The sequence below is a fragment of the Neobacillus piezotolerans genome (assembly GCF_003362805.1).
GTDB classification, from domain to species: Bacteria; Bacillota; Bacilli; order Bacillales; family Cytobacillaceae; genus Bacillus_D; species Bacillus_D piezotolerans.
Genome location: NZ_QNQT01000005.1, coordinates 227,156 through 269,700 on the forward strand (window position 1 = coordinate 227,156; position 42,545 = coordinate 269,700).

41 protein-coding genes and 1 tRNA gene (1 of these 42 cut by a window edge) are annotated in these 42,545 nt (G+C 47.4%); 30 read left to right on the forward strand and 12 right to left on the reverse strand.

Annotated features, from left to right (window positions below; translation table 11 throughout):
* The 19 genes from glgB to DRW41_RS13630 all read left to right on the forward strand — a co-directional run.
* Nucleotides 1-679 carry the final stretch of a 1,4-alpha-glucan branching protein GlgB gene (gene glgB / locus DRW41_RS13540; protein WP_115452538.1) on the forward strand. Its footprint begins 1,280 nt before the window's first position, so 679 of the gene's 1,959 nt are visible here — the last part of the coding sequence; the start codon falls outside the window, past its left edge; it ends in the stop codon at nucleotides 677-679.
* Nucleotides 597-1,739, forward strand: a complete 1,143-nt coding sequence (locus DRW41_RS13545) for a glucose-1-phosphate adenylyltransferase (protein WP_115452539.1) — start codon at nucleotides 597-599, stop codon at nucleotides 1,737-1,739. Before glgB ends, DRW41_RS13545 begins: the two co-directional genes overlap by 83 nt.
* Nucleotides 1,740-1,760: 21 nt before the next feature.
* Nucleotides 1,761-2,786, forward strand: coding sequence for a GlgC family sugar phosphate nucleotidyltransferase (locus DRW41_RS13550; RefSeq protein WP_115452540.1), 1,026 nt, complete (start codon nucleotides 1,761-1,763; stop codon nucleotides 2,784-2,786).
* Nucleotides 2,786-4,222, forward strand: a complete 1,437-nt coding sequence (gene glgA / locus DRW41_RS13555; protein WP_115452541.1) for a glycogen synthase GlgA — start codon at nucleotides 2,786-2,788, stop codon at nucleotides 4,220-4,222. The genes DRW41_RS13550 and glgA overlap by 1 nt, the downstream gene beginning before the upstream one ends.
* 5 nt (nucleotides 4,223-4,227) lie before the next feature.
* On the forward strand, nucleotides 4,228-6,630 hold the full coding sequence (locus DRW41_RS13560; protein ID WP_115452542.1) for a glycogen/starch/alpha-glucan phosphorylase: 2,403 nt from the start codon (nucleotides 4,228-4,230) through the stop codon (nucleotides 6,628-6,630).
* 19 nt (nucleotides 6,631-6,649) lie between these two features.
* The gene (locus DRW41_RS13565) at nucleotides 6,650-7,285 is read left to right on the forward strand and encodes a YdcF family protein (protein WP_115452543.1); all 636 of its coding nucleotides are present in this window, start codon (nucleotides 6,650-6,652) and stop codon (nucleotides 7,283-7,285) included.
* A gap of 70 nt (nucleotides 7,286-7,355) precedes the next feature.
* The gene (locus tag DRW41_RS13570; protein ID WP_115452544.1) at nucleotides 7,356-7,817 is read left to right on the forward strand and encodes a DUF6376 family protein; all 462 of its coding nucleotides are present in this window, start codon (nucleotides 7,356-7,358) and stop codon (nucleotides 7,815-7,817) included.
* 158 nt (nucleotides 7,818-7,975) lie between these two features.
* A complete protein-coding gene (locus DRW41_RS13575) occupies nucleotides 7,976-8,968 on the forward strand; it encodes a zinc-binding dehydrogenase (RefSeq protein WP_115452545.1) in 993 nt (330 codons plus the stop codon).
* 157 nt (nucleotides 8,969-9,125) lie between these two features.
* Complete coding sequence (gene dsdA, locus DRW41_RS13580; RefSeq protein WP_281272310.1) at nucleotides 9,126-10,487, forward strand: D-serine ammonia-lyase; 1,362 nt, start codon at nucleotides 9,126-9,128, stop codon at nucleotides 10,485-10,487.
* Between the two features lie 87 nt (nucleotides 10,488-10,574).
* Entirely contained in the window at nucleotides 10,575-11,720 is a 1,146-nt protein-coding gene (locus DRW41_RS13585; protein ID WP_222928851.1) for an LL-diaminopimelate aminotransferase, read from the forward strand.
* Between the two features lie 20 nt (nucleotides 11,721-11,740).
* Nucleotides 11,741-13,222 (forward strand): aldehyde dehydrogenase family protein, encoded by a 1,482-nt coding sequence (locus tag DRW41_RS13590; protein ID WP_115452548.1) that lies wholly within the window; start codon nucleotides 11,741-11,743, stop codon nucleotides 13,220-13,222.
* Between the two features lie 313 nt (nucleotides 13,223-13,535).
* Nucleotides 13,536-14,858 carry a flavin monoamine oxidase family protein gene (locus DRW41_RS13595; RefSeq protein ID WP_115452549.1) on the forward strand — a complete coding sequence of 441 codons (1,323 nt, stop codon included), beginning with the start codon at nucleotides 13,536-13,538 and terminating at the stop codon, nucleotides 14,856-14,858.
* 59 nt (nucleotides 14,859-14,917) lie between these two features.
* Entirely contained in the window at nucleotides 14,918-15,625 is a 708-nt protein-coding gene (locus DRW41_RS13600; RefSeq protein WP_281272311.1) for a CoA transferase subunit A, read from the forward strand.
* Entirely contained in the window at nucleotides 15,609-16,280 is a 672-nt protein-coding gene (locus tag DRW41_RS13605; protein WP_115452550.1) for a 3-oxoacid CoA-transferase subunit B, read from the forward strand. The genes DRW41_RS13600 and DRW41_RS13605 overlap by 17 nt, the downstream gene beginning before the upstream one ends.
* Before the next feature lie 16 nt (nucleotides 16,281-16,296).
* On the forward strand, nucleotides 16,297-17,445 hold the full coding sequence (locus DRW41_RS13610; RefSeq protein WP_115452551.1) for an acyl-CoA dehydrogenase family protein: 1,149 nt from the start codon (nucleotides 16,297-16,299) through the stop codon (nucleotides 17,443-17,445).
* Nucleotides 17,445-18,647 (forward strand): thiolase family protein, encoded by a 1,203-nt coding sequence (locus DRW41_RS13615; RefSeq protein WP_181884546.1) that lies wholly within the window; start codon nucleotides 17,445-17,447, stop codon nucleotides 18,645-18,647. Before DRW41_RS13610 ends, DRW41_RS13615 begins: the two co-directional genes overlap by 1 nt.
* Nucleotides 18,648-18,665: 18 nt before the next feature.
* Nucleotides 18,666-19,664: a hydroxyacid dehydrogenase gene (locus DRW41_RS13620; RefSeq protein WP_115452553.1), complete on the forward strand. Its 999-nt coding sequence runs from the start codon at nucleotides 18,666-18,668 to the stop codon at nucleotides 19,662-19,664.
* The gene (locus DRW41_RS13625; protein ID WP_115452554.1) at nucleotides 19,661-20,740 is read left to right on the forward strand and encodes a tartrate dehydrogenase; all 1,080 of its coding nucleotides are present in this window, start codon (nucleotides 19,661-19,663) and stop codon (nucleotides 20,738-20,740) included. Before DRW41_RS13620 ends, DRW41_RS13625 begins: the two co-directional genes overlap by 4 nt.
* Nucleotides 20,741-21,190: 450 nt before the next feature.
* Entirely contained in the window at nucleotides 21,191-23,122 is a 1,932-nt protein-coding gene (locus DRW41_RS13630; RefSeq protein ID WP_115452555.1) for an endonuclease MutS2, read from the forward strand.
* 64 nt (nucleotides 23,123-23,186) lie between these two features.
* Here the strand turns inward: DRW41_RS13630 and DRW41_RS23015 are convergent.
* Together DRW41_RS23015 and yxiS are read right to left on the reverse strand one after the other, a co-directional pair.
* Nucleotides 23,187-23,271 (reverse strand) — tRNA-Ser (locus tag DRW41_RS23015).
* A 30-nt stretch (nucleotides 23,272-23,301) separates the two neighbouring features.
* The gene (yxiS, locus tag DRW41_RS13635; protein ID WP_115452556.1) at nucleotides 23,302-23,616 is read right to left on the reverse strand and encodes a protein YxiS; all 315 of its coding nucleotides are present in this window, start codon (nucleotides 23,614-23,616) and stop codon (nucleotides 23,302-23,304) included.
* Between the two features lie 123 nt (nucleotides 23,617-23,739).
* Between yxiS and DRW41_RS13640 the strand changes: the two genes are divergently transcribed.
* Together DRW41_RS13640 and DRW41_RS13645 are read left to right on the forward strand one after the other, a co-directional pair.
* Nucleotides 23,740-24,000, forward strand: coding sequence for a hypothetical protein (locus DRW41_RS13640; RefSeq protein ID WP_115452557.1), 261 nt, complete (start codon nucleotides 23,740-23,742; stop codon nucleotides 23,998-24,000).
* An 84-nt stretch (nucleotides 24,001-24,084) separates the two neighbouring features.
* Nucleotides 24,085-24,363: a DUF1292 domain-containing protein gene (locus DRW41_RS13645; protein WP_115452558.1), complete on the forward strand. Its 279-nt coding sequence runs from the start codon at nucleotides 24,085-24,087 to the stop codon at nucleotides 24,361-24,363.
* 36 nt (nucleotides 24,364-24,399) lie between these two features.
* Here DRW41_RS13645 and DRW41_RS13650 read toward each other — a convergent pair whose 3' ends face one another.
* Nucleotides 24,400-25,539 carry a glycoside hydrolase family 18 protein gene (locus DRW41_RS13650; RefSeq protein ID WP_115452559.1) on the reverse strand — a complete coding sequence of 380 codons (1,140 nt, stop codon included), beginning with the start codon at nucleotides 25,537-25,539 and terminating at the stop codon, nucleotides 24,400-24,402.
* A gap of 121 nt (nucleotides 25,540-25,660) precedes the next feature.
* Nucleotides 25,661-27,079 carry a LysM peptidoglycan-binding domain-containing protein gene (locus DRW41_RS13655; RefSeq protein ID WP_115452560.1) on the reverse strand — a complete coding sequence of 473 codons (1,419 nt, stop codon included), beginning with the start codon at nucleotides 27,077-27,079 and terminating at the stop codon, nucleotides 25,661-25,663.
* A 166-nt stretch (nucleotides 27,080-27,245) separates the two neighbouring features.
* On the opposite strand from DRW41_RS13655, the gene DRW41_RS23645 reads away from it, so the two are divergent.
* On the forward strand, nucleotides 27,246-27,380 hold the full coding sequence (locus DRW41_RS23645) for a hypothetical protein (RefSeq protein WP_281272312.1): 135 nt from the start codon (nucleotides 27,246-27,248) through the stop codon (nucleotides 27,378-27,380).
* 101 nt (nucleotides 27,381-27,481) lie between these two features.
* On the opposite strand, the gene DRW41_RS23020 is transcribed toward DRW41_RS23645, so the two are convergent.
* Complete coding sequence (locus DRW41_RS23020; RefSeq protein ID WP_181884547.1) at nucleotides 27,482-27,637, reverse strand: hypothetical protein; 156 nt, start codon at nucleotides 27,635-27,637, stop codon at nucleotides 27,482-27,484.
* 145 nt (nucleotides 27,638-27,782) lie between these two features.
* Between DRW41_RS23020 and DRW41_RS23025 the strand changes: the two genes are divergently transcribed.
* The 6 genes from DRW41_RS23025 (at nucleotide 27,783) to DRW41_RS13675 (ending at nucleotide 31,005) form a co-directional block, all read left to right on the forward strand.
* The gene (locus DRW41_RS23025; protein WP_181884548.1) at nucleotides 27,783-27,932 is read left to right on the forward strand and encodes a hypothetical protein; all 150 of its coding nucleotides are present in this window, start codon (nucleotides 27,783-27,785) and stop codon (nucleotides 27,930-27,932) included.
* Nucleotides 27,933-27,952: 20 nt separating this feature from the next.
* Nucleotides 27,953-28,084: a hypothetical protein gene (locus tag DRW41_RS23650; RefSeq protein ID WP_281272313.1), complete on the forward strand. Its 132-nt coding sequence runs from the start codon at nucleotides 27,953-27,955 to the stop codon at nucleotides 28,082-28,084.
* 31 nt (nucleotides 28,085-28,115) lie between these two features.
* Complete coding sequence (locus DRW41_RS13660; protein WP_115452591.1) at nucleotides 28,116-28,307, forward strand: YbxH family protein; 192 nt, start codon at nucleotides 28,116-28,118, stop codon at nucleotides 28,305-28,307.
* A gap of 104 nt (nucleotides 28,308-28,411) precedes the next feature.
* Nucleotides 28,412-28,795 (forward strand): hypothetical protein, encoded by a 384-nt coding sequence (locus tag DRW41_RS13665; RefSeq protein WP_245959433.1) that lies wholly within the window; start codon nucleotides 28,412-28,414, stop codon nucleotides 28,793-28,795.
* 69 nt (nucleotides 28,796-28,864) lie between these two features.
* Entirely contained in the window at nucleotides 28,865-30,229 is a 1,365-nt protein-coding gene (locus tag DRW41_RS13670; RefSeq protein WP_115452561.1) for an amino acid permease, read from the forward strand.
* Nucleotides 30,230-30,360: 131 nt separating this feature from the next.
* Nucleotides 30,361-31,005 carry a hypothetical protein gene (locus tag DRW41_RS13675; RefSeq protein ID WP_115452562.1) on the forward strand — a complete coding sequence of 215 codons (645 nt, stop codon included), beginning with the start codon at nucleotides 30,361-30,363 and terminating at the stop codon, nucleotides 31,003-31,005.
* Between the two features lie 34 nt (nucleotides 31,006-31,039).
* Here the strand turns inward: DRW41_RS13675 and gnd are convergent, their stop codons facing one another.
* Nucleotides 31,040-32,449, reverse strand: a complete 1,410-nt coding sequence (gnd, locus tag DRW41_RS13680) for an NADP-dependent phosphogluconate dehydrogenase (protein ID WP_115452563.1) — start codon at nucleotides 32,447-32,449, stop codon at nucleotides 31,040-31,042.
* 225 nt (nucleotides 32,450-32,674) lie between these two features.
* On the opposite strand from gnd, the gene DRW41_RS13685 reads away from it, so the two are divergent.
* Together DRW41_RS13685 and DRW41_RS13690 are read left to right on the forward strand one after the other, a co-directional pair.
* Entirely contained in the window at nucleotides 32,675-33,784 is a 1,110-nt protein-coding gene (locus DRW41_RS13685) for an LAGLIDADG family homing endonuclease (protein ID WP_181884549.1), read from the forward strand.
* A 471-nt stretch (nucleotides 33,785-34,255) separates the two neighbouring features.
* On the forward strand, nucleotides 34,256-34,906 hold the full coding sequence (locus DRW41_RS13690) for a hypothetical protein (RefSeq protein WP_115452565.1): 651 nt from the start codon (nucleotides 34,256-34,258) through the stop codon (nucleotides 34,904-34,906).
* Between the two features lie 138 nt (nucleotides 34,907-35,044).
* On the opposite strand, the gene DRW41_RS13695 is transcribed toward DRW41_RS13690, so the two are convergent.
* The 6 genes from DRW41_RS13695 to DRW41_RS13720 form a co-directional block, all read right to left on the reverse strand.
* On the reverse strand, nucleotides 35,045-36,997 hold the full coding sequence (locus DRW41_RS13695) for a glycoside hydrolase family 15 protein (protein WP_115452566.1): 1,953 nt from the start codon (nucleotides 36,995-36,997) through the stop codon (nucleotides 35,045-35,047).
* A gap of 170 nt (nucleotides 36,998-37,167) precedes the next feature.
* The gene (locus tag DRW41_RS13700; protein ID WP_115452567.1) at nucleotides 37,168-37,989 is read right to left on the reverse strand and encodes a carbohydrate ABC transporter permease; all 822 of its coding nucleotides are present in this window, start codon (nucleotides 37,987-37,989) and stop codon (nucleotides 37,168-37,170) included.
* Between the two features lie 11 nt (nucleotides 37,990-38,000).
* Nucleotides 38,001-39,326, reverse strand: a complete 1,326-nt coding sequence (locus DRW41_RS13705) for a carbohydrate ABC transporter permease (RefSeq protein WP_115452568.1) — start codon at nucleotides 39,324-39,326, stop codon at nucleotides 38,001-38,003.
* A 138-nt stretch (nucleotides 39,327-39,464) separates the two neighbouring features.
* Entirely contained in the window at nucleotides 39,465-40,772 is a 1,308-nt protein-coding gene (locus DRW41_RS13710; protein WP_115452569.1) for an ABC transporter substrate-binding protein, read from the reverse strand.
* 200 nt (nucleotides 40,773-40,972) lie between these two features.
* Nucleotides 40,973-41,449, reverse strand: a complete 477-nt coding sequence (locus DRW41_RS13715) for a staygreen family protein (RefSeq protein WP_115452570.1) — start codon at nucleotides 41,447-41,449, stop codon at nucleotides 40,973-40,975.
* A 141-nt stretch (nucleotides 41,450-41,590) separates the two neighbouring features.
* Nucleotides 41,591-42,295, reverse strand: a complete 705-nt coding sequence (locus DRW41_RS13720; protein WP_115452571.1) for an RDD family protein — start codon at nucleotides 42,293-42,295, stop codon at nucleotides 41,591-41,593.
* Nucleotides 42,296-42,545 lie beyond the last annotated feature (250 nt).

The following is a 42,545-nucleotide window of genomic DNA, read 5'->3' on the forward strand; positions in this document are numbered from 1 at the left end:
TCTGGATAAGATGCCAGGTGATTATTGGCAGAAATTTGCCCAGCTAAGGCTTCTCCTTGGCTACCAGATTGGGCATCCCGGAAAAAAGCTGACATTTATGGGTACTGAACTTGGCCAGTTTTCCGAGTGGAAGGATAAGGAACAAGTCGACTGGCATCTTGGTGAGTATGATATGCATGCGAAGCTGAATCTTTTCGTTAAGGAACTGAACAAGCTTTATAAAAAATCGAAGCCGCTTTTTCAGCTGGATTCGTCCCCGGAGGGCTTTGAGTGGATTGATCCAAACAACCATCACCAGTCCGTTTTTTCTTTTATCCGGAGAGGGTTCAATGAGGAGGAGCTCCTTGTCATTGTATGCAATTTCACATGGCAGGCGTACAGCGGTTACCGTATTGGCGTCCCGGCGCCAGAAAGGTACAGGGAGATCCTCAACAGCGATGCGAGGGAATTTGGCGGTTCGGGTGTAATCAACAAAAAGACGATCACCGCTGAAAAAGAGCCGTTCCATGGCAAACCATTTTCCATTCAGATGAACATTCCGCCGTACGGCATATCTATTTTAAGGCCAGTGAAAAAAAGAAAGGGGATTAACGCCAATGCAAAAGAAGAAAATGGTAGCGATGCTTCTCGCGGGAGGCCAGGGGAGCAGGCTAAATTCATTGACAAAAGAACTGGCTAAGCCGGGAGTGCCTTTTGGCGGCAAATACAGGATTATCGATTTCCCCTTGAGCAACTGCACGAATTCGGGAGTGTATACGGTCGGTGTGCTGACACAGTACCAGCCGCTTGTCCTGAACAGCTATATAGGGATCGGAAGCGCTTGGGACCTTGACAGGATGGAAGGCGGCGTAACTGTGCTGCCCCCTTACAGCGTTTCTTCCGAGGTGAAGTGGTATGACGGGACGGCAAGCGCGATTTTTCAAAATCTAACTTATTTGCGGCAATATGATCCTGAATATGTACTTATTTTATCAGGCGACCATATTTATAAAATGAATTATGAAAAGATGCTCGACCACCACATTGAAAACGGGGCGGATGTAACCATTTCCGTCATTGAAGTCCCTTGGGATGAAGCGGGCCGGTTCGGTATCATGAATACGGATGAGGAACTGAGAATCATAGAGTTCGACGAAAAGCCGAAAAACCCGAAAAGCAATCTAGCATCGATGGGAATTTATATTTTTAATTGGAAGCTGCTTGAGGACTGCCTGATAAGGGACGATATGAATCCCGAATCCACCCATGATTTCGGGAAGGACATCATCCCGCTTCTGCTGGAAGAAAACAGGAAACTGGTTGCTTACCCGTTCAAAGGCTATTGGAAGGATGTCGGAACGGTCCAAAGCTTGTGGGAAGCGAACATGGATTTGCTGGATGAGAGCTCGGAACTTGACCTGTTTGACCAGTCGTGGAGGATTTATTCGGTTAACCCGAACCAGCCTCCGCAGTATATTTGCCCCGATGCGACACTGACGGAGTCACTTGTGAACGAGGGCTGTGTCATTGAAGGCAATGTGGAAAGGACCGTCGTCTTCCAGGGGGTGTCAATCAAAAAAGGTGCTGCCATCAGGGAATCAGTCATAATGCCGGATGCCGTTATCGGCCAAAATTGCATTATTGAGCGGGCCATTGTATCGCCTGGTATCACCGTTCCTGACGGCGGCGTCATAAAAGGGAGCGACGGAGAGGTCTTACTGGTCTCCGAAGATACAATTGATCAGCTTTTGTCCAAATAATCCTGTTGGGAGGGGCAACAATTGAAAAAAGATATGCTGGGTATCATTGATGCTACAACATTCCATAAAGACCTCGATGAACTGACCATACATCGCTCGGTTGCGGCGATTCCTTTTGGGGGAAGGTACCGCCTGATTGATTTCATCCTCTCGAATATGGTGAATTCCGGAATCCAGAGCGTGGGGATCTTTTCAAAGTACCAATACCGCTCGCTAATGGACCACCTTGGGTCGGGAAGGAATTGGGATTTAAACAGGAAGAGGGACGGACTGTTCTTTTTTCCATCCACAAGCTTTGACAAGCCGGTTACAGGCATCGGCCCGCTTGAGGACTTTGCCGGGAACATCGATTTCTTTACACGGAGTAGGCAGCCGTTCGCTCTCATCGCGAATGCCTACACAGTATTCAATATTGATTTTTGCCCCATCCTTGATGAACATATTTACTCTGGCAGGGATATTACCGAAGTCATGAAAGACGGGGCTTCACTCGGAATCTATTTGATGAGAAAAGAGCTTCTCCTTGAGATTATTGAAGGGCGTGAACAGACCGGCTATTTGACTATCAGGGACGCGGCAACAGATCTGAACAGCCCTTATACGGTCCATTACCACCATTATGAAGGATTTGCCATCCAGGTCAATTCGATAGGGAATTATTTTGAAGCCAGCAGGAATCTCCTTAATCCAGATATTTGGAACAAGCTGTTCACTAAGGAAAGGCCCATCCTTACCAAAGTCAAGGATGAACCTCCAGCGCGCTATTCCTCATCCTCAACAGTCAGGAACTCGATGATTGCGAATGGCTGCAATATTCAGGGCGCAGTCGAAAACAGTATTATTGCCCGCGGCGTGACGATCGGCAAAGGGGCCGTGGTCAAAAACTGCATTATTATGCAGAAGTCCAGGATTGGTGAAAACAGCGTTCTGGAACACATTATTTTGGACAAGGACGTAACGATTGAAAACGGCACAGAGTTAATAGCATCACGAAAGGACCCTGCAGTGATACGGAAGGGCAGGACCCAGGGAGCGTGGAAAAACTAGTGAGAATTCTTTTTGCAGTATCGGAATGTGTTCCATTCATAAAGTCTGGTGGCCTTGCGGATGTTGCGGGAGCACTCCCAAAGGAATTAAAGAAACTTGGCTTCGATGTCAGAGTCATTCTCCCGAAATATGCCTTGATCAGGGAAGAATACAAAAGGAAGATGGAGAGAAAAGCCGAATTCACCGTCCAGCTTGGGTGGAGGAACCAATATTGCGGCATCGAAGAACTGGAGCTTGACGGAATTACCCATTATTTTATCGATAACCAATACTATTTTTTCAGAAGCCAAATGTATGGGGATTACGATGACGGTGAGAAATTTTCCTTCTTTAACAGGGCCGTGCTTGAAAGTATCGGCCATATCGGTTTTTTCCCCGATATAATCCATTGCCATGACTGGCACTCCGGCATGGTTCCATTCCTATTACGGGAGCAGTACCGGCACCGGGAAGGATATGAAGATATCAGGACCGTGTTTACCATCCATAATCTCCAGTTCCAGGGGGTTTTTCCAAAAGAGGTTATGAATGACTTGCTTGGCCTCGATGACAGGTATTTCAATCCGGGTCAGCTTGAATACTACGGAAATATTAATTTTATGAAAGCTGGCCTTGTCGCTTCGGATAAAATTACAACTGTGAGCCCTACATACCGGGAGGAGATTAAAACCGCGTATTTCGGAGAGGGGTTAGATGGCGTTTTACGAATGAGAAGTACTGACCTTGAAGGTATCGTCAACGGGATTGACTACGAGTTGTACAATCCGGAAAATGACCAGTGCCTTGCATCTCCGTTTTCCGTAGAGAATCGGGGCGCGAGGCCTGAAAATAAGAGTGCGCTCCAGGCCCAATTCGGTCTTCCTGAGGAAAGTGGAACTCCCCTTATCGCAATGGTAACACGGCTGACGAAGCAAAAAGGTCTTGAACTTGTTAGAGGGGTATTCCATGAAATTATGGCTACAGGAGCCCAGTTGATTGTACTTGGGACAGGTGACCGTGAATTCGAATACTTTTTCAGCCAGATGAGCAGCCAGTATCCAAGCCAGTGCAAGGCTTTCATCGGCTTTGATGAGACAAGCGCCCATAGGATATATGCTGGCGCGGACCTGTTCCTCATGCCGTCGAAATTCGAACCGTGCGGCCTTAGCCAGCTTATTGCAATGCGCTATGGCGCTGTTCCGATTGTCAGGGAAACCGGGGGATTAAACGATACGGTCAAGTCTTACAATGACGGGACAGGTGAAGGCAACGGGTTTACTTTCACAAATTTCAATGCGCATGACATGCTTTATACGATTGAGAGGGCTTTGTCCTTTTACAGGCGGAAGGAAGTGTGGAACAGCCTCACCCGCAAAGTAATGGAACTGGATTTCAGCTGGACCCAGTCGGCCCTGAGGTATGAGCAGCTTTATGAAGAGCTTAAAAACAAGGGGTGATCTACTTGTTTTCCAGTGTACCGGAATTCAAGGCCGCGTTTGTCAGTAAACTTGAAATGGCGTATGGCACGACCTTTGAGGAAAGCACAAGGCGGGAGCAGTTCCAAACGCTAGGCACGATGATCAGGGAACAAGTGAGCACGAACTGGATCAAGACGAATGAAATGTACCGCATATCGGGAAAAAAACAAGTTTATTACCTTTCGATTGAATTCCTGCTCGGAAGGCTGCTCCGCCACAACCTGATAAATTTGGGGATAGAGCAAATTGTCAGCAAGGGTCTTGGGGAACTTGGAATTGAACTGGACAAACTTGAAGAATTCGAAGCGGATGCCGGGCTGGGCAATGGGGGTCTCGGCAGGCTTGCCGCCTGTTTCCTGGATTCGCTGGCATCTCTAAACCTCCCGGGCCATGGGTGCGGAATCCGCTATAAGCATGGGCTCTTCGAACAGGCGATTGTGGACGGCTATCAGGTTGAGCTTCCCGAGCAATGGCTGAAACACGGCCATGTCTGGGAGGTGCGCAAAGGAGATGAAGCGGAGGAAATCCTTTTTTGGGGCCATGTCGAAAGTTCAATTGAAAACGGCCGCCTTGTTTTTCGCCACGTCAATCCGGAAATTGTCACCGCCGTCCCTTACGATATGCCAGTCGTCGGCTACCATACGAAAACAGTGAATACGCTCAGGCTCTGGAACGCGGAACCCTCCAAATTCACCGCCCATTCGGATATCCTGAAATACAAAAAGGACACGGAAGCAATCTGCGAGTTCCTTTATCCTGACGACACACATGATGAGGGGAAAATCCTTAGGCTTAAACAGCAATACTTGCTTGTCTCGGCGAGCCTTAGGGCGATCATCAAGTCGTTCAAAAAGAAAAAACGGAGCATTTTTGAGCTTCACGAGCATACAAGCATTCACATCAACGACACCCATCCGGCTCTCGCGGTACCGGAGCTGATGCGTATTTTGATGGATGACGAAGGGCTTGGCTGGGATGAAGCATGGCATCTGACTGTCAACACGCTTTCCTATACGAATCATACAACGCTTTCCGAAGCGCTCGAAAGATGGCCGGAAAGGATTTTCAGGCCGCTTCTTCCCCGTATTTACATGATTGTGGAGGAAATTAATGAACGGTTCTGCCGGCAACTCTGGGACCGGCATCCCGGCAGCTGGGAACTGATTGAAAGCATGGCGATTCTCGCGCATGGCGAGGTTAGGATGGCTCCGCTCGCGATTATCGGTTCACATAGCATAAACGGAGTGGCAAGGCTCCATACCGAAATTTTGAAGGAACGGGAAATGAACAATTTTTACAGGGTTTTCCCTGACAGATTCAATAATAAAACAAACGGGATCACCCATCGCCGCTGGCTGATGAAGGCGAACCCCAAGCTCGCCGGTCTGATCACCGATTCCATTGGCCCTGGCTGGATAAAGGATACACTTCAGCTTGAGGAATTGCTCCAATTCAAGGAAAGCGGCGCCTTCCTCGAAGAGATTGGATCCATTAAACAGGCCAACAAGGAACGGCTCGCATCGCGCATCCTTGAAAAAACGGGCATCGCTGTCGATCCGGCTTCGATATTCGATATCCAGGTTAAAAGGCTGCATGCCTACAAGAGGCAGCTGCTGAATGTGCTGCACATTATGTATTTGTACAATCGGATCAAAGAGTATCCGAATTATGACATGCATCCAAGGACATTCATTTTCGGGGCGAAGGCTTCGCCGGGCTATTATTTCGCGAAAAAAGTCATAAAGCTGATCAATTCGGTCGCGCTTAAAGTAAACAACGACCCAGTTGTGAACGGCAGAATAAAGGTTGTCTTCCTTGAAAACTATCGTGTGTCACTCGGGGAGGAAATATTCCCCGCAGCCGACGTGAGTGAGCAAATTTCAACGGCAAGCAAGGAAGCTTCCGGAACCGGTAATATGAAGTTCATGATGAACGGGGCACTGACCGTTGGGACGCTTGATGGCGCGAATGTCGAGATTACCGAGCTTGTCGGCCGGGAAAATATATTCCTTTTTGGGCTGAGCGCAGAGGAGGTCCTCGAATTCCAGCGGAACGGGGGCTACCATGCGCAGGAATATTACCATTATGACAGGCGTATCCGGACGGTTGTCGACCAGCTTATCAATGGCTTTTTCCCGGATACGGGAAACGAATTTTCCGAAATTTACGATTCGCTTCTTTCCTATAACGACCAATATTTTGTCTTTAGGGATTTCTCTTCCTATGCAGAAATTCAGGAACAGGTTGGCAAGAGCTATCTCGATAGGGCCGGCTGGCTGAAAAAAAGCCTTGTCAACATTGCGAAGTCGGGCTATTTTTCAAGCGACCGGACGATTGAGGAATATGCAAAAGATATTTGGCATACAGAACCGGTCATTATCAAGTAAGCTCGGGGGAGCCTACAAAATGGGCTTCCCCTGCCGATTTTTCGGAAAGTTATCTAATTCGGGGGAAGTGGTTATCGTTAAACGTCCGATAGTTAAAAAAGGGCTCGTTTTTCTTCTGATAGCGTGCCTCCTCTATGTGGGATTCCTGCATGCGCAAATTTACCGGCATGTAAAGGAAAACCCTGCCCAGGGCGCGGAGTACTTGATCATCCTGGGGGCAAGGGTTAAAGGGGAAACCCCATCGCTCGCGCTGCAGGCGAGAATAGACGCCGCGGCAGACTATTTGCGCAATAATCCATCTACGATCGCGCTCGCTTCCGGCGGGAAGGGGCCTGGTGAGGACATTTCGGAAGCGGAGGCAATCAAAAGGGAACTAATGCTGCAAGGGATCGCTGAAAATAGGATTATCCTTGAAAACAAATCAACATCTACATATGAGAATATTGCTTTTTCAAAAAAGCTTTTGCCTGAAGGCCTGCAAAGAGGGCTTATCGTTACGAATACATTCCATCAGTACAGGGCAAAAATGATTGCCCGGGACAATGGCCTTGAACTTGGAGGGCTTCCTGCGAAAACGCCCGCCCAGGCAGTTGTGAAATCGTATGCAAGGGAATACCTCGCGCTCACAAAATACTTTCTAACTTCCGCTTTATAGCCGGGAAAAACGGGTAAAAAGAAATGGGACAAGTTCCCATTCCAATTTTCCGGCCGGGGAGGTGGCTGAAATGAATTTGAAATTGAAGGTTTTTTCGTTCCTTTGCTTACTTGCATTTATCCTCGCGGGCTGTTCATCGGGAGGAGATGAACAAGGCGTCGGCGAGTATGCAGGTGAAGCTTCCGAGTACATGGAGAAGGTTGCGGATTTTGCCCGTGACATTCCGGAAAAAGCCGAGAAAGCCGCAAATGATGAACAGGCAAAGCAGGAATTGAAGGACAGCCTAAAAGAGATGAAGCAGGAAATTAATGAATTCGGGAAGGTCCAGGCGCCTGAAATCGCCGGCGATTTTCATAAAGAAATAGTCGATAACAGCAAAATTTTGAAAGAAAAAATAGATGACTACCTAGAACGTATCGACAAAGGCGATATTAACGAGGACTTTGTGGAAAAAGAGGACTTTTCCAAAGCCTCGGATAAAATCAAGGAGTCCTTCAATAAGCTGAAGGAACTAGGGGAAACAGAAAAATAAGAATATGGGCAGCCGGTATTGTTCCGGCTGCTTTTTACTCGGACAAGCGATATTGTGGAATTTTCGGAAAATTGCTTGCTGCCGAGAGTAAAAACATGCAATTTTCATGCTATTGTCCCAAAATAGAAGATGAGAAATTAAAGAGTGGGGTGGAGAAAATGAAAGCATTAGTACATGCCGGAAAAACTGGAATGGAAGGTTTGGCGTACCGGGATTTTGAGAAGCCCGAGCCGGGAGCGGGAGAGGTCAGGGTCAAACTAAAAATAGCCGGGCTCAACCATAGGGAACTGATTATCCTAGAGCGCCATAAGGAAACGGAGCCGCCGCTTGTCATGGGATCGGATGGAGCCGGGGTAATTGATGCAATCGGGGAAGGCGTGGCTGGAGTTAAGGCTGGGGATGAAGTCATCATCAATCCGGGTGTCGGCTGGAAAGAAAAAAGCGACGCACCGCCACCAGGGTTTGATATCATTGGTCATCCTTTCCAAGGGACATTCGGTGAATACATAGTCATTCCCGCGGAAAACGCATTGCCGAAACCTTCATTTTTAACTTGGGAGGAAGCTGGCGTTGTTGCTGTTGCGGGCCTTACCGCTTACCGCGTCCTGTTTACGAGGGCGAAGATCGGTGAAGGGATGAAGATTCTTATCCCGGGAATCGGCGGCGGTGTGGCAACGCTGATGCTCCAAATGGCAAAAGCGGCCGGCGCAACTGTTTATGTCACGTCACGTTCAGAGGAGAAGTGCAAAAGTGCCCTCGATTTAGGCGCGGACAAAGCTTTCAACAGTGATAATGATTGGGCTGAAGAGCTTGGTGGTGAAAAAATGGATGTCGTCATAGAATCGGTTGGGGCTGCTACCTTTAACAAATCGCTAAGCCAGTTAAGGCCGGGGGGGACAATCGTAACGTTCGGCGCTTCCGCAGGTGATGTGGTCGATTTTAATTTGCGGTCATTCTTTTATGGCCAGTACAATTTGCTTGGCTCGACCCTTGGAAGCGGCGAAGAGCTTGGGGAAATGCTCAAGTTTATTGAAAGGCATGGCGTCAGGCCAGTCATTGACCGGATGTTCGCGCTGGAAGAGTACAAGGAAGCGTTTGACAGGATTGAAAAAGCAGAACAGCTTGGCAAAATCGGGTTTATTATCGAATGATTATACAGTATTGGAAGTCCTTTTCTGGAAGGGCTTCTTTTTTACGATTTGTTTTGGTAAACATCAAATTTTTTATAGTCTCTGAGAAAACTGCTACTATTGAAATAACCTTGAAGGCGGGAGGAAATTGAAGCGACTTTAAGGCATTTGGAACTAAATGAATGACAAGGAGAGCCGGGGGATGATGGATAGAATGGTTCGCGGAAAATCAATCGCTGAGTGGATAAGGAAAATTCCTGTTTTAGGCGGGATAATTAAAGAGGAAGAGGTTTTCTGGACAAATCCGGGTTATGCGCGGCTGCAAAGCGAACCGCTTGGGATGGGAGATCAAATTAAAGAGGCATCGGACCGGTTAGGCCGTTTCGCATCTTTTCTCCAGGAAGCTTACCCTGAAACTAGGGAAGCTGGCGGAATGATAGAATCACCACTTGTAGAAATAAAATATTTCAAGGAGAAGCTTGGTGAATGGCACGGCGGGGAAATCGGTGGCTCGCTGTTTTTGAAATGCGATAACGATTTGCCGATTTCGGGTTCGATAAAAGCCCGGGGCGGGATTTACGAAGTGCTGAAACATGCGGAGGATTTGGCATTTGAACACCGTTTGATTAATCCAGGGGATGATTATTCTGTATTACGGGACCAGGCATTCCGGAACTTTTTTTCCAATTATTCTATCGCCGTCGGGTCAACCGGAAATCTCGGCTTAAGCATTGGCCTGATTGGATCCAAGCTTGGCTTCAAGGTAACGGTGCATAGGTCGGCGGATGCAAAAGAGTGGAAAAAAACCAAGCTGCGCTCCTTAGGGGTCGAGGTCGTTGAATATGAGTCGGATTATTCCGCCGCCGTTGAACAGGGAAGGAAGCAGGCCGAAAGCGATCCATCATGCTATTTCATAGATGATGAGAATTCAAGGAACCTTTTTTTCGGGTACGCAGTCGCCGCCGAAAGGTTGAAAAGGCAGTTCAAGGAAAAGGGAATAAAGGTGGACAGCGATCATCCATTGTTCGTTTACTTGCCTTGCGGAGTCGGCGGCGGGCCAGGGGGAATCGCTTATGGACTGAAGGAGATTTTCAAAAATGATGTCCATTGCTTTTTTGCGGAACCAATCCAATCCCCTTGCATGCTCGTAAGCCTTGCTACTGGCCTTCACGATGAGGTGAGCGTGAATGATTTCGGCCTCGAAAACCGGACCGCCGCGGATGGCCTGGCTGTCGGAAGGGCATCCGGGTTTGTAAGCAGGACAATAGAGCCCCTTTTGGCCGGAATTTTTACAGTCAAGGATAGGGAGCTATTCAGGATGCTTAGCGGCATGTGGGAAACGGAAGGGATATTTGTCGAGCCTTCAGCCGCCGCGGGCGCGGTTGGGCCAGTGAAGCTGATGCAGACGGAGGAAGGCCGTGCATTTTTACAAAACAATGGGCTAATGGGAAAAATGGACAACGCTATCCATATCGTCTGGGCGACGGGCGGCAGCATGGTGCCTGAAAACGAAAGAAAAGGCTATTTGCTCAAAAATTAAAGCATACTCGACTGTTTTTCCCATACTTTTTCTTTAGGGACACCTATTGAAAAGGGGGAAACGCTTTTGCGCTACCAATCTGCCAGGATGGACCGGATTCCGCCTTATATGTTCGCGGAACTTGGGAAGAAGAAGGCTGCGATGATCAAGTCGGGAATCGATGTGATAGACCTCGGAATCGGCGACCCTGATTTGCCGACTCCGGAGCATATTGTTGAAAAGCTCGTTGAAGAAGCTAGGAAGCCAGAGAACCTTAGGTATCCCAATTTTTCGGGCCACCCTGAGTTCAGGAGGGCTGTTGCCGAATTTTACAGGCGGGAATATGCCATCGATTTGGATCCGGAAACCGAGGTACTCGCGCTAATCGGCTCAAAGGAAGGACTTGCCCACCTTGCCCCGGCGATGATCGACCCCGGCGAGTACGTGCTCGTCCCGGACCCGTGCTACCCTCCGTACAGGATGGCTGCCCTTTTGGCAGGCGGGATGTACCACGACATGCCGATGGTGAAAGAAAATGGTTTTTTGCCGGACTTTAAAGAAATTCCCGAGGAGGTCCTTGAAAAAGCGCGCCTCATGTTCCTGAATTATCCCGGCAATCCGACGGCGGCGGTCGCGGATGGGGATTTTTTTCAAAAGGCGGTCGATTTTGCTAAAGATAAGGGCATCCTTATCGCCCATGATTCGGCATACAATAAGGTGGCATTCCGCGGCTTCAAACCCCCAAGCATTCTTGAAGCAAACGGGGCGAAGGAAGTAGCGGTCGAATTTGGGACGCTTTCGAAAACGTACTGCATGACCGGGTGGCGTATTGGCTACGTTGTCGGGAACAGGGAAGCCATCAGGGCGTTGTCCGTTTTTAAAAGCAATACGGACACTGGGGTATTTACCCCTATCCAATTGGCGGGAGCACATGCGCTTCTGTCAGACCAGGCATGTGTTGATAAGTATAATGATATTTATTTTGCGAGAATGAAAGGTATGGTTGGCGCGCTCAGGGAAATCGGGATAGAGGTTGATCAGCCGAAAGCAACATTTTTTATTTGGGCGCCTGTGCCGGCCGGGTTTACGTCGGCGGGATTCGTGGAAGCGGTCCTCGAGCAGGCTGGGGTCATCGTTACACCCGGAAGCGCGTTCGGGCCATCGGGGGAAGGTTATTTCCGTATCTCCCTTTCGGTGCCGAATGAGAGGCTGGATGAAGCGATTGGCCGGATTAAAAAGAAAATCAAGATTTGAAAATGACGGAGGTTCGGAGAATGCTACGTTATGATAATTATATAAACGGTGAATGGGTGCCGCCATTGACATGTTGTTATACACAAAATATCAATCCGGCTACCGGGGAGGTCTTTGGGGAGGCCGCCCAGTCCGGAAGGGAAGATGTTGACCGCGCGGTTGCTGCGGCAAAACGAGCGCAGAAGGAATGGCGGCTCGTCCCCGCGCCGGAAAGGGCTGAAATATTATATGAGGTTGCCCGGATTTTAAAAGAAAAAAAGGAGCATCTGGCTCAAATTTTAACAAGCGAAATGGGAAAGGTGATTGCAGAAGCAAGGGGCGAGGTCCAGGAAGCAATCGATATGGCATATTATATGGCGGGCGAGGGGCGGCGCCTGTTCGGCGACACAGTCCCGTCAGAGCTTAGGAATAAATTCGCGATGAGTGTCCGCGTGCCGGTCGGGATTGCCGGGTTGATTACCCCTTGGAATTTCCCGATTGCGATTGCGTCATGGAAATCGCTGCCGGCGCTTGTGGCCGGTAACGCGGTAGTCTGGAAACCGGCGACGGAAACGCCGTTCATGGCCGCGGAGTTTGCAAAGGTATATGAAGAAGCGGGCTTGCCGAAGGGACTGTTGAATGTTGTTTTCGGAAGCGGCGCGGCTGTTGGGAACGCGCTGGTCGAGCATCCGGAAGTGGATATCATTTCATTTACAGGCTCGAATGAAGTCGGCAAGGCGATCAACGGCCTTGCAGGGAGCCTTTTGAAGCGGACGTCGCTTGAAATGGGCGGGAAAAACGCGGTGACTGTGCTTGAGGACGCCGACATTGATCTCGCAGTTGACGGGATTGTATGGAGCGCGTTCGGGACTGCCGGGCAAAGATGCACCGCCTGCAGCCGCATCATCGTCCACAAGGCGGTTAAGGAAGAACTTGAGGAGAAGCTGCTCGCAAGGGTGAAGGCACTCAAAATGGGTAATGGACTTGATGAAACGGTCGATGTCGGGCCAGTCATTAACAAAGGTTCGCTTGAACGCATCCACGGCTATGTGCAAAAAGGGATTGATGAGGGTGCGAAACTTTTGTGCGGCGGTGAGATTCTTTCTGAAGGCAATCTTTCAGGAGGGCACTACTACGCTCCGACATTGTTTACGGATGTTTCCCCTGAAATGGCGATTGCGCGGGAGGAGATCTTCGGTCCAGTCACCTCGATCATTCCGGTCGGGAGCTTTGAAGAAGCTGTAGAAGTGAACAACAGTGTTGAATTTGGGTTGTCCAGCTCCATTTTTACAAAGGACGTAAATAAGGTATTTACGGCGATGCGTGATTTTGATACGGGAATCGTCTATGTGAATGCCGGGACGACCGGCGCGGAAATCCATCTACCGTTCGGCGGCACGAAGGGGACCGGTAATGGCCATCGGGATTCGGGGGTGGCCGCGCTCGATGTGTATACAGAGTGGAAGTCTGTGTACGTTGACTTCAGCGGGACGCTGCAGCGCGCCCAAATTGATAATAAATGATGGTTGGTTGGAAGCCCACTGTGATGTGGGCTTTTTTGCATCCAAAAAGAGGATGTATTTGTGGCGGAAATTTGACAGTTTTCGATAACCGGTCAAAAGTGGGGGATAAATCGCAATAAGTTGGCGATAAATCGGAAAAATTTTCGATAATGCCCCAAAATTTTTCGATATCCTTTCGCTCGGTTAATAGACTGGAAAAATTTCCGGTGGACAATCACCAATGCGAAGAATTTTCCGCTGTTTGCTACTTAAGCCCTCCCATTAATCATACATTGAAGTAGGCAGGAAGTTTGAATGGGCAAGGGGGAGTCGCATGCAAGAAGTGAAACAGGACTACGACACGGTTATTATCGGTGGAGGATTTTCCGGATTGACTGCGGCCAGGGAATTGCGACTGCTGGGGTATAAAGTGCTCGTCCTGGAGGCGCGCGACAGGCTTGGCGGCAGGACATGGGTCGACAGGCGCCTTGAATCCGACCTGGAAATGGGCGGTACGTATGTCCATTGGCATCAGCCTCATGTGTGGTCGGAAATAACCCGGTACGGGCTTGAGACTGTCTCAGGGCCGAAGCCCAAAAAAGTATATTGGATATCCGGCGGAAAAGCCCGCTGTTCCACAGTTGAAGAATACAGGAAAAAAATTAGGGATACAGCCGGAAAATTGATGAGTGAAAGCCTGAAATATCTCCCTTTGCCATATCAGCCGCTGCATTCCCCGCTGATCAAGGAAATCGATAAAATTTCAGCGGAGCAGTTTTTGCAGGATTACGGGCTGACGGAAGAAGAATACGATATCCTCCATGGCTGGGTAGCTTCCGATTTTTGCGGGCCTCCCGGAGAAGGGGCCGCTAGCCAGATTTTCCGCTGGTGGGTCTTTTCACAGGGAAACTGGGGAACCCATAGTGAAATGATTTCAACTTACAGGCTGAAGGACGGCACGAAGGCGTTGATTGATGCGATCGCGCGGGATTCAGATGCCGAAATTAAGCTTTCAACGCCGGCTGCAAAAATAGAACACGATGAAAGCGGCGCCATAGTTACGGCGATTAATGGAACGAAGTATAACTGCAGAGCCGCCATCGTTTCGGTACCCATGACCGTCCTTAAGGAAATTGATTTCTCGCCGCAGCTTTCCGATTTGAAGATGGCCGCTTCGAATGAAGGCCAGACATCCAGAGGAATAAAGGTATGGGCAAGGATTGAAGGACGCCTTGAACCATTTGATGCACTCGCCCCAGGGAATTTTCCGCTCAATTCCGTCCACTTGGATCGGTACGCGGGAAATGACAGCATAGTCGTCGGCTTTGGCTCGAGAGCGGACTGGCTCGACCCAAACGACAGGGAAAGGGTTGAAAATGCGCTTAGGCATTGGCTGCCGAATGTGAAGGTAATTGAATGTACAGGTCATGACTGGGTGAATGACGATTTTTCAAAAGAAGCATGGCCGATGCTGAAGCCGAACCAGCTGATGAGGTATTTCGAGGATTGGAACACTCCCGAAAATTCCATTTTCCTCGCCGGGACGACATTTGCCAAAGGCTGGGCGAGTTTCATGGACGGGGCAATCGAATCGGGTATTACAGCCGCTAGGAAAGTTGACGGTTTCCTTCGCGGGCAAAAAGCCAAAAAGGAATGAAAAATTAGAAGTGCCCTCGCGGCGGGGGCGCTTTTTTTGACAGGGAAGGAGGCATTGGATTGGGGATTTTGGCTCATTCAGAAAAATTGTTGTCGCCTGAAGAAGCTGTTGGCCTTTTACGGGATGGCGACTCGGTGATGGTTGGCGGCTTCGGTCTGTGCGGTACGCCTTTTACATTGATCGACGCAATTATTGAGCAGCCTGCGATAAGGAACTTGACAATCATAAGCAACAATCTGGGGGAGCCGGGAAAAGGGCTGGGGCTTCTCCTTCTATCGGGGCAAATCAAAAAGGCTGTCGGCTCCTATTTCACGTCCAACCGCGACGCTGTAAAGGCATGGAAGCGTGGAACTCTCGAGATCGAACTATACCCCCAAGGAACCTTCGTCGAGGCAATCCGGGCGGGAGGAGCGGGGATCGCAGCCTTTTATGTGAAAACCGGCGTCGGGACCGAGCTGGCAAAAGGCAGGGAAGAACGGATTTTTAATAGTGAAAGAAATATTCTTATTGAAGCGATCAGGGCAAAGGCAGCGCTGATAAAGGCAGCGAAGGCGGACGCCCTTGGCAACCTCATCTACTCAAAATCGGCCCGCAATTTTAATCCGGCGATGGCGACTGCGGCCGATGTCGTAATTGCCGAGGTGGATGAAATAGTACCCGCGGGTTCATTCGATCCCGAACAGGTGGTAACTCCACATAATTTCGTAGATTACCTTGTCATTAGCCGCTATTGGAAGGAAGGTGGCGTGTATGTCAAAAACACTTGATCCTAAAAAGCGGATTGCCAGCCGGATCGCCGAGGAACTGAAACCGGGTATGGTCGTGAACCTTGGCGTCGGCATCCCTACGCTCATTCCTGAGTTCCTTCAGCAGGGCAATGGCGTTTTCCTGCATTCCGAAAACGGTATGCTCGGCATGGGGCCGCCTCCTCCGCCGGAGGAACTGGACATGGATTGCATAAGCGCCAGCAAGCACCCTGTAACTCTGGAACCGGGTGCGGCAATCTTTTCGAGCAGCGACTCGTTCGGGATGATTCGCGGCGGGCACATCGATGTTGTTGTTCTTGGCGCGCTTCAGATAAGCGAAAAAGGTGAAATTGCGAACTGGGCAGTTCCCGGGACCGATATTCTTGGGGTCGGCGGAGCGATGGACCTTGTCCCCGGAGCGAAAAAAATTATAGCCGCTATGACACATACGGCAAAAGACGGCTCCCCGAAGCTTGTCAGGGAATTGGCTTACCCAACTACCGGCATCCAGTGCGCGAAGCTTGTCGTTACTGAGCTCGCGGTTTTTTCAATTAACGGGGAAAGCATGCTGCTTGAGGAACTTGCGGAAGGAACGACAATTGATGAACTTAGAGCGGTTACCGATGCCCGATTTCACGTATCAACGGCGCTGAAAACCTGGCATGACGGAAATTAAAAAGGGGGGGAAACGGATGGATTTCTCTTTTTCAGAGGATATTGAACTGCTCCGATCCGCGGTACGGGAGTTTGTGGAGCGGGAAGTCGAAAAAGTGGCGATGGAAATAGAGGAAAACGATGAAATTCCTGATCATATTGTCAGGATGTCGAGGGAAATGGGTCTATTCGGGTTGGGGATACCCGAGGAATTCGGCGGACTTGGCCTTGATATGGTTGGAAAATGCGCAATTTACGAGGAACTAGGAAAGACGCATAACGGCTTTACTACACTGATTGGCGCCCATACAGGAATCGGATCGGTCGGAATTGTCGAGCTCGGGACAAATGAACAAAAAGAGAAGTATCTCCCCAAAATGGCAAGCGGGGAATGGGTTGGGGCTTTTGCACTGACGGAACCAGGAGCGGGATCCAATGCAACGGCGTTGAAAACGAAGGCTGTCAGAAAAGGCGACCGCTATATTTTGAATGGTTCGAAGCATTATATAACGAATGCTGTCTGTGGCCATGTATTTACCGTAATGGCCGTAACTGATCCGGAGAAAGGAGCAAAAGGAATCACTTCATTTATCGTGGAAAAGTCCTTTCCTGGTTTTGTTCTGGGTACGGTTGAAAGAAAAATGGGGCTCAGGGGCTCCCATTCTGCCGAATTATTTTTTGAGGATTTGGAGGTGCCGGCGGAAAACGTCCTTGGCGAGGAAAATAAGGGCTATGTCAACGCGCTGAAAATTCTTGCGAATGGCCGCGCAGGGCTGGCGGCCCGGAACCTTGGCTCATGTGAAAAGCTACTTGAAATGAGCCTTGATTACGCAATGAAAAGGGAGCAGTTCGGCAAGCCGATTTTCGAGCAGCAGGCTGTCCAGCACATGCTTGCCGAAATGGCAGCCGAAATCGAAGTGCTCCGCTCAATCACCTATCGTGTCGCCTGGATGAGCGACCGGAAAATGCGGGTTGTGAAGGAAGCCGCCATCGCCAAGCTGTATGGTTCCGAAGTGTATAACCGTGTAGCCGACCTTGCCGTACAGATACACGGCGGTATTGGCTACATGAAGGATTATCCGATAGAACGGTTTTACCGGGATGCACGGATTACGAAAATATATGAAGGTACAAGCCAGATACAGAAGAATATTATCGCGGCTGAATTGAAAAGGGGATTGAAATGATGGTGGAACGGAGGCAGGCGGTCATTGTTGACGGGGTCCGGACGGCCATTGGCCGAATGGGAGGAACGTTGAAGGAAGTGGAAGCGGACAGCCTTTCCGAAGCAGTCATCCGGGAACTTTTGGCGAGGACAGGCGCCCACCATGGCTTAGTGGAAGAAGTTATCTGGGGCCACGCGAAACAAAGCTCGGATACACCGAATTTGGCCAGGATTGCTTTGTTAAAAGCAGGTCTGCCGGTTGAAGTACCGGGATATACCGTACATCGCCAGTGCGCATCCGGTTTGCAGGCAATAGTGAACGCCGCGCAGCAAATCGTTTGCGGGGACAGCACGGTGGTAGTGGCCGGCGGGGCGGAAAGCATGAGCACGGCGCCCTATTATCTTAGAAATGCCCGATATGGCTACGGCGCGGGAAACGGCGAACTTCTCGACCCGAATACGGAAAGCCAGCCAAGGGCCCAGCCAATTGAAGTGTATGGGCACTTGACAATGGGCATGACGGCGGAAAATCTCGCCGAAAAATACGGGATTTCAAGGGAAGAACAGGATGCATTCGCGCTTGCCAGCCAGGATAAAGCTGCGGCGGCGATTGCGGCAGGAAAATTCTCAAAAGAAATCATGCCGTTAAAGGTGCCATCTAAGAAAGGAGACTTCTTTTTCGAAAAAGATGAGCATCCAAGAGCTACTTCCTTCGATAAATTAGGACAGCTAAAGCCGGTATTCAAAGCCGGCGGGACTGTGACAGCGGGAAATGCAAGCGGAAGGAATGACGGCGCAGCCGCCCTGCTCATAATGGACGAAAAAGCCGCGGCCGCATCCGGTCTGAAGCCCCGAGCAAAAATCATCGGCTATGCTTCCGCGGGGGTGCCGCCGGAGATTATGGGAATCGGACCCGTACCTTCAACAATTAAAGCTTTGAATCAGGCTGGACTCAAGCTGGGCGAAATTGATTTAATAGAATTGAATGAAGCGTTTGCCGCACAGGCTCTTGCCGTGATAAAAGAGCTGGGAATGGATCCTAGGCGTGTAAATGTCAATGGCGGCGCCATCGCGCTTGGCCATCCAATCGGGGCGACTGGCGCGGTTTTGATGGTCAAACTCCTTCACGAGCTTGAGCGGAGCGGGAAGCGATATGGGCTTGTCACCCTGTGTATTGGCGGCGGGCAAGGGTTGACCATGATTGTTGAAAATTTACGAATTTGATAGAAGAGGGGCTGTAGCATGAAGAAACCTAAAATCCTGCAAATCCTGTCCATGTACCATCCTGAAGGGGAAAAAATACTTCTTGAAGGTGCCGATGTGATTAGGACAGACAACATTGAAACGGAAACCCTTTGCCAATTGGCCGCAGAGGTGGACGGAATTGTACTGCGCGCCCCGGCCAGGATTACGAGGGACATAATCGATGCGGCCCCTAAGCTAAAGGCCATTTCCGGAGCGGGAGTCGGTCTTGATAATATCGATGTTGCGCATGCGACTTCAAAAGGGATTCTCGTCCTTCACGCGCCATCCGTCAATGCCGTTTCGACGGCCGAGCATGCTGTTATGCTGATCATGGCGCTAGGGAAAAGCCTAATTCCGTTCCAAGCGGAAATGAGCCAGGGAAAATACGCATCAAGGACTCGTATTAAAACATATGAACTTCAAGGCAAAACAGCTGGAATCGTAGGTTTTGGCAGCATCGCGAAAGAAACCGCCAAGCGCCTGAAACTAGGATTGGGCTTGGATGTTACTGCCTGGGTCCGTAAATACGATGAAAAAAAACACGGTATTGCCAAAGAATGGGGAGTAACAATCACCGAGGAATTGGAGTCTCTTTTCAGCAATTCCGACTTTGTTTCACTCCATATTCCATTAACACACCAGACGAGGGGCCTAGTTGACAGCCAACTGCTGGCGTTAATGAAACCGACAGCGTACCTGATTAACACGGCAAGGGGAGGGGTTGTGGACCAGGCCGCACTTTATGAAGCATTGAAGGACAAAAGAATAGCGGGTGCGGGGCTTGATGTATTTGCCCCGGAGCCTCCTGAGCCGGATGATCCAATTTTGTCGCTTCCAAATATAATTGCCACCCCGCATATCGGCGGGACGACTGTTGAATGTAATTATATTATGTCAACTACAGTTGCGAAAAATATCCTCAAGGCTGTGAAGGGAGAAAAACCAGACTATGTCGGGAACCCCGAAGTATTTAAACGAAATGGGGATACAAAATGACCAGGCATTATTCAATCGCGTTTATTCCGGGTGACGGAATCGGAGTGGACGTCCTCGGGGAAGGAAGAAAAGTACTGGATGCGCTATCCAGCCTTGATGGAGGGCTAAAAATCGGCTATCAAGAGTTTGATTGGAGCTGCGAGTATTACATGAATAACGGCGTGATGATGCCGGAAAATGGGCTAGATCAGTTGAAGGGACATGATTCAATCTACCTTGGAGCAGTTGGTTATCCTGGCGTTCCGGATCATGTTTCCCTATGGGGGCTGCTCCTTCCGATCCGTCGCCAATTCCAGCAGTATATCAACCTTCGCCCAGTAAAGCTTTTAAGGGGGATAAAGCCGCCATTGGCTGGGAAGGGCCTGGAAGACCTTGATTTTATCGTAATCAGGGAAAATAATGAAGGAGAATACTCGAGTATTGGCGGGCGTATGTATGAAGGGACCGAGATGGACATGGCCATCCAGAGTGCTGTTTTTACAAGGCATGGGGTCGAACGGGTATTGCGCTATGCCTTTTCACTTGCAAGCAGCAAGGGAAAAAGGAAAAAGCTGACGGCGGCAACAAAATCAAACGGCATTAACCATACAATGCCATTTTGGGATGAGTACGTCAGGAAAATAAACAGCGAGTATCCGGATGTAGCAACGGAAATTACCCATATCGACGCGCTCGCAGCATTTTTTGTAACAAAACCGGAATCGTTCGATGTAGTTGTCGCCTCTAATCTGTTTGGAGACATTCTTACAGACCTTGGAGCAGCGATAGTCGGCGGACTCGGCATCGCGCCTTCCGCGAATATCAATCCTGAGAAAAATTTCCCTTCCATGTTCGAACCCGTCCACGGATCGGCTCCGGATATTGCTGGAAAGGGGATTGCAAATCCGACTGCCGCCATTTGGTGCGCCGGCATGATGCTTGACCATCTTGGTGAATACGAGCTGGCGGCTGTCTTGATGGAATCACTCCAGCAGGTTTTGGAAGAAGGCGCGGCTTTAACTCCGGACCTTGGAGGCAAGGCATCCACATGGGAATTCGGGGATGAAGTTTGCCGGAAAATTCTCGGGAAAGGCTAAAATTTCCGCTGATGCTGCTTTACTTTGCCGATTTCCCTATGATAAGATTGCAATGAAAACCAATATAGCCTTTTAAGGGAGTATGTTTTATGTCGGGAGCCGTTCTTAACTAATCCAATCAATTGGATACACTCATTCTGGCCGATGTTTTCCTTCAAAATGAATGTTTTGGGAAAGCTTATTTAGCTGTGGCCTGGAATGAAAGTTAAGAACAATGGCCATACAAGCATACAATCCTTTAACCGTTGTAGCTGTGTACCTTTGTGCACAGCTATTTATTTTGGTTTGGCAAAGCTCTTTTTTAACACTATAACTACCCTCCGACCGGGTTTCTATTGGGAGTTATAAGGGCTTTTGCCAAAAGGGATGAGGAAGCGGAACAGATCTGCTTCATTGCGGAGCCGCGTTGACATTGTTCAACGCGGCTATTTTTATTTAGGAGGAAAATTAATGAACGATCACACATTTACCACATTGGACTTTTGTAAAATCAAGGAGGAACTCGCAGCCTATGCATTGACAGGTGCGGGAAAATCAAGGATTGCCAGCCTGGTCCCTTCAACAAATCTTAAACAAATCAGGGCGCTACTCGACGAACTTACGGAAGCGGAGCAAATTATGGCGATCAGCACGAGTGTTCCCGTACACGGACTTGAGGGAATCGGCTCCTTGCTGGAAGGGCTGAATAAAGGAGTGGCGCTAAGGCCCGACCAATTCAGCAGGCTTTATGATTTTCTTGATTGCTGCGGAAAAATGAAGCGGTTTATGAAAGATAAGGAATTTGTCGCCCCGAGGGTATCCAGCTATATTTATGCAGTGGATGAGCTGCCCTCGCTGGCGGAAGAAATCATCCGCTGCATCAGGCATGGCGCTGTTGATGACTATGCGAGCAAAGAACTTTTAAAAATCCGGAAGCAGCTCGCCATCCAGGAGGAACGGCTCAAGGAAAAGGTACAGCAAATGGTCCGTTCATCGAAATACAAAACGTATCTGCAGGACCATATAATCAGCCAGCGCGAGGGGCGGTATGTCATTTCGGTAAAAAAGGAATACCGTGCAAAGGTTAAAGGGGCGGTGCTTGATACATCTGCTTCCGGGTCGACACTGTTCATCGAACCAGAAGAGATTGCCGCTTTCTCCGAACAGCTATTATGGCTGAGGTCCGACGAGGAAGCCGAGGTCCAGAAAATCCTTTCCTATTTGACCGGGCTTGTGGAAGCGAACGAACAGCAAATCCGTCTCGCCGTTGAAACGATGGTCCATTACGATTTCCTGTTCGCAAAGGCGAAATACGCTCGTGCTATTAACGGCAAAAAGGTTTTGGTCAATGAATCGCATGTTATTAACCTTAAAGACGTCAGGCATCCGCTGATCGGCAGCAAGGCTGTCCCGCTAACGGTAGCGCTTGGCAAGCCGGAAAACGCGCTCGTGATTACCGGACCGAATACGGGAGGGAAAACAGTTACGATTAAAACAGTCGGCCTATTGGCGTTGATGGTTCAATCGGGGCTTTTTATCCCGGTATCAGACGGAAGTGAAATCGCGGTCTATCAGAAAATCCTCGTTGATATAGGCGACGGTCAAAGCATTTTGGATAACTTGAGCACATTCAGTTCAAGAATTGTAAACATTATTGAAATCCTGAAAGAAACAAATGACCGCACCCTCGTCCTTCTTGATGAACTTGGCTCCGGAACGGATCCGGGAGAAGGAATGGGGCTTGCTTCCGCCATTCTTGAGCAGCTTTACGCAAAAGGCGCCACCTTGCTGGCAACCACTCATTACAGCGAAATTAAGGATTTTGCCAATCAGCATGACGGTTTTATCAACGGCTCAATGGAATTTGACCTTGATACGCTTCAGCCAACTTACAGGCTGACCATCGGCAAAGGGGGTAAAAGCCAGGCGTTTGCGATCGCGCTGAAGCTTGGGATGCATCCTGAACTGATTAAGAGGGCGCACCGTATCACCTATAGGGAAGAAAAAGATTATTCCGATTTAGTAACAGTCAATCGGCGTCTAATCGAGATGGAGCGGCAAATCATCGTGAACCGGCACCAGCAAAGAGTGAAGAATGAAAGGCACGTAGCGGCGCAGGCAGTTGCTTCTTTTAACATGGGGGACAATGTTGTAATATCTCCGGGGAACGACTATGGAATTGTCTATAAAGGCCCCGATGAGCTGGGGAATTACATCGTCCAGGTGAAAGGGGAAAAAAAGAAATACAACCATAAGCGCCTGGAATTAAAAATTGCAGCTAGCGAACTCTATCCAGCAGATTATGATTTCGATATTGTATTTAAATCGAAGGAATACAGGAAAGGGGATAAAATCCTCTCGAAACGGCATGATTCAGGCATAACAATTGAATACGAGGATTAAATGTGAAAAGGCATGCCGGTTTTCATGGCATGACTTACCTAATTTAGGTGTGGAGTTTTACCAAAAAGCCTGGCGGGAATTGAACCCGCTAGATGCGCATCAGCCTGCCAATTCAGGCCGCGGCTGCTCTGCCGTTGAGCTACAGGCTTTCCAATCTAGTTTGTCCAATTGGACTGGAGTTATTCGGCGGTACCTTTTTTCTTCCGTCCGGCGATTTCTTCGGATACAATGAATGCGAGGTCATCATTTCCGAACAGGGACAACGCGCCAAGAACGGTACTGTCCGGCACGTCACCGGCTTCCTCTTTTGAAACAGTGAGCTCGAGGGCTTCCCTTAAAGCATGGTTTCCTTTCTGTCCCGGGTAGGCCCTCAAATATAGTTCTTCCGGATCCAGCCCATTATTGACGCACCATTGGGCAAAAATAAGGATCATCATCTTTTCATCAGCCTGATAGTTCTGGATGATCTGTTCCTGAAGGTCTTTTTTATCCATAACGAGTCTCCAATAATCGTTTTTACTTAAGTATAAACAAATTCGGCGCGACGAAAAAGTTTTTCATCCCGTGCAGGGAAAATCCACGGAACGTCGAATTGTCCATGTAAGGAGTGAAGCCATTTGGATACAGTGATTCTAGTGACCTATAAAATTCCGGGAATGCCGATGCCTATCAAGATTGCTTCAACCATTGAACCGAATAAGGAACAAATTTATCATAAATTGACAGAGCTGGTAAAAGAGAATAACATTGAAGGCGAAATTCATTTCAGGAAACTGCTTGTAGAAAAGGAAAATTCCATGTATATATTCGGTCTCGGCGAAAAAAAGTGTATGGTGCTGGTCGAAAAACTGGCGAAAATAAAGGAATTCGATTCCTGAATTGAATGTTTGCAGGGATTAATTTGTTCTCCATTGGGAAAACAAATGATGGTACAGTATTCTTTTAAAGTGAGGGGAAGCATGATGGAAAAAATTGAAGTTGGTGAAATTTTTACAATAAGTGATGAAAATAATGAGGAAGCACAGGTTGAGGTGCTCGCAATCCTTGAAATTGAAGGGACTGAGTATGCAGCCGTCAGCTTTCTTGAGGATCTGCAGGAAGAAACCGACGACGACATCGATATTTTTTTCTTAAAAGTGGATGAAGAAGGCGACCTGGACGCCATCCAGTCAGATGAAGAGTTTGACAAAGTGGCCCGCGCATTCGAGGAATTGATGGATCAGGAAGAAATTGAAGATTGATAAGCGAGGAGGGGCGGCTTTGGCTGCCCCTCCTGTTTATTTTCTCCTTGCTGATGCTAATGAAATGCTTTTCATTTTCTCCCCAATCGCTCTGGCGATGCTCGTATCCCCTTCACTGTCATGGCCCGCTTCCCAAACCATCATCCCGCCAAATCCGTTTGCCATTGCCAGCTCCGTTTTTTTCTTTACTGTCTCGATTCCATTATAAAAATAGACGGTATCATTCATTGAAATTGTATCTTTCCCGGCGGACGATGGATCCTTTTCAACAATTGCCGCATAGGATACTTGCTTCGCTTCTGGATTCTCGGGTTGGCCATATAGCGGCACACCGAGGACAAGCTTTTCCCTTGGTATTCCAAGCTGATCGAATTGGGTGGACCAATAACGGACAATGTTTTCAGCGAAGCCATATGGAGCAAGGTTTTCAGCATTGTAGCCCCCATCCCACTGGCCGTCATACGCCATGATATTCACATGGTCGGCAGCCTTGAAAATGCCTGGTGTATACATGACAGATTCAACCGCTTCACCAGTAACGGCGTTTATTTTCGAATAAACGGCAATGGACAGTTCCTTTTTCGCGGGCTTGAGCCTTTCGCTTAGCTCTTCTGCAAGAAGTTCCAGACTGGCCGCATCCCGTTTTGTCCAGGGATGCTCAAAATCGAGGTCAATGCCATCGAGATTTTCAGTTTCCACGATGCGGATTAAATTATTGACAAGGTTTTTGCGTGCTTCCGGATTGCTGATGGCCGCCGAGAAATATGGATACGACTCGCCGCCCTGTATATGGTACCAACCGCCAACCGCCAGAATCGCCTTTGCCCCTTCTTGATGGGCAAGGGAAACGGTTTTTCTGAGATTTTCCCGCGCCATGGAGCCGTTGAACAAAACAGACCCATCCGCAGTTGGATGCGCGAATGAAAACAAAATATGGGTAAAGGCCGGATAATCGATTTCCTCAGGATTTCGGAAATCCTGGACATAGCCTATGACCACCTTTGAAGCGATTGAAGGATTTGTTTTGTCGTTTTTATTTTTCTTTCCTTTGGAGTTTGAGGAAGGGATGCTTTCATCTTTTCCGAGATTCCCTGAATAATAGATTCCCGAAAAAAATCCGCCCGCAAAGAAAGCAAGCAGCATGATTCCCAGTACGATTTTCTTTCGAGATAGCATGATAACCCACCTTATGAACATAGCTAATAAAAAGTTTAACAGAAATCAAACGCGAAAAAGGTGGGAAATAAAGGGAACGTCACGGATGAAAATAAAAAGCCAGCCGAAATTGGCTGGCGCTTCATGTCTTTTTTCTGATAGTGAAGGTATCGGCAAGCAATACCCAGTTCTGCGAAAAAGGGTAGCCGAGAACCCAATAGCTGATGCCGCGGAGGTTGTACTGTTTAACAAGATCAAATTTAGCCTGCGCGCTCCTTGCGTCTTCAAACCAAACCTCATGTCTGCGTCCCTGTTCATCCGTGTAACGAAAATATGGCGAAGCCGCGGCTACATCATATTGGATTGCCGCGCCATATTTTATCGCGCGGTTCACGGCTTCCTGCGGGCTGTACGTTTCCGCCTCTTTGCCTTGGACATGGGGAATGATCCAGTCCCGGGCATACAATTGAAAGCCCATCATAATTTTGTCCCGAGGCATTACGGTTACAGCGTAATCAAGCACCCTTCTTATTTCATTCAGCGGGGAAACAGCTTGTGGGGGCCCGAGCCGATAGCCCCATTCATAAGTCATTAGTACGGTAAAATCGGCAATCCTCCCGTGCGCAGGGTAATCATGGGCCTCGTAAAGCAGGCCTTTTTGTTCCCCGCTGATTTTCGGGGCAAGGGAAGTGGATACAAAGTAGCCGTTTTGGTGCAAAAGTGCGACCGCTCGCTCCAGGAATTGATTGTACAGTTCCCGGTCGCCCGGAAGCACATTTTCAAAATCGATGTTCAATCCACGGTATCCTTTCGCCTTCATCACGGAAAGGATATTGGCCAGCAGCTTCTCGCGGTGTTCAGCACTTGAAAGGACGGCGTGGGCGATGTTTTCGCCGGCCTGTGTCGAGGTAAAATTGGTGATCGACATCATCGGAATAGCACCTTTTTCAAGCCCGGCCTGAATGGCATCCGTGTCGTCCTTCATGTAAAGGACAAGGGACCCATCCGGCTGGATGACATAAGCGAAAGGTGCTATATACGTTAGTTCCGACGCTACTTCGCCGACAAGCCTTGTTGCTGTTTCATCGGAATGGTAGGTGAACGAGTTTGTCTCGATAACAGGTTTCCTTCTTGGGATGACAAGGACTGTTCCCGGGTAAATTAAATTCGGGTTTTGAATAGTGTTCTTCCTGATAATTTCTTCAGCTGTGGTTCCATACTGTCTTGCGATCTGCCAAAGAGCCTCTCCGGAATGGACGGTATGACGGATTGGCGGGATTCTCAAAACTGTACCAGGATATATTGACGACGGGTTTTCAATGCCATTTTCTTTTACTATCGCCTCGACGCTTATCCCGTATCGCTGGGCGATTGCCCATAATACATCGCCAGATTTCACTGTATGAAGAATATCCGGCGAAGGAATCAGCAAGGCCTGGCCGATTGCAAGCCGGGAAGCATCGGCCAATCCGTTTGCCTCGACAATTTCGGGAATGGCCACACGATAACGGCTGGCTATTTTCCACAATGTATCCCCGCGCTCGACTGTATGAATGATCAAATCAGCACCTCCCTCGGTAAAAAGCCTATATCAGGATATGAAAACCAAAGGGTAAGGGTGTTGAATATTCTTTCTTACAAACGACGTAAATGAATGGCCATGGAGGAAAGAAAAGTCCGGAATAGGTAACCCAGTGTTTTTTTATTTTTATGAAGGGGTGGATGGTATGCAAAAAGAAACGAAAGATCAAAAGAAAAGCGATGAAAAAAAGGAAGAAAAAACGTTCTATGGCCTTGAGAAGGATATAAGCCTCCTGTCAGTGGAGTTTGCTCCTCCCGAAAATCCGGATTTAAGGGAATAATGCCTCCAAAACAAGAAACCCGCCTTGGTTACGGCGGAATGATAAAAAGCCCGGGATTCGGGCTTTTTTTGCTACTACAAGTATAGGCCTGCTGCTCCTTTTCAGCTCGGGTCAACTTCATCGTAAGAAGCGATTGTAACGGAAGTGGCATTCCCTTTTCTCCTGTCCTCTTCTGTGGCGGACTGGCTTAGCTGTGCATCGGTATCAAGCCCTGGAGCAAAAGTCGGGGCCTTTTCAGCATCTTTGTTTTTGTTCATAACGACCCTCCTTGAATGTATGGACTTTATGATGGTTAGTATTTGCACTGGAGAAATTATTACACTCGCATCATTGAATTGTCCTAATAGAAATCTGGAAATTGAACAACCTAATCACAATAGGCTTTACGTGGAGGTGAAGGAATTGAAAACGAAGGATGATTTTACAAAAGGAGCGAAAGTAACTTCCGATAGCCATGTTTTCGGTCCACCGAATGGAGGAAGCGAAAATCATCATTCCCCCCAGACTGTAAAAAAGGGGACTAAAGGCGATGTGAAAAGCCGGAATCAATAATGGAGTTTGGAGGGAAAACGGTGCGAAAAGAACAATCGGACAAAAAAGGGCCAGCCCAGCAAATCGAGCAAAGCCCAACAGGGTATGGATTTGTTCCGGCTAATCCCAATAAGCAGGAAAACGGCGAAAAATCCAAAATGAAAAATCAATAAGTTCAGTTCATGGATGGAGTGGATGATTGGAATGGGTGCGATAGACAAATTTGGATACCGATTTGAGCCCGAATTCAGTGTTATAAGCCAGAACGGTGCCATCCATGTGTACAAAAATGGCGAGTTTATTGAGGAAATTAAATTCACCTTTAGCGGAAAGTTCCCGGTACTGGATGAAATAGAGCAAATCGTTGATGAGTATTGCCATAACAAAGGGATTTAATAAGGGCATTTCTCGGCAAATTGGCCCCTTTCCGGCCAAAATGGGGCTTTTTTTTCGTTACGTCGATTAGGGAGGCCGCCCAGTCACCTCAAAAACAGGCGCCAGTGAGGCATAAAAAAATCAAGGAGGTTGCCATGACAGTCTATGTTTATCAAACGTTTGAAATCAGGCAGGAGAAGTTTATGGAGGCATTTTCCAATCTTGAGAAAATCGTCAGTTATCGGAACGACCATTACAGCCACAAAGTCGAATTATTATCACCTATAGCCGGCCCGGACTATTCCTATGTGCTTCTTTCAGAGTTCGAGGGCCTTGGTGAAATGGAACTCCAAAACAGGAAAATGTTCGACGATGACGAGTATAAGAAAATATTCACGCCTTTCTTTCTTGAATATGTTGTCCAGGGGAGCATGACTACCGCCATGTACCGGACAGTTGAACGAAACGCCGGAAAACCAGTTGAGGGTGAGGAGGAAGAACAGGAATAACACCCTCCATTCATAGTTCCTGTCTTATGCGGCGAAAATTGGTGGCAAAATACCGTAAGGAGGCATTCCATGGACTTTTTTATCCCTTCAGCCAAATCTGTGCATAAAGGGGGCGGCAAAGGAAAGGGAAACCTGAAATGGTGGCAGCTGTCGTTAATTGGAATCGGGTGTACAATAGGCACCGGGTTTTTCCTGGGATCTGCCATAGGGATAAAAACGACCGGTCCATCACTTGTATTTTCTTTTTTATTGGCGGCATATGGGACATACACGGTCTACAATTTATTGGCGAAAATGACAGCGGAGGATCCCCAGGACGGTTCGTTCTGCTATTATGCCGGCAAGGCTTATGGACAATGGGCGAGCTTCAGCTGCGGATGGAATTATTGGTCCTCAAATATCCTAATTATGGGCAGCCAATTGACCGCTTTGTCCATCTTGTCGAGATTTTGGTTTCCAAATATTCCACTATGGCTTTTTGCCGCCGGGTACGCTGTTTTATCGATTTTCGTTGTCATTACCGGCAACAAGGGTTTCGATAAGGTGGAAAATTTGCTTGCCGTTATCAAGACCTCGGCCATCCTCATGTTCATCATTTTGGCGCTCCTTGCATTCACAGGCGTTCTTCAAGGAAATGTAAAGCATCCCGGGATACCGGATTCAATGGGCGGATTTTTCCCGAATGGGCTTACCGGCTTTTGGTCATCGCTAATATACGCTTACTATGCATATGGCGGAATCGAGGTAATCGGATTAATGGCGACAAGGCTTAAAAGGAGGGAAGATGCGCCGAAAGCGGGAATCATCATGCTGATCGTCCTGGTTTCGATTTACTTTCTCGCTATTGGCTTCGCCGTCGTCATGGCAAACTATTTCGAATTCAGCGACAAAGAGAGTCCGTTTGTCACGGCGATGGAACATTACCACCTATCCTTTTTTCCCCATGTATTCAACGCGGCCATCATCATGGCAGGATTTTCGACTATGACAGCTTCCTTGTTCGGTGTCACAACGCTGCTTGTTACTTTATCGAAAAGCAAGGACGCGCCCGCAATTTTTGCGAAAAAGATTAAATGGAAACAGGTACCCCTGCCATCGCTCGGATTGGCCGCGATTGGTTTACTGGCTTCAATCATTACGGCGTTGCTTCTTCCTGGCAAGATTTACGAATATATCACAACGGCAGCTGGGATTCTAATCTTGTTCAATTGGGGATTTATTATCCTTTCGGGCCTCCGTATCCTTGAAACAGGAAAAGGGGCAAAAGTGCTTGCGTTTTCGGGACTGCTGCTACTGCTTGCCGCGGCAAGCGGGACGCTCGCGGAAAGTGAGATTCGTTATGGTTTTTTTGTGAGCATCGGATTTGTCGTGATTATTGGCATAGTAACGCTCATAATGCACTACAAGGTATGGAAGAAGCAAAAACCGGCATAGGATGGAAATAAGGCTCCTTTTTGGGGGCTTTTTCTTTTGCCCAATTTTTGCAGGAAGGTGTGAATCGAACCAGAATGGGTAGATTATATGTACAGAAGCCATCATGTCATTATGAGCGGGGAGGAAATCAATTGACTATAGACACCAGGTTCCCATTTTACGATCATGTCCTTGGACTGTTAACCCCTTTTTTGCCGATGATTGTCAATGATATGTCCAGCCAGATTATTGATTGGGATGTTGACGAACCTGAGGACGATGAGGTTTACGCTGATACCGTTTATGAAACGGAAATGGACGGGGAGTTTGCTGATGAAGGGGATATCGATTACCTGAATATCGCAATTTCGTTTGAAAGAGGATTTTTCCCTGATTCACAAGTTGAGGATGCTTTCGACGAATCGCAAGAATGTGACTATGAAGTGATCATAAAGCCCTTTTTTACGATAAAGCCATACATCCTGTTCGGGCTCCACAATAACAAAACGAAGCAATTTTTTGCTGAAGTAACCGAATTTAATGATTTTCATCCAATCGAAATCCTTGAGCGTTTTGCCCTATTAATCCACGCCTTGTTCAAGGATGAATCGCTCTATAATAAAATTTTTATCATGACCAGCATGGCCCATTTGTCCATAAGGGAACTGATTGCGTTTGACGAACCTACTTATATCAAGGGGAAAAGCGGGGATATCCAATACGTTTCAAGCCCTTACTTTGAACTCGATAATCCCTCAATCCATGAATTCCTAATCAAACAAAAGCACTACAATTAAAGAGGGAGCTGCAATGCAGCTCCCTTGCTGTATTTTATTTAAGCCATTCGGTATGGAAAATGCCTTCTTTATCAATCCTTTGGTACGTATGGGCGCCAAAATAGTCACGCTGTGCCTGAAGGAGGTTGGCTGGGAGCGTTTCGCTTCTGTAGCTGTCGTAATAAGCGATGGCCGCAGAGAAACAAGGGACAGGAATTCCGTTTTGGACAGATGTTCCGACGATTTCCCTAAGCGCATCCTGGTATCCTTCGGCAATTTCCTTGAAATACGGATCGAGCAGCAGGTTTTTCAAGCCGGGCTCACGGTCGTATGCTTCCTTGATTTTTTGCAAAAATTGAGCTCGGATGATGCAGCCGCCGCGGAATATCATTGCGATGTCACCGTAGCGCAAATCCCACTCGTATTCTTCGGATGCCGCCCTCAATTGCGCGAATCCTTGGGCGTACGAACAGATTTTGCTCATATACAGAGCTTTACGGACCGACTCGATGAATGACTTCCGGTCTCCAGTGAAGGCTTTGCCGGAGGGGCCGCGAAGGATTTTACTTGCTTCGACGCGTTCAGCCTTCATGGCTGAAATAAAGCGGGCGAACACAGATTCGGTAATGATCGGAAGGGGGACGCCAAGGTCAAGCGCGCTTTGGCTTGTCCATTTTCCGGTACCTTTTTGACCGGCGGTATCAAGAATGATATCAACGAGCGGCCTGCCAGTTTCTTCATCGGTTTTTTTGAAAATATCAGCTGTGATTTCAATAAGATAGCTGTCGAGCTCGCCTTTGTTCCATTCAGCGAATACTTCGTGCAGTTCCTGGGCTGTTAATCCCAAAACATTCTTCAAAAGGAAGTAGGCTTCCGAGATGAGCTGCATGTCGCCATATTCAATCCCATTATGGACCATTTTAACATAATGGCCCGCGCCGTCCGGCCCAATATAGGTTGTGCAGGGTTCACCATTCACCTTGGCGGAAATATCCTTGAAGATCGGGGCGACAAGGTCATACGCTTCCTTTTGGCCGCCAGGCATGATGGATGGGCCTTTCAAAGCGCCTTCCTCGCCTCCTGAAACTCCGGTGCCGATAAAGTGGAGGCCTGCTTCGCTTAACTCTTTGTTGCGGCGCTGGGTATCCGCAAAGAAGGTGTTTCCGCCGTCGATGAGGATGTCGCCTTTATCGAGGAGTGGTTTCAATTGGTCAATGGTCGCGTCCGTTGGTTTGCCGGCTTTGACCATCAGCATGATTTTGCGCGGTTTTTCAAGTGAATCAACAAATTCTTCGAGGGAATAGGCAGGGAAGATGTTTTTGCCTTCGGATTCCGTCGCCATTTCGTCGGTTCTTTCCGGTGAGCGGTTGTAAACCGCGACACTGTAGCCTTTGCTTTCCATGTTCCAGGCAAGGTTCTTGCCCATGACTGCAAGCCCGATGACGCCGATATGATGTTTTGGCATAATTGAGTTTCGTCCTTTCCTGCTATATTTTAGGGAATATATAACGTAGTATATCAAAAGTTAACCCGGGTTACCCGTCAAACGGTTTTAAGGCCATGATTAGGGAGTTTGCAATGGTCTATACATACTTATTTTCAAAAAATTGGGGTTTAAAGTTGGCGGGGTTTTCCTTATTGTTATATAATTAGAATAGAACAAATGTTCTGTTCCAAGGGGGAGGACGAATTGCCAAGGAAGAAGGGGATTACAGATGAAATCATTATCAATATGTATAAAAATGGTATATCTTATAAAGAAATGAGTGAGATAAGCGGGCTTTCAGCTAGATCGATTCTTAATGTCATTACTAAAAACGGCATAAAGGCAACAAGAACCGGCCCGCCGAGGAAACATAAAGTTAACGAGGAGTTTTTTGATCAATGGAGCCATGAAATGGCCTGGGTGTTGGTGCTGATTGTTACGGATGGGAATATTTGCCCGACTAACCAATCCTTTTCAGTGAGCCAAAAGGATTCACAACTCTTGGATAAAATAGCAAACTTAATGAAATTCACTGGCGAAGCGAAAAAACGCTCACGAGCAGATTTATATACATTGACAGTTTGCTCAAAGGCTTTAAAGGACAACTTATGTAAACTTGGAGTAACAAAAAGGAAATCGTTAACAGTTACTTTTCCTAAATGTCCACAAGAATTTTTGCCTTCCTTTGTTCGAGGTGTCATTGATGGGGATGGATATGTGGATGATGGATACACGGTTACAGTAACTAGCGGCAGTTTTTGTTTCGCGCAGGGTTTATTGTCCGTATACCAACGGTGGACTCTGAGATCAAAAATACGTACAGAAAAAACTAAGAGCTTAAATTCAATTTACAGAGTCGTTGTATCTGGCAGAGAAAGTGTGAAGAAACTAGCGGATATTATATATAGGGACGCTGGATTAAATTGCGTTTTGAAGAAAAAAGAAAAAATGTTGCAAATCATGGATAAAGTTAGTCTAGCCAAATCAAACCGGGTTAAGTTCAGGACGACTGTCAGTTCAAATATTCTTGCAAAACTTGGAGAAATCGCAAAACAAAACAATACATATATAAATTATTTACTTGAAAGCGGAATGAACATTTTAATGGATGCAAAAGAGCTTAATCTTAAAAAGAATAAACGGACTGACCGTGTTCAATATAAATCCACTTTTGACCGTGAACTGCTGGATCGGGCAAAAGTTTTTGCCCAAACATATGGAATCCATGTGAGTGATGTAATTGAGTATGCCGCAGAGTTTGTTGATGTTAATGTAGCGGTCAGGGAAGGGAGAAGTCATAGGATTCAATCATAGGGATTGGATTCTATTATTTTTATTTTTTCAGTTAACATAATATATATTCTAGGAAGTTAAATATAAAAAGCTGAAATACATCTCAATACCAAAATAAACTCTTGATAGTGAGACGGAATAAAAATTTTGTTTCATTCTAGTTATTCGCAGGAATGTTTTAGAATTATTATCCGTTTTAGAATTATTATCCTGGGATCCTAGCAGTGTAGAAAATAATATAATGCTCTCTAAACCGCAACTTTTGTAAGATGGCTTTAGAGAAGATTTTATGTTCATTTTGACAATTTCCGTGTAGAATTTTGAACCTTGATTACATCTATCTTTGCTGTTTTACTTGTATCTTTACATCAAATTTCAAATTGATTCCCTTTAAATTACAACATTACAACCTTAATTAAATTCATTCTATTTAGCTATTTAGCATATTTATTTAACCAGGAATTTAATTTTTTCATACTTGGGAGGTAAATCATGAGTTCAGTCATTTCAAAGTTAAGCGGGATTTTCTTAGGTATTGGCTCGGCCATTATGGTTTATAAGGCTTATTTCTTCCCGGATCTTTTGAAGCTTGAGCAAGTTGACAGTTTCCTGGCCACTGTAAATAATGTTTCGATCCTCCTTCTTTTCGGTATACTTTTTTTGTTTCTTGGATTTATTGGAGTGTATGGCCGAATTGCATCAAAAGCAGGCGTTTGGGGACTAATCGGATTTACCTTTTTGTTTACTTATATCCTTCTATATGAAATGACTACTTACACCCTGCTTTCCTCGGTGGCACCAGTTGTTTTTGATGGGGTTGCAAGCCAGGGAGAATTTACAAAGGCTGATACATTCATGGCCAGCGTATTTGACCATTCTGTTTTTCGGTTTTTCATCTTTTTCATCCCATTGGCTTTTTTTGGAGCTCTCGGTTTTGCAATTGGCACGTTAAAATCAAAAGTTTTTCCAAAATGGCTCGCATATCTGATGTTATTGGCAATGATCACCCCGTTGCTGGGTTTCATCCCAGTGAAGTTCCTCCAAGCATTTTTTAACAGTGGGATATTCTATATAAGCCTGCTTTGCTATGGAATCGTTGCTGCCTTTCAAAAAGATGAAGCGAAAGACCGGAATTTTATATAATGGAAACCAAAAAACGGGGCTGTCCATAAAGAAACATTTTGGAACCACCTTTTGCAATTATTTCTCCATTTCTTTTTACCTTTAAAAAACAGCGAAATCCTCTTCTATAATGGATTTCGCTGTTTTTTTAAAATGTCTTTAATCGCCATTCAGCTCCCCCGCTTCTTCAAGCGCGATGACGGACAGAACGAACATCGCGTGCGACCATGTAAGCGGCATTACCCAAGCGGGCTCGCCGGTTTCTTTGTGGATCTGTTCAGGCAGAAGGCCAAGTTGGTTGGCGTTGTTTACGGCCCAATTCAAATAGGAGCGCGCTTTTTCAAATTTGCCGATTTTAATGTCAAACAAAGCCATCCACAGGGTGGTGAGAATCCATGGGTTTCCTCCGATATATACGTCCCCTGGAAAACGTTCGAGTCCGCCTGTTACCGGAGAAGTCAAAAGGTGTTCAATCGTTTCCGCCGTTTTTACCATCCGATCCGATTTTTCATCGATCATATTGAATGGGACATTCAGGCCGAGCAGGCATATGTCGATAACAGGATCCTCCATCAGCCTGAACGTCTTGTATCCTTTCCGGTCCTCTTCCACAATCGTTTCCTTGCCAGCGAGCGACGCCTCTGTATAGGTTTTCTCATCAACCGTAAGTTTCAGGGCCCTAAGATAGGAGCCGGTTTCCTCATTCCAGCAGCGTTCTTCAACTGTTTTTTTCATTCGCTCCGCCGTTCTCTCCCATTTTTCAGCCAAATCTTCGCGATTCAGTTTTCTGGCAAGCTTTGCCGAGCCAACCAAACCGCCATACACTGCCGCAGCCGAATAAAGATGTTCCCCTTCCCTCTTTTCCCAGAGGTCGTTGGTGGGAAGGGGCAAATGGGTTTCCAGGTCAATGAACATAGTCAGGTAATTGGCGCCCTTTTCCACAGATGGCCAGATTGTATTCAGGAAATTAACATCCTTGGTAATTTCATAATGCCTATGGATTCCCCAGAGAATTGAGCCGCCCTCATCAATTTGGATTCCCCAGGTCGGGGCGAGCATGCCATTCGTGTAAAATCGGTGCTCCCAGGCCCCGTCGTCCCTCTGGGTGGCCATGGTGGAATAATAGAATTTGGATACAAGGCCATGGTATCCGGCAAGGTCCGCGGCAGTGGCGATATAGGCGGCGTCCCTGCCCCAGCAATACGCATATCCCCCGGAAAAATCATAATCCTCATCCACCTCTGGCCCAGCGATGAACGCACCAGTCTCTTCATCATTTAGCAGCTTGAACGTAAGCAGCGATCTTTTGTATACCTGCCTCGTCTTTTCGTCTTCTATATGGATTTCTCGTGCCTGAAGAAGGTACTCTTCCCAAAAAAGCGCGGTCCTGTCATGAAGTTCATCGGGCCCAGCTTCTTTTGCTTCTGCAAGGCAGGCAACAGCTCCACCAAGATTGGAGCCTGCTGTAATGTATATGGTCAGCCGCCTCTCTTCGCCACCAGCCATATTCCCGAGATCCCAAGACAGGGCTCCGTCCGTTTTGTTCGTTATTACTTTGCCGCTCAGTTTGTTCAAGCGGGCCGCTTCGATCGCCGCGCCGCTCTGAAATTGTGTCGCCTCCATGCTGCTTCCGACCGCAAAAGCATATTGGCGGAAATAATGGACCAGGCAGTCGTCCACCGGGTTGAACATCACCGTGCTGTACCTTTTCCTGTCATCTACAGTGAAGTCGGAATACGCGATAAATGACACCTTTTTATCCGAACTTGAGAGATTTTTAATTTGATAATCCCGTACGAAAATATCCTTTCCGGGAACAACGAAATCCGTTTGCGTGATTTCAACTTTCAAGTCGAAGTTTCGGGCTGTGGTAACGAGGATATTTGTATCGCCGTCGTATGCCTGCAGATGTTCCCAGCCAGCTTCATGGATAAACGACGTCCCGCCTTCCCCTCCATCGCCTGTATGGATGCCGGTATAGAACTGGTTCGCGTGCTGCGGAAAGTCGATATTTGGCCAGAACAGGCGCTGGAGCTGTCCATCTTGCGTTAGCGTTACAAGCATTTTTGAGTTGCCGATAATCGCGTCCGTCAAGTAAGGTTTTTTCCTCATACAGTTGTCACTCCCAAAAAACAAGTCCTTTACCCTATCTTAACGGGCAGCAAGAACCCACCTAAAGATTAGGGGATCAATCCTATTATCTATGGTGGACCAACTGCCCGTAAAAGTCCAATTGGTTTACCTAACCATCTGTAAAAAACAACACCTGATGGAAGGTCATTTTACCCTTTTACTGATCCCGATGTCAGCCCGGACACAATCCTTCTTTGGAAAATTAGGACCAGAATGACAATCGGAATTGTTACAATAACCGTTGCGGCGGTAATGTCTCCCCAAGGAACGGTGTAATCACTTTGGTAAAGCGAAATTCCAACGGGCACCGTCCGGGATGACTCCTTCGAGTTGATTGTCAGCGCGAACAGATACTCATTCCACGCAGTTATAAAAACGAGAATCGCCGTTGTGAAAACCCCTGGCGCCGCGAGCGGAAAGATAATCTTCCTGAAGGTTTGAAAAGGAGTCGCGCCATCCATTTTCGCGGATTCCTCCAAGTCAAAAGGGATTTTTTGAAAAAATGTTGATAGCAGCCAAATCGCGAGCGGAAGGCTGAACGTGATGTAAGGGATCACAAGCCCCAAGTACGTATTCCTTAAATGGAAGTCTGTCGCGAAATTATAGATCGGCGACATAATCGCAATGTGCGGGAACATTGAAGAAGCCAGGACGATTCCCAAAATCAGTTTTTTAAAGCGGATTGGAAGCCTTGTCAGCGCATAGGCGGCGAAGGAAGCGAAAGCGATCGCTATCAACGTTGTCATAGCCGATACGATGAAGCTGTTTTTCATATAGGTTAATAACGGCCTCGTCGTTAAGGCCGATTTATACGATTCAAGCGTAGGCTGCTTTGAAAACCAGGCAAACGATGAGAAAATCTCGCCGGGAGGCTTGATTGACGTCAAAAATACCCACAAGAATGGGAACATTACAAGAAACACAAATATAACGAGAAACACATAAAAAGGGATTCCTGCACGTCTATTCATCTTCCATCCTCCTATCCCTTTACTTTTCCTTCAAAAAGGTCGGATCCAATGAAGCGAATATAAATCATGCTAATCAATGCCACAGCCAGGAAAACGATGACCGATAATACAGATCCGGCTCCGAAGTTTTGCTGGGAGAATAAAGTTTTATACGCATATACCGTAATCGATTCTGTTGAGTTTGCAGGCCCGCCTCCGGTCAGTACATAAATCAGGTCGAACACCCTGAAAGCATCGAGCGTACGGAACAGGAGCGCCACAAGGATTGACGATTTTAAGAGCGGCAGCGTAATTTTGAAAAACTGATGGTATTTGTTTGCTCCATCTACTTGGGCAGCCTCATACAGGGAAGAAGGAATGGTCTGGAGGCCGGCTAGAAGAAGCAATGACATGTAAGGAGTCGTTTTCCAAACATCGGTGAATATGATCGAGAACATTGCACCGACTGGTGTCGTCAGCAAATTCCCGGCACTTTCAACAAGATGCATTTTCTCAAAATAGTGGGCGATGATACCCGATTGGCCGTCATACAGATACTTCCACATCATCGCGGAAACAGCAGTAGGTATGGCCCATGGAATTAACACCGCGGCGCGGACAATGCCCCTGCCCAAGAACACCCTGTTCAGAAGGAGCGCGATCATAAGGCCAATGACCAACTCGATAAACACGGAAATGACTGTAAAGATTGTCGTGTTCGCAATGGATTGCCACATCCGCTGGTCCTGGAAATAATTCATATAGTTTTTAAAGCCGATAAAATTTGATTGTAGGATGGCTCCTTTCGTTTCCTTAAGCTGTTCTTTTAAATCAGCCGCAATCGCCTCTTCTTCTGGGCCAAATTCAAGCCTGTCCAATTTATTATCGGCTTTTTCCAGAACGGCTGAATAATCAGCCGCCACTTTTGATTCCAGTTTTGAATATTTGAGTTTTGCGTCGGTGACTGGCTTAAAGGAAGCGATAATATCGTTTACCTTGTTATACTTTTCTTCCAACCCCGGTTCGGCCATCAGCTTTTTATGGCTGGCTTCAATATCCGCCTTAATGCCCGCGAGCGTTTCCTTCACCTTTGGGTCTTTTCCGCTTTCTTCAAGGCTCCCAAGTGAATTGGACAAATAATAATAGTTGTTTGTATATCGTTCCAGGTCGATGTTGTCCGTCAGCATTTTCTGTGATCTGGCGGGGTCGTTGAGCCTGTAATCGAACAGGCTGTTCCAAAATGATTGGGTGATTGGCCAAATCACAACCGCGAGAATCAAAATCAGCGAAGGAAGAACCATCAAATAGCCAAGCTGCTTTTCGCTAAGGCTTCTGTTTCGGCCGGAGCCTTTTGCCATTATGAACACCCTCTCTTACAAATGGGTTTTGAACGCGTTTGCCGCCCAATTTTCGGGGTTTTAATAAAAGAGGCGGGTGCGATAACACCCACCTTCCTTTGTTCCTTTGCATTAATACCCAAAACCGGCGGATTACGGTTATTTCAAAGCCTCTTCCATCTTTTGCTGCATGTTTTTAATGGCTTCTTCAGGGGTGATTTTCTTGGTCAGCGCCTTTGATACCTCTATCTGGATGATGTCGGATACCTTTTGGTAATTTGGCGTTACGGGACGCGGCACCGCGCTGTGAAGCACATTGACGAATTCTTCTTTACCGAATAGCGGTGCAGCTTCCTTAACCTTGTCGTCTTCATACAATGCCTTTAGAGTCGGAGCCCTTCCTCCTTCGGTAGCGGAAATAAGCTGTCCCTCTTTGCCTGTCATCCATTTAACGAACTCCCAAGCCGCTTCCGGCTCATCCGTATACCGATTGATCATAGTCATATATCCTCCGAGCGTCGAAGCGGAACCCTTATCTCCGGCAGGCAGCACAGAATAGCCAACTTTATCGAGGACCTTCGAACGCTCTTTATCCGCGCCGGATTTAGACATGTACGGCCAGTTCCGGGCAAGGACTGTCTGCCCTTCGATAAACGCTGTTTCAGTTTCGGGTTCGGTGAATGTCAGGATATTATTTGGCGTAATGCCGGTATTGACGACTTCGACCATTTTCGTCAAACCCTTGATTGATTCTGGGCTGTCAATGACAACCTTGTTGTTTTCGTCTATGACCTGTCCGCCATAGGAAGCAATGAACTCAATGGCATTAACGACGAGGCCTTCATATTGGTTCGCCTGAAGAACGAAGCCAAATTTCGTTCCTTCCTTCCCCTGGCCATCTTTTGCGGCCGCAATCAGCTCATCCCAAGTTTTTGGCGCCTCTTTTACAATATCAGTCCTGTAGTATAGAAGGCCGGCATCCATGTATTTTGGCATGGCCCATTGCTTCCCGCCGAATTTTCCGGCCTGGACGGTTGCCGGGAAATAGTCATCCAAATTGATGCCATCTTTTTCAATCAGCCTGTCCAATTCCAGGGCGTAGTTCGCCTGGGCGAATTCTGCCGGCCAGACGACATCCGCGTCGAAAACATCGATTTCATCACTTTTCGAACTGAAGGCCGTTACATATTGGTCGTGCTGCTGACCGCTGCTGTTTGGCATTTCCTGATATTCGACCTTGATATTTGGATGGGCATCCTCGAATGCCTGTATCAGCTTTTCGGTGCTTCCTGTCGTATCCGCGCCCCTCGCGTACGTAATCGTTACCACCTTTTCCTTTTCGCCTTCCCCTTTGTCATCCTTTTTTGAGTCCCCGCCAGTTTTGTCGGCTGAGGACTGGCACGCTGCAAGGCTTAATGCGAGCGCGGCGGAAGCCAGATATGGAAGGAACTTCGCCTTTTTTTGCATAAGAACGCCTCCTAATGAGATTTGAAACCGGTCACCAGTATATCTTTTGCCGGGTATCTCTATGTAGGTGCTGGAACCGATTCCAGGAAAATGTAATGCTAAATCGTATTTACCCTTGTTTCGTTTAAAAAAACCGGATGTTTCCCAATCGTATGAAGGTTTCCAAAAAACGACAGCGCAGGCACAACCGTCCCGCGCTGTTACGTAACCTTTTGTTCTCGGGCAGAAGTAAGGTACTGCCTTGGCGTCCCGTAGAAAAGCACTTTTTGGAACTCCGGATAAATAGAATCAAAATGAATGTAGATGGGGGCGTCCAGGAGCCATGGAAAGCTTTTGTAAAATACTTGATCACCATAGACAATCGCCGTCAATGCCAGCTCCATTTCCTTTTTAAAAATCAGAAACCGGACCTTTGAATGCTGCTCGTCAAATTCACCTCCGCTCACGTGGACACGCCCGGACATCGAATATTCCCCCATGCTTTGGATCCACTCGGTGAAAACCTCATCCTTAGCCGTATTGGCTGTGGAAAAGCTAAATTCTGGCCCAATCGTTAAAAAGAGCTTGCCGGTCACATCCGAATGGGATAGTGTATATTTTCTTCCATCCAATGGCCTGAAAGGTGTAACCGGCGCGATATAGGCAACCGCCAAATTTCCAGGATCGAATTTAGTCAAGGCAAGCAAACTCCTTTCCCTTATACGTACCTGGTTTATACTATGCGTCCGTTACAATTCCGTGACAGCTGCCTATGACTCCATGAATGGAGCAATAAAAAAACCCTTCTCTTATATAAAAAGAAAAGGGGTTTCCTGCTATTATTTTTTAATAACATACGTACCGGCTATAAAGTCATGAAGGGTACGTTTTTCTTTCGTAAAGAGAGCCATAAGGTAGCCGATTCCTAAAATAATGGTAGACAGGAATGTAGCGAAGTACCTGCCGATTGCCCGGCCATAACTGATTCGTCCGCCATCAGGTCCGATTACCTTTATGCCCATTGCCATCTTTCCGAGGGTTGCTTGATTGGAGGAGCCCTCCATTCCCGCTTTGTAGGCAATGCCGATAATAAAGGAAAGGAAGTTTGTAATTCCCTCGTTGTCGAATGCTACGAACACCATTCCCAGGAAGAAGCCCGCAACCCCTAAAATAACGGAATCAATGATTAGCGCGACAAGTCTTTCGCCAAAGTTTGCATAGCGGACATTGCCTTCCCTGTTGTTAGCAGCGTTATAAGAACCATAATTGTGTGAAGGGCTGGACTGGAAACCGCCTCCGTTCCCGCTGTTAAGACCATTTGTATCTCCTATGGCGTCAAAGCTGCCTGTAACAGGAGCTGTCTGGGCTGGTGTGGGCCCGTCAGCGAATTTATATCCGCAGATGTTGCAGAATTCATCGCCATTTTGCCTTTCAGTGCCGCAGTCCGGGCATACTTCCAAGGCTTTCTTTTCAAGGTATTCCCCGCATTTGCTGCAATAGCGGGCAGAATCATCATTTAACGTATTGCAATTTGGACAGTACAAGTAGGTGCCTCCTTAAACAAATTAAATAAATTGCTTATATTATTAATTAGTATAATAAATTGCCAGAAAGATTACTAGATAAATTGGCTAAGATTGTCATGTTTTGTCACCTTTGGCCTTGGCGATGGCTTTTCAATACGTTGGCAGGAAGCGCCGCTAATCCATATGAGTCCCGAATCGGACAGTTAAAACAAAAGGGCCGCCGATTTTGAACTATAACCCGAATAATGGACACTTTTAAAAAAGGTCC

Coding starts and splice junctions, on each gene's coding strand:
- DRW41_RS13625 (WP_115452554.1), top strand. CDS start 19,661: ATGACCAGGCATTATTCAATCGCGTTTATTCCGGGTGACGGAATCGGA.
- DRW41_RS13605 (WP_115452550.1), top strand. CDS start 15,609: ATGTCAAAAACACTTGATCCTAAAAAGCGGATTGCCAGCCGGATCGCC.
- dsdA (WP_281272310.1), top strand. CDS start 9,126: ATGAATGACAAGGAGAGCCGGGGGATGATGGATAGAATGGTTCGCGGA.
- DRW41_RS13585 (WP_222928851.1), top strand. CDS start 10,575: ATGGACCGGATTCCGCCTTATATGTTCGCGGAACTTGGGAAGAAGAAG.
- DRW41_RS13620 (WP_115452553.1), top strand. CDS start 18,666: ATGAAGAAACCTAAAATCCTGCAAATCCTGTCCATGTACCATCCTGAA.
- DRW41_RS13610 (WP_115452551.1), top strand. CDS start 16,297: ATGGATTTCTCTTTTTCAGAGGATATTGAACTGCTCCGATCCGCGGTA.
- DRW41_RS13700 (WP_115452567.1), bottom strand. CDS start 37,989: ATGAATAGACGTGCAGGAATCCCTTTTTATGTGTTTCTCGTTATATTT.
- DRW41_RS13590 (WP_115452548.1), top strand. CDS start 11,741: ATGCTACGTTATGATAATTATATAAACGGTGAATGGGTGCCGCCATTG.
- DRW41_RS13570 (WP_115452544.1), top strand. CDS start 7,356: ATGAATTTGAAATTGAAGGTTTTTTCGTTCCTTTGCTTACTTGCATTT.
- DRW41_RS13710 (WP_115452569.1), bottom strand. CDS start 40,772: ATGCAAAAAAAGGCGAAGTTCCTTCCATATCTGGCTTCCGCCGCGCTC.
- DRW41_RS13575 (WP_115452545.1), top strand. CDS start 7,976: ATGAAAGCATTAGTACATGCCGGAAAAACTGGAATGGAAGGTTTGGCG.
- DRW41_RS13565 (WP_115452543.1), top strand. CDS start 6,650: ATGGGCTTCCCCTGCCGATTTTTCGGAAAGTTATCTAATTCGGGGGAA.
- DRW41_RS13630 (WP_115452555.1), top strand. CDS start 21,191: ATGAACGATCACACATTTACCACATTGGACTTTTGTAAAATCAAGGAG.
- DRW41_RS13670 (WP_115452561.1), top strand. CDS start 28,865: ATGGACTTTTTTATCCCTTCAGCCAAATCTGTGCATAAAGGGGGCGGC.
- DRW41_RS13545 (WP_115452539.1), top strand. CDS start 597: ATGCAAAAGAAGAAAATGGTAGCGATGCTTCTCGCGGGAGGCCAGGGG.
- DRW41_RS13615 (WP_181884546.1), top strand. CDS start 17,445: ATGGTGGAACGGAGGCAGGCGGTCATTGTTGACGGGGTCCGGACGGCC.
- gnd (WP_115452563.1), bottom strand. CDS start 32,449: ATGCCAAAACATCATATCGGCGTCATCGGGCTTGCAGTCATGGGCAAG.
- yxiS (WP_115452556.1), bottom strand. CDS start 23,616: ATGGATAAAAAAGACCTTCAGGAACAGATCATCCAGAACTATCAGGCT.
- DRW41_RS13595 (WP_115452549.1), top strand. CDS start 13,536: ATGCAAGAAGTGAAACAGGACTACGACACGGTTATTATCGGTGGAGGA.
- DRW41_RS13660 (WP_115452591.1), top strand. CDS start 28,116: ATGGGTGCGATAGACAAATTTGGATACCGATTTGAGCCCGAATTCAGT.
- DRW41_RS13705 (WP_115452568.1), bottom strand. CDS start 39,326: ATGGCAAAAGGCTCCGGCCGAAACAGAAGCCTTAGCGAAAAGCAGCTT.
- DRW41_RS13690 (WP_115452565.1), top strand. CDS start 34,256: ATGAGTTCAGTCATTTCAAAGTTAAGCGGGATTTTCTTAGGTATTGGC.
- DRW41_RS23020 (WP_181884547.1), bottom strand. CDS start 27,637: ATGAACAAAAACAAAGATGCTGAAAAGGCCCCGACTTTTGCTCCAGGG.
- DRW41_RS13650 (WP_115452559.1), bottom strand. CDS start 25,539: ATGCTATCTCGAAAGAAAATCGTACTGGGAATCATGCTGCTTGCTTTC.
- DRW41_RS23645 (WP_281272312.1), top strand. CDS start 27,246: ATGCAAAAAGAAACGAAAGATCAAAAGAAAAGCGATGAAAAAAAGGAA.
- DRW41_RS13645 (WP_115452558.1), top strand. CDS start 24,085: ATGGAAAAAATTGAAGTTGGTGAAATTTTTACAATAAGTGATGAAAAT.
- DRW41_RS13695 (WP_115452566.1), bottom strand. CDS start 36,997: ATGAGGAAAAAACCTTACTTGACGGACGCGATTATCGGCAACTCAAAA.